General features: G+C 73.7%; 50 protein-coding genes, 1 pseudogene and 1 riboswitch (2 of these 52 cut by a window edge). Of the genes and pseudogenes, 31 read left to right on the top strand and 20 right to left on the bottom strand.

Annotated features, from left to right (window positions below):
- Positions 1-925 carry the 3' end of a DUF5682 family protein gene (locus tag ACFYWQ_RS06685; protein WP_389514362.1) on the top strand. Its footprint begins 1,655 nt before the window's first position, so only the last 925 of its 2,580 coding nucleotides appear in the window; its start codon lies off the left edge, out of view; the stop codon is at positions 923-925.
- Positions 922-2,100 carry a vWA domain-containing protein gene (locus ACFYWQ_RS06690; protein WP_389513440.1) on the top strand — a complete coding sequence of 393 codons (1,179 nt, stop codon included), beginning with the start codon at positions 922-924 and terminating at the stop codon, positions 2,098-2,100. The genes ACFYWQ_RS06685 and ACFYWQ_RS06690 overlap by 4 nt, the downstream gene beginning before the upstream one ends.
- 664 nt (positions 2,101-2,764) lie before the next feature.
- On the opposite strand, the gene ACFYWQ_RS06695 is transcribed toward ACFYWQ_RS06690, so the two are convergent.
- Positions 2,765-2,920 carry a hypothetical protein gene (locus tag ACFYWQ_RS06695; RefSeq protein WP_389513442.1) on the bottom strand — a complete coding sequence of 52 codons (156 nt, stop codon included), beginning with the start codon at positions 2,918-2,920 and terminating at the stop codon, positions 2,765-2,767.
- Between the two features lie 28 nt (positions 2,921-2,948).
- Between ACFYWQ_RS06695 and ACFYWQ_RS06700 the strand changes: the two genes are divergently transcribed.
- The 4 genes from ACFYWQ_RS06700 to sucD all read left to right on the top strand — a co-directional run bounded on the left by ACFYWQ_RS06700 (position 2,949) and on the right by sucD (position 6,435).
- A complete protein-coding gene (locus ACFYWQ_RS06700) occupies positions 2,949-3,245 on the top strand; it encodes a hypothetical protein (protein WP_389513443.1) in 297 nt (98 codons plus the stop codon).
- 158 nt (positions 3,246-3,403) lie between these two features.
- On the top strand, positions 3,404-3,778 hold the full coding sequence (locus tag ACFYWQ_RS06705; RefSeq protein WP_389513445.1) for a hypothetical protein: 375 nt from the start codon (positions 3,404-3,406) through the stop codon (positions 3,776-3,778).
- Positions 3,779-4,340: 562 nt separating this feature from the next.
- A complete protein-coding gene (gene sucC, locus ACFYWQ_RS06710; protein WP_389513447.1) occupies positions 4,341-5,522 on the top strand; it encodes an ADP-forming succinate--CoA ligase subunit beta in 1,182 nt (393 codons plus the stop codon).
- Between the two features lie 28 nt (positions 5,523-5,550).
- Positions 5,551-6,435 (top strand): succinate--CoA ligase subunit alpha, encoded by an 885-nt coding sequence (sucD, locus tag ACFYWQ_RS06715; RefSeq protein ID WP_389513449.1) that lies wholly within the window; start codon positions 5,551-5,553, stop codon positions 6,433-6,435.
- A 130-nt stretch (positions 6,436-6,565) separates the two neighbouring features.
- Here the strand turns inward: sucD and ACFYWQ_RS06720 are convergent, their stop codons facing one another.
- Complete coding sequence (locus ACFYWQ_RS06720) at positions 6,566-7,843, bottom strand: helix-turn-helix domain-containing protein (RefSeq protein ID WP_389513451.1); 1,278 nt, start codon at positions 7,841-7,843, stop codon at positions 6,566-6,568.
- Positions 7,844-7,956: 113 nt separating this feature from the next.
- On the opposite strand from ACFYWQ_RS06720, the gene ACFYWQ_RS06725 reads away from it, so the two are divergent.
- On the top strand, positions 7,957-10,026 hold the full coding sequence (locus tag ACFYWQ_RS06725; RefSeq protein ID WP_389514364.1) for a DUF6350 family protein: 2,070 nt from the start codon (positions 7,957-7,959) through the stop codon (positions 10,024-10,026).
- Positions 10,027-10,085: 59 nt separating this feature from the next.
- Here ACFYWQ_RS06725 and ACFYWQ_RS06730 read toward each other — a convergent pair whose 3' ends face one another.
- Positions 10,086-10,928 carry a hypothetical protein gene (locus tag ACFYWQ_RS06730; protein ID WP_389513452.1) on the bottom strand — a complete coding sequence of 281 codons (843 nt, stop codon included), beginning with the start codon at positions 10,926-10,928 and terminating at the stop codon, positions 10,086-10,088.
- 267 nt (positions 10,929-11,195) lie between these two features.
- On the opposite strand from ACFYWQ_RS06730, the gene purN reads away from it, so the two are divergent.
- Positions 11,196-11,834: a phosphoribosylglycinamide formyltransferase gene (gene purN / locus ACFYWQ_RS06735; RefSeq protein WP_389513453.1), complete on the top strand. Its 639-nt coding sequence runs from the start codon at positions 11,196-11,198 to the stop codon at positions 11,832-11,834.
- A complete protein-coding gene (purH, locus tag ACFYWQ_RS06740; protein WP_389513454.1) occupies positions 11,831-13,414 on the top strand; it encodes a bifunctional phosphoribosylaminoimidazolecarboxamide formyltransferase/IMP cyclohydrolase in 1,584 nt (527 codons plus the stop codon). The genes purN and purH overlap by 4 nt, the downstream gene beginning before the upstream one ends.
- 130 nt (positions 13,415-13,544) lie before the next feature.
- Here purH and ACFYWQ_RS06745 read toward each other — a convergent pair whose 3' ends face one another.
- Positions 13,545-14,195 (bottom strand): RDD family protein, encoded by a 651-nt coding sequence (locus tag ACFYWQ_RS06745; protein WP_389513456.1) that lies wholly within the window; start codon positions 14,193-14,195, stop codon positions 13,545-13,547.
- Positions 14,196-14,504: 309 nt separating this feature from the next.
- Between ACFYWQ_RS06745 and ACFYWQ_RS06750 the strand changes: the two genes are divergently transcribed.
- From ACFYWQ_RS06750 to ACFYWQ_RS06765, 4 genes are all read left to right on the top strand, one after another.
- Positions 14,505-15,359: a bifunctional methylenetetrahydrofolate dehydrogenase/methenyltetrahydrofolate cyclohydrolase gene (locus tag ACFYWQ_RS06750; RefSeq protein WP_389513457.1), complete on the top strand. Its 855-nt coding sequence runs from the start codon at positions 14,505-14,507 to the stop codon at positions 15,357-15,359.
- Positions 15,349-15,963, top strand: coding sequence for a DUF3017 domain-containing protein (locus tag ACFYWQ_RS06755; protein WP_389513459.1), 615 nt, complete (start codon positions 15,349-15,351; stop codon positions 15,961-15,963). The genes ACFYWQ_RS06750 and ACFYWQ_RS06755 overlap by 11 nt, the downstream gene beginning before the upstream one ends.
- A 352-nt stretch (positions 15,964-16,315) precedes the next feature.
- Positions 16,316-17,257, top strand: a complete 942-nt coding sequence (locus ACFYWQ_RS06760; RefSeq protein WP_389513461.1) for a helix-turn-helix domain-containing protein — start codon at positions 16,316-16,318, stop codon at positions 17,255-17,257.
- A 747-nt stretch (positions 17,258-18,004) separates the two neighbouring features.
- Positions 18,005-18,994, top strand: coding sequence for a malate dehydrogenase (locus ACFYWQ_RS06765; protein WP_389513463.1), 990 nt, complete (start codon positions 18,005-18,007; stop codon positions 18,992-18,994).
- Positions 18,995-19,157: 163 nt separating this feature from the next.
- On the opposite strand, the gene ACFYWQ_RS06770 is transcribed toward ACFYWQ_RS06765, so the two are convergent.
- The 7 genes from ACFYWQ_RS06770 to ACFYWQ_RS06800 all read right to left on the bottom strand — a co-directional run bounded on the left by ACFYWQ_RS06770 (position 19,158) and on the right by ACFYWQ_RS06800 (position 28,220).
- Positions 19,158-22,544: an SAV_2336 N-terminal domain-related protein gene (locus ACFYWQ_RS06770; protein ID WP_389513465.1), complete on the bottom strand. Its 3,387-nt coding sequence runs from the start codon at positions 22,542-22,544 to the stop codon at positions 19,158-19,160.
- 4 nt (positions 22,545-22,548) lie between these two features.
- Complete coding sequence (locus ACFYWQ_RS06775; protein ID WP_389513468.1) at positions 22,549-23,499, bottom strand: AAA family ATPase; 951 nt, start codon at positions 23,497-23,499, stop codon at positions 22,549-22,551.
- Positions 23,496-25,715: a trypsin-like peptidase domain-containing protein gene (locus tag ACFYWQ_RS06780; RefSeq protein ID WP_389513471.1), complete on the bottom strand. Its 2,220-nt coding sequence runs from the start codon at positions 25,713-25,715 to the stop codon at positions 23,496-23,498. Before ACFYWQ_RS06780 ends, ACFYWQ_RS06775 begins: the two co-directional genes overlap by 4 nt.
- A gap of 3 nt (positions 25,716-25,718) precedes the next feature.
- Positions 25,719-26,108, bottom strand: coding sequence for a CU044_2847 family protein (locus ACFYWQ_RS06785; protein WP_389513473.1), 390 nt, complete (start codon positions 26,106-26,108; stop codon positions 25,719-25,721).
- A 353-nt stretch (positions 26,109-26,461) separates the two neighbouring features.
- Positions 26,462-27,178, bottom strand: coding sequence for an isocitrate lyase/phosphoenolpyruvate mutase family protein (locus ACFYWQ_RS06790; RefSeq protein ID WP_389513475.1), 717 nt, complete (start codon positions 27,176-27,178; stop codon positions 26,462-26,464).
- Entirely contained in the window at positions 27,175-27,624 is a 450-nt protein-coding gene (locus ACFYWQ_RS06795; RefSeq protein ID WP_389514367.1) for a carboxymuconolactone decarboxylase family protein, read from the bottom strand. Before ACFYWQ_RS06795 ends, ACFYWQ_RS06790 begins: the two co-directional genes overlap by 4 nt.
- Positions 27,625-27,710: 86 nt before the next feature.
- Positions 27,711-28,220 (bottom strand): carboxymuconolactone decarboxylase family protein, encoded by a 510-nt coding sequence (locus tag ACFYWQ_RS06800; RefSeq protein WP_389513477.1) that lies wholly within the window; start codon positions 28,218-28,220, stop codon positions 27,711-27,713.
- A gap of 47 nt (positions 28,221-28,267) precedes the next feature.
- Between ACFYWQ_RS06800 and ACFYWQ_RS06805 the strand changes: the two genes are divergently transcribed.
- The 6 genes from ACFYWQ_RS06805 to ACFYWQ_RS06830 all read left to right on the top strand — a co-directional run bounded on the left by ACFYWQ_RS06805 (position 28,268) and on the right by ACFYWQ_RS06830 (position 34,999).
- Positions 28,268-29,686, top strand: a complete 1,419-nt coding sequence (locus ACFYWQ_RS06805) for a PLP-dependent aminotransferase family protein (RefSeq protein WP_389513479.1) — start codon at positions 28,268-28,270, stop codon at positions 29,684-29,686.
- A 213-nt stretch (positions 29,687-29,899) separates the two neighbouring features.
- On the top strand, positions 29,900-30,256 hold the full coding sequence (locus ACFYWQ_RS06810) for a hypothetical protein (RefSeq protein ID WP_389513481.1): 357 nt from the start codon (positions 29,900-29,902) through the stop codon (positions 30,254-30,256).
- A 31-nt stretch (positions 30,257-30,287) separates the two neighbouring features.
- Positions 30,288-31,472: a glutathionylspermidine synthase family protein gene (locus tag ACFYWQ_RS06815; RefSeq protein ID WP_389513483.1), complete on the top strand. Its 1,185-nt coding sequence runs from the start codon at positions 30,288-30,290 to the stop codon at positions 31,470-31,472.
- Between the two features lie 68 nt (positions 31,473-31,540).
- Positions 31,541-31,627, top strand: a riboswitch (ZMP/ZTP riboswitch).
- 44 nt (positions 31,628-31,671) lie between these two features.
- Entirely contained in the window at positions 31,672-33,123 is a 1,452-nt protein-coding gene (locus ACFYWQ_RS06820; protein ID WP_389514368.1) for a glycine hydroxymethyltransferase, read from the top strand.
- Between the two features lie 100 nt (positions 33,124-33,223).
- Positions 33,224-34,237, top strand: coding sequence for a tryptophan--tRNA ligase (gene trpS / locus ACFYWQ_RS06825; protein ID WP_389513484.1), 1,014 nt, complete (start codon positions 33,224-33,226; stop codon positions 34,235-34,237).
- A gap of 183 nt (positions 34,238-34,420) precedes the next feature.
- Positions 34,421-34,999 (top strand): 2'-5' RNA ligase family protein, encoded by a 579-nt coding sequence (locus tag ACFYWQ_RS06830; RefSeq protein ID WP_389513486.1) that lies wholly within the window; start codon positions 34,421-34,423, stop codon positions 34,997-34,999.
- 60 nt (positions 35,000-35,059) lie between these two features.
- Here the strand turns inward: ACFYWQ_RS06830 and ACFYWQ_RS06835 are convergent, their stop codons facing one another.
- Together ACFYWQ_RS06835 and ACFYWQ_RS06840 are read right to left on the bottom strand one after the other, a co-directional pair.
- Positions 35,060-35,815: a decaprenylphospho-beta-D-erythro-pentofuranosid-2-ulose 2-reductase gene (locus ACFYWQ_RS06835; protein ID WP_389513488.1), complete on the bottom strand. Its 756-nt coding sequence runs from the start codon at positions 35,813-35,815 to the stop codon at positions 35,060-35,062.
- A 17-nt stretch (positions 35,816-35,832) separates the two neighbouring features.
- A complete protein-coding gene (locus ACFYWQ_RS06840) occupies positions 35,833-37,215 on the bottom strand; it encodes an FAD-binding protein (RefSeq protein WP_389513490.1) in 1,383 nt (460 codons plus the stop codon).
- Between the two features lie 133 nt (positions 37,216-37,348).
- On the opposite strand from ACFYWQ_RS06840, the gene ACFYWQ_RS06845 reads away from it, so the two are divergent.
- The 4 genes and pseudogenes from ACFYWQ_RS06845 (at position 37,349) to ACFYWQ_RS06860 (ending at position 40,268) form a co-directional block, all read left to right on the top strand.
- Positions 37,349-37,891: a phosphatase PAP2 family protein gene (locus tag ACFYWQ_RS06845; RefSeq protein WP_389513491.1), complete on the top strand. Its 543-nt coding sequence runs from the start codon at positions 37,349-37,351 to the stop codon at positions 37,889-37,891.
- Positions 37,888-38,913, top strand: coding sequence for a decaprenyl-phosphate phosphoribosyltransferase (locus ACFYWQ_RS06850; RefSeq protein ID WP_389513493.1), 1,026 nt, complete (start codon positions 37,888-37,890; stop codon positions 38,911-38,913). The genes ACFYWQ_RS06845 and ACFYWQ_RS06850 overlap by 4 nt, the downstream gene beginning before the upstream one ends.
- Positions 38,874-39,366, top strand: a pseudogene (locus tag ACFYWQ_RS06855) (GtrA family protein). Before ACFYWQ_RS06850 ends, ACFYWQ_RS06855 begins: the two are co-directional and overlap by 40 nt.
- Entirely contained in the window at positions 39,354-40,268 is a 915-nt protein-coding gene (locus tag ACFYWQ_RS06860; protein ID WP_389513495.1) for a YihY/virulence factor BrkB family protein, read from the top strand. Before ACFYWQ_RS06855 ends, ACFYWQ_RS06860 begins: the two are co-directional and overlap by 13 nt.
- Here the strand turns inward: ACFYWQ_RS06860 and ACFYWQ_RS06865 are convergent.
- A complete protein-coding gene (locus ACFYWQ_RS06865) occupies positions 40,222-41,511 on the bottom strand; it encodes a D-alanyl-D-alanine carboxypeptidase family protein (RefSeq protein ID WP_389513497.1) in 1,290 nt (429 codons plus the stop codon). The two genes, ACFYWQ_RS06860 and ACFYWQ_RS06865, sit on opposite strands and share 47 nt — an antisense overlap.
- Before the next feature lie 91 nt (positions 41,512-41,602).
- Here ACFYWQ_RS06865 and ACFYWQ_RS06870 point away from each other — a divergent pair, with 91 nt between their 5' ends.
- The 4 genes from ACFYWQ_RS06870 (at position 41,603) to ACFYWQ_RS06885 (ending at position 45,733) form a co-directional block, all read left to right on the top strand.
- Positions 41,603-41,842, top strand: a complete 240-nt coding sequence (locus ACFYWQ_RS06870) for an SCO4848 family membrane protein (RefSeq protein WP_385063974.1) — start codon at positions 41,603-41,605, stop codon at positions 41,840-41,842.
- Between the two features lie 93 nt (positions 41,843-41,935).
- Complete coding sequence (locus ACFYWQ_RS06875; protein ID WP_389513500.1) at positions 41,936-43,441, top strand: metallophosphoesterase; 1,506 nt, start codon at positions 41,936-41,938, stop codon at positions 43,439-43,441.
- Between the two features lie 224 nt (positions 43,442-43,665).
- Positions 43,666-45,204: an ABC transporter substrate-binding protein gene (locus ACFYWQ_RS06880; RefSeq protein ID WP_389513501.1), complete on the top strand. Its 1,539-nt coding sequence runs from the start codon at positions 43,666-43,668 to the stop codon at positions 45,202-45,204.
- A 121-nt stretch (positions 45,205-45,325) separates the two neighbouring features.
- Complete coding sequence (locus ACFYWQ_RS06885) at positions 45,326-45,733, top strand: ATP-binding protein (protein WP_389513502.1); 408 nt, start codon at positions 45,326-45,328, stop codon at positions 45,731-45,733.
- 236 nt (positions 45,734-45,969) lie between these two features.
- On the opposite strand, the gene ACFYWQ_RS06890 is transcribed toward ACFYWQ_RS06885, so the two are convergent.
- Together ACFYWQ_RS06890 and ACFYWQ_RS06895 are read right to left on the bottom strand one after the other, a co-directional pair.
- Positions 45,970-47,415 carry an ATP-binding protein gene (locus tag ACFYWQ_RS06890; RefSeq protein ID WP_389513504.1) on the bottom strand — a complete coding sequence of 482 codons (1,446 nt, stop codon included), beginning with the start codon at positions 47,413-47,415 and terminating at the stop codon, positions 45,970-45,972.
- Positions 47,412-48,137, bottom strand: coding sequence for a response regulator transcription factor (locus ACFYWQ_RS06895; RefSeq protein ID WP_389513506.1), 726 nt, complete (start codon positions 48,135-48,137; stop codon positions 47,412-47,414). The genes ACFYWQ_RS06890 and ACFYWQ_RS06895 overlap by 4 nt, the downstream gene beginning before the upstream one ends.
- Positions 48,138-48,308: 171 nt before the next feature.
- Between ACFYWQ_RS06895 and ACFYWQ_RS06900 the strand changes: the two genes are divergently transcribed.
- Positions 48,309-50,738: an MMPL family transporter gene (locus ACFYWQ_RS06900; RefSeq protein WP_389514369.1), complete on the top strand. Its 2,430-nt coding sequence runs from the start codon at positions 48,309-48,311 to the stop codon at positions 50,736-50,738.
- A gap of 1 nt (position 50,739) precedes the next feature.
- On the opposite strand, the gene ACFYWQ_RS06905 is transcribed toward ACFYWQ_RS06900, so the two are convergent.
- Positions 50,740-51,579, bottom strand: a complete 840-nt coding sequence (locus ACFYWQ_RS06905; protein WP_389513508.1) for a TetR/AcrR family transcriptional regulator — start codon at positions 51,577-51,579, stop codon at positions 50,740-50,742.
- Between the two features lie 62 nt (positions 51,580-51,641).
- Positions 51,642-52,079: a VOC family protein gene (locus ACFYWQ_RS06910; RefSeq protein WP_389513509.1), complete on the bottom strand. Its 438-nt coding sequence runs from the start codon at positions 52,077-52,079 to the stop codon at positions 51,642-51,644.
- A gap of 146 nt (positions 52,080-52,225) precedes the next feature.
- On the opposite strand from ACFYWQ_RS06910, the gene ACFYWQ_RS06915 reads away from it, so the two are divergent.
- The 3 genes from ACFYWQ_RS06915 (at position 52,226) to ACFYWQ_RS06925 (ending at position 53,611) form a co-directional block, all read left to right on the top strand.
- Positions 52,226-52,699, top strand: a complete 474-nt coding sequence (locus tag ACFYWQ_RS06915) for a TM2 domain-containing protein (protein ID WP_389513510.1) — start codon at positions 52,226-52,228, stop codon at positions 52,697-52,699.
- Positions 52,692-53,102 carry a DUF2752 domain-containing protein gene (locus ACFYWQ_RS06920; protein WP_389513511.1) on the top strand — a complete coding sequence of 137 codons (411 nt, stop codon included), beginning with the start codon at positions 52,692-52,694 and terminating at the stop codon, positions 53,100-53,102. Before ACFYWQ_RS06915 ends, ACFYWQ_RS06920 begins: the two co-directional genes overlap by 8 nt.
- Before the next feature lie 248 nt (positions 53,103-53,350).
- The gene (locus ACFYWQ_RS06925) at positions 53,351-53,611 is read left to right on the top strand and encodes a TM2 domain-containing protein (RefSeq protein ID WP_389513512.1); all 261 of its coding nucleotides are present in this window, start codon (positions 53,351-53,353) and stop codon (positions 53,609-53,611) included.
- Positions 53,612-53,689: 78 nt separating this feature from the next.
- Here ACFYWQ_RS06925 and ACFYWQ_RS06930 read toward each other — a convergent pair whose 3' ends face one another.
- Positions 53,690-54,451, bottom strand: coding sequence for a succinate dehydrogenase iron-sulfur subunit (locus ACFYWQ_RS06930; RefSeq protein WP_389513513.1), 762 nt, complete (start codon positions 54,449-54,451; stop codon positions 53,690-53,692).
- Positions 54,451-55,966, bottom strand: the 3' portion of a protein-coding gene (sdhA, locus tag ACFYWQ_RS06935) for a succinate dehydrogenase flavoprotein subunit (RefSeq protein ID WP_389513514.1). Its footprint extends 239 nt past the window's final position; 1,516 of the gene's 1,755 nt are visible here — the last part of the coding sequence; the start codon falls outside the window, past its right edge — the gene reads right to left on this strand; its stop codon occupies positions 54,451-54,453. The genes ACFYWQ_RS06930 and sdhA overlap by 1 nt, the downstream gene beginning before the upstream one ends.

Here is a 55,966-nt window from a genome sequence, read left to right on the forward strand (position 1 = left end):
CGAGCGCTGTCTCCTGGCGGGTCTGCCGGGGGCGCTGCCCACGGTGATGCGGGTCCTCGCCGACCGGGCGGCGCTCGACACCGACGTCGGCCATCTCGCCCGGGCGCTGCCCGCCCTCGTCCGCTCCCTGCGCTACGGCGATCTGCGCGGCACCGACACCGGCGCGCTCGCCGATGTCGCCGCGGGCCTCGCCGAGCGGGTCTTCGTCGGTCTGCCCCCGGCCTGCGCCGCGCTGGACGCCGAGGCGGCCGAGGAGATGCGGGGACACGTGGACGCGGTGCACGGGGCGGTGCGGCTGCTGGAGGAGGCGCTCGGCCCGGGAGGGGAGCGGCCGGCCGGCACCCCGGCGCGCCGCGGCCCCGGCCCCGGTGGCCTGCGGAGCCGTTGGCGGACCGTGCTGGGGGTGCTGTCCGGGCGGGACGCGGTGGCGGGCGTCGTCCGTGGACGGGCCGTGCGGTTGCTGCTGGACGAGGGGGAGGTGGACGCGGACGAGGCGGCGCGGCTCATGGGGCTGGCGCTGTCATCGGGGACGCCACCGGGGGAGGCGGCCGCCTGGATCGAGGGCTTCGTCGGCGGAGGCTCCGGCGGCGGGCTGCTCCTCGTGCACGACGAGCGGCTGCTGAGCCTGGTCGACGGCTGGCTGACGGGGGTGCCGGCGGAGGCGTTCACGGATGTGCTGCCGCTGCTGCGGAGGACGTTCTCGGCGTACGAGGCGGGGGTGCGCAGAACGCTCGGGGAGCTGGTGCGGCGCGGTCCCGGCCGGCGGGGGAGCGGCGTGGGCGCGGGCGACGGGAGACCCGGTTTCGCGGCCGGACTCGACGCGGGGCGCGCGGACGCCGTGCTGCCCGTGGTGCGGCTGCTGCTGGGACTGGACGCGGAGGGACGGCCGCTGGACGACAACGACGAGGTGAGGGCGGGCGGATGACGACCGAGTGGAACGATCCGCGAGAGACGGAGTCCCGGCAGGAGCGGCTGCGGCGCTGGCGGCTCGTGCTCGGCGGCGAGGAGGCGGACGGCACCGGGTGCGCACTGTCCGGGCGGGACGCCGCCATGGACGGGACGCTCGCCGCGCTCTACGGGAGACGGGACGGCGCGCCGAAGGGCCGGGACCGGTCGGCGGGGCTCGGGGCGTCGGCGCCGTCCGTGGCCCGCTGGCTCGGGGACATCCGTACGTACTTCCCCTCCTCCGTCGTCCAGGTCATGCAGCGGGACGCCATCGACCGGCTCGGGCTGGCGACGCTGCTGCTGGAGCCGGAGATGCTGGAGGCGGTCGAGGCCGACGTGCACCTCGTCGGCACGCTGCTCTCCCTGAACAAGGCGATGCCGGAGACGACGAAGGAGACGGCGCGGGCCGTCGTGCGCAAGGTCGTGGACGACCTGGAGAAGCGGCTCGCCACGCGGACCAGGGCCACGCTCACCGGCGCCCTCGACCGCAGCGCGCGCGTCACCCGCCCCCGCCACCACGACATCGACTGGAACCGCACCATCGCCGCCAACCTCAAGCACTACCTCCCCGAGCACCGGACGGTCGTGCCCGAGCGGCTCGTCGGATACGGGCGGGTCTCCCGGTCCGTGAAGAAGGAGGTGATCCTCTGCATCGACCAGTCGGGGTCGATGGCCGCTTCGGTCGTCCATGCCTCCGTGTTCGGGGCGGTGCTGGCCTCCATGCGGTCGATCAGCACCCGGCTCGTCGTCTTCGACACGGCGGTCGTCGACCTCACGGACCAGCTCGACGACCCGGTGGACGTCCTGTTCGGCACCCAGCTCGGCGGCGGCACCGACATCAACCGGGCGCTGGCGTACTGCCAGTCGCAGATCACCCGGCCCGCGGAGACGGTGGTCGTGCTGATCAGCGATCTCTACGAGGGAGGCATACGGAACGAGATGCTGAAGCGGGTCGCGGCGATGAAGGCGTCGGGCGTGCAGTTCGTCGCGCTGCTCGCGCTGTCGGACGAAGGGGCGCCCGCCTACGACCGGGAGCACGCGGCCGCGCTCGCGGCGCTCGGCACACCGGCGTTCGCCTGCACGCCCGACCTCTTCCCGGAGGTGATGGCCGCGGCGATCGAGAAACGTCCGCTGCCCGTGCCGGACGGGGAGTAGAGGAGCGGGAAGGAACGCGCGGGTGAGAAAAGGGACATGACAGCCCATCGGTAACGGGGGGCTTGCGTAACCTCGGCACCCCCGTGCAAGGATCGTCGCCTCCCCCATCTCGTTCGTCGCACGGGAGGATCCCTTTCTTGGCCCGGCCTGCCGCGTTCTCCGCTGCCGCTCCGCGCGTTCCGCGCACGGCGGTCGGTCGGCGTGCGCTGCGGGTCGCCCTGCGGGGCGCGCTGCTGGTGGGCGGGTTGTTCGTGCTCGGGGTCCTCTTCGGAGGGCAGGCGCAGGCGGCTGAGGGGGCGTCCGCGCCGGCGGCGTCGTCCCTGCCGACCACGGTGACTGTGTTCGGGCCCGTGTCCGGATCTGCGCATGTGTCGGTGTCGGTGACGGTGTCGGCGCCCATCACCGCATCCGCATCCGCATCCGCATCGGTATCGGTGCCTGTGACGTCTGTGGTCGGGGCGGTGACGGAGGAGTCGGCCGAGGTCCGGGTGGACGTGCCGTCCTTGTCGTCCTCGCCCCTCCTGCCGAGTCTGCCGAACCTTCCGGTCCTGCCGGCCCTTCCCGCTCTTCCGGACCTGCCGGGTCTTCCCGACCTGCCGGGTCTTCCGACGCTGCCCTCGGCGCCGTCGCTCCCCTCGCTCCCCTCACTGCCCTCCCAGCCCTCTCAGCCGTCCGAGCCCTCCCAGCCGTCGCTCCCGACCGTGCCGGACGCTCCGGCGTCGCCGGTGCTGCCGTCGACGCCGTCGGACCTGGTGGAGCAGCCGGGCGGCACGTCGGCGGCGCCCGTGGCGTCGACGCCGGACGCGGGTCCGGGCGTCACCTCGTCGCCGTACGGTCCGGCGAGCGCCGTGAGCGGGTTCGGGGCGGGTGCGGTGGCCCACGCGTGTGTGCACCGTGATGCGCACGCCGGTGAGGTGTCGGCGCGCGCCGGCCTCCTCCCCGCGCACCGGGGACCCGCCGGTCACCCCGACGGTGCGCTGGGCAGCGTGCCGGTCGTCGACAGCGGCTCGGCGCGTCACGGTGACGCGCACGCCGTGACCCCCGGTGACCGGCTGCCGCTGCGGCTGGTGCCCGGCGGCGCCGTGCGTGCCGACGCGGCCGAGACCCGGGACCGGTACCGGGACATCCCCGTCTTCCCCGGCTAGGGCGGACCTCTCCCTCCGTAGACCTGCCGCGCGGGGGCGAAGACAGGTCTGCCCGCCCGCCCGGAGCCCTTCAGCGCTTCCGCTGCCCGCTCCGGTGCCGGGATGTCCCCAGCCTTCCGAAGTCTCGGAACCCGAGGATCTAAGGATCTGACGTACGCATGAACAAGAACATTCGCCGTTCCGCCGCCGCCATGACCACCGGTAGCTCCACCAGCTCCACCAGCTCCACCAGCACCACCAGCACCGACAGCGCCGAGAGCACCGGCAGCGCGGGTGCGGCGACCCGGTCCGCCGAGGTCGCCGGCACGGCGCGGACCTCCGGCATCCGGGGAGCGCAGGCCGTCCTCGGCGCCAGGGCGGCGCGGGCCGCCCTCGCCGCGGCCAAGGCGAAGGCGTTCCGGTCCGTCGCCGCGTCCGCGGGCGACCTCACCGGGAGGGGTGGCTTCTCCCACGGATGGGCCGAGGCCGTCGTGTTCACGGCCTACCCGTGGGCGGCGGAAGCCGGCGAGCCCTCCGCCGCCCACCCCGCCTGAGCCGCGCACCCGCCTGAGTCGCCCACCGCGCCTGAGTCGCCCCGGTACCTGACCGGTCACCCCCACCCCCACCCCCACCCCGCACCCTCCCCATCCCCCACACCACTCCCCGCCTCCCCCCACCGCTCACCCCGCGCAACCAACGCATGCGCGAAATCCGCTTCCGCGGGGCACAAGGACCCGGACGGCCGAAAGCCGTCGGCCGTGTCCGGCCGTGGGCCCGGCGGACCGGGCGGATCGTCCTCATTGGGGTGAGAACGACCCGCCCCAGCCCCTACGGGGCTGCACTCAGGGCCTCACCGGGCGAACCCCAGCCCGGTGAGGCCCCTCACCTGCGGCACGGCGTGCCAGTGAACCAGGCATCATGTGACAGGTATCACCGCTCAGGTGTGACATGCGATTTAGAGGGCCCCCGGAAGCAGCGATAACCTGCGAGACGGACATGCCGCGCGCTCGGACACCGTGTGCGCTTCCCTTGTGACACATGCGGTCGTCACGTTGCCCTTCGCGGCACGCCCACGCATCCAACGAACCGCGAGATCACTGATAGGGACGGAAGCGCGTGGACCTGTTCGAGTACCAGGCGAGGGACCTCTTCGCCAAGCACGATGTACCGGTGCTGGCCGGTGAAGTCATCGACACGCCTGAGGCGGCGCGCGAGATCACCGAGCGGCTGGGCGGCAAGTCCGTCGTCAAGGCCCAGGTGAAGGTCGGTGGTCGCGGCAAGGCCGGCGGCGTCAAGCTGGCCGCCACCCCGGACGAGGCCGTCGCCCGCGCGACGGACATCCTCGGCATGGACATCAAGGGCCACACGGTCCACAAGGTGATGATCGCCGAGACCGCTCCGGAGATCGTCGAGGAGTACTACGTCTCCTTCCTCCTCGACCGTGCCAACCGCACCTTCCTCTCCATCGCCTCCGTCGAGGGCGGCATGGAGATCGAGGAGGTGGCGGCCACCCGCCCCGAGGCCGTCGCCAAGACCCCGATCGACGCCATCGACGGCGTGGACGAGGCCAAGGCCCGCGAGATCGTCGAGGCCGCCAAGTTCCCGGCCGAGGTCGCCGACAAGGTCGCGCACGTCCTCGTCAAGCTGTGGGACACCTTCATCAAGTCGGACGCCCTCCTCGTCGAGGTGAACCCGCTCGCGAAGGTCGCCTCCGGTGACGTCATCGCCCTCGACGGCAAGGTGTCGCTCGACGACAACGCCGAGTTCCGTCACCCCGAGTTCGAGGAGCTCCACGACAAGGCCGCGGCCAACCCGCTCGAGGCCGCCGCCAAGGAGAAGGGCCTCAACTACGTCAAGCTGGAGGGCGAGGTCGGCATCATCGGCAACGGCGCCGGCCTGGTCATGTCGACCCTGGACGTCGTCGCGTACGCCGGTGAGCAGCACGGCAACGTCAAGCCCGCCAACTTCCTGGACATCGGTGGCGGTGCCTCCGCCCAGGTGATGGCCAACGGCCTGGAGATCATCCTCGGCGACCCGGACGTCAAGTCCGTCTTCGTCAACGTCTTCGGTGGCATCACCGCCTGTGACGAGGTCGCCAACGGCATCGTCCAGGCCCTGAAGCTCCTGGAGGACCGCGGCGAGGAGGTCACCAAGCCGCTCGTCGTCCGCCTCGACGGCAACAACGCCGAGCTCGGCCGGCAGATCCTCACCGACGCCAACCACCCGCTGGTCCAGCGCGTCGACACCATGGACGGCGCGGCCGACAAGGCCGCCGAGCTGGCCCACGCCGCCAAGTAAGCACTCAGGACGAGGACACCAACACACCATGGCTATCTGGCTCAACAAGGACAGCAAGGTCATCGTCCAGGGCATGACCGGCGCCACCGGGCAGAAGCACACCAAGCTCATGCTCGGCGACGGCACCAACGTCGTGGGCGGCGTGAACCCGCGCAAGGCGGGTCAGTCCGTGGACTTCGACGGCACCGAGGTACCCGTCTTCGGCACCGTCAAGGAGGCCATCGAGGAGACCGGCGCCAACGTCTCCGTCATCTTCGTGCCGGAGAAGTTCACCAAGGACGCGGTCGTCGAGGCCATCGACGCCGAGATCCCGCTGGCCGTCGTGATCACCGAGGGCATCGCCGTGCACGACACGGCCGCCTTCTGGGCGTACGCCGGCAAGAAGGGCAACAAGACCCGGATCATCGGCCCGAACTGCCCCGGCATCATCACCCCGGGCGGCTCGAACGTCGGCATCATCCCCGGCGACATCACCAAGCCGGGCCGTATCGGCCTGGTGTCGAAGTCCGGCACGCTGACGTACCAGATGATGTACGAGCTCCGTGACATCGGCTTCTCGACGGCCGTCGGCATCGGTGGCGACCCGATCATCGGCACCACGCACATCGACGCGCTCGCCGCGTTCGAGGCCGACCCCGACACCGACCTGATCGTCATGATCGGCGAGATCGGTGGCGACGCCGAGGAGCGGGCCGCGGACTTCATCGCGAAGAACGTGACCAAGCCGGTCGTCGGCTACGTCGCGGGCTTCACCGCCCCCGAGGGCAAGACGATGGGCCACGCCGGCGCCATCGTGTCCGGTTCGTCCGGTACCGCCCAGGCGAAGAAGGAGGCCCTCGAGGCCGCGGGCGTCAAGGTCGGCAAGACGCCCACCGAGACGGCGAAGCTGGCCCGCGAGATCCTGGCCGGCTGAGTTTCCTGGTCGGCCGATTTCTTGGCCGGCCGATTTTTGGCCGACCGAGCTTCCTGGCTGACGCCGGTGGGCCCGTCCCTGTCCTGGGGACGGGCCCACCGGCGTTTTCTCCGCCCGCGGGGCGGGGCGCTCACCTGGTCTCGGGGACGAGCCGTTCCGGGCCGTGGGCCGACTCCGAGCGCAGCTTCGCCCGCAGGGAGAGCCGCGCGCCCGACAGGGGGCCGGGAGCCGTCTTCGGCGGGACGCCCTGGACCGTTTCGCCCGGCGGGACCGGTGGCTCGTACCGGGTGGGAGCCGTGTAGAGGGTCAGGCAGGTCGCGCCGATGAGGGCGACCGTGAAGGCGATGGCCGCGCGGGTCCACTGGCGGGCGCGGTGCTCGCTGCTCCTGCGTACGGCGGTCGGCTTGGCCGCGCGGAGGCGCTCCGCGGAGGCCGTCTCCGCCAGGCGCCGGTGCAGTGCGGTGGGGTCCGCCAGGGAGGGGAGGCGGGAGGAGATCACCGCGCGGGCGTGCAGCAGGCGGTTGGCCGCCGCGGGCGTGCTCGCCTCCGTCTCGGCGGCCGTCTCCGGCAGGTCCAGGCCGACGCCGTCGTACAGCAGCAGGGTGCGGCGGTGGGGTGGCGGGAGGGTCAGGAGCACGTCCATCAGCGCGCGGTCGGAGGCGGCGGCCGGCGGGGGCTCGGGGTGGCGGAACCTGGGGCGGAACTGGTGCCAGGGGGAGAGCGCGTACTCGTACGCCGCCGCCCGCACCCAGCTCGCCGGGTCGGGGTCGACGGCCACCTCGGGCCAGCGCTGCCAGGCGAGCTGGAAGGCCCGCTCGACCGACTCGCGCGCGAGTTCGCGGCGGCCGGTGAGCAGGTAGGTCTGGCGCACCAGGGCCGGGGCGCAGAAAGCGTAGAGGGCGTCGAACGCCTGAGCGGGCGTCAGGAGCGCGGCGGGGTGACGGCTCGCCGCTGAGCGCCCGGCTGCCGCGCCGCCCCTCGGAACCGCGAGCTCCGCGTGTCCCGCCCCGCCAGGCCCCGCACCTTCCGCCCCGCCAGGCCCCGCACTTTTCGCCGCGCCAGGCCCCGCACCTTGCGCCGCGACAGGCTCCCCCCTTCTCACGGCGGCGGGCTCCGCACCCTCCGCCGTTGCGGAAGCCGTGGCGGTGGTGATGTCCGCCGGCGTCCGCTCCTCCGGACGGGCCGTCATTTCCGCGTCGTCCGACGGGTGTACCGGCTCGGACAGCACCTGCGCGTACGCTTCCCGCGCCCGCCCCCGCGGAGTCGAGCGGCCGGCCTCCCACCTGCGCACCAGATCGCGGCTGACGCCCAGCCGTGCGGCGACCTGAGCCTGTGTCAGCGCACGCTCCTCGCGCAGGCGTCGGCGTTCCTCGGGTGGGGGGAGCGGGGTGTCGGAGTCGTGTGTCACCGGTCGCCCCTTCGTACGAAAAAGTACATAAACGTATATTGAGCGACACAGCGGAAGTTTGCCTGTTGCGACGGAAAGGCGCGTGTCGTTGGCAGCATGACGACGTGATCCAGATGACCGCTCGCCGCTCGTCCTCGCCGTCGCTCACCCGGGTGCGCGACCGCTCGCCCGGACTGGGCGCCAGCCTCCTGGGCGGGGTGCTGGCGGCCGGGCTGGGGCTCGGTTCGTCCGCCGTCCTCGTCATGGTGCTGTGGATCAGTTCGCCCTATCCCGACAGCGGTCCGGGCGGCGCGCTGCATGTCGCCGCCGCGCTCTGGCTGCTGGCCCACGGGGCGGAACTGGTGCGCGCCGACACGCTGTCCGGGGGTCCGGCGCCCGTCGGTGTCACGCCGTTGCTGCTGCTCGCCCTGCCGGTGTGGCTGGTGCACCGGGCCGCGCGCGACGCGGTGTACGGGGGCGAGGGGGAGGACGTGCCGCTGGTGGGCGTGCGGACCGCATGGCTCGGGGTCGTGGCCGGATACCTCGCGGTGGGGGCGGGCGCGGCGGTGTACGCGGCCGGGGGTGCGCTGCGGCCGGCGTGGGGGTGGACGGCGGTGTGTCCGCCGGCCGTCGTGGTGGGCGCGGCCGGGGTGGGGGTGTGGACGGCGTACGGGCGTCCGCGGGGACCGGCCGGCGGTGCGCTGCTGGTGGTGCCGCGGTGGGTGCGGCGGCTGGTGCTCGCGGTGCAGGGGCGGGAGTGGGCGGGGGTGGCGCTACGGGCGGCCGGGGCGGGGGTGGCGGTGCTCGGGGGTGGCGGCGCCTTCCTGGTGGCGGTCTCCTCGGTGTGGCACCTCGGGGCGGCGCGCGGGGCGTTCGTGCAGCTGACGGAGGGGTGGTCGGGGCGGTTCGCGGTGCTGTTGCTGTGCCTGGCGCTGGTGCCCAACGCGGCGATGTGGGGGGCGTCGTACGCGGTGGGACCCGGCTTCCTTCTCGGCACCGGGCACGTGGTGGGGCCGCTGATGTCGGATCCGGCGCCCCTGCTGCCGCCGTTCCCGCTGCTCGCGGCGGTGCCGGAGGCGGGCGCCGGAGGGCCGTGGAACTGGGCGGCAGGGGTGGTGCCGGTCCTGGCCGGCGGCACGGTGGGCGTCTTCGTGGGGCGGGCGGCCGCCGAACGGTCATGGCGGTGGACCGTACGGGTGGTCCTGGTGGCGGGGGCGGCGGCCGGGGTGACGTCGGGAGTGCTCGCGGGGATGGCGGGCGGACCGCTGGGCGTGGCGGGGCTGGCCCGGTTCGGGCCGGTGGGGTGGCAGGTGGGGGTCGCGGTGGCCGTGTGGATCGTGGCGGTCGGGCTGCCGGTGGTGCTGGTGACACGGGTCTGGCTGCGCCGGAGCCCCGGAGCGGATCAGGAGGGAGGGACGGTGCCGGTGTCCGTGACGGTCCCGGCGCCCGCGCGTGGGCCCGTGTCGGCGGGGGCCGTTCCCGTTCCCGGGGAGTGGGACGTGGCGTACGACGCCGGGCGGGAGGACGACGACTTCGGATGCGAGCCGTACGACGGGGGAAGCACCGGGGCGGGCTGGTACGGCGACGAGGCGAGGGAGTCGCGGTGGGCGGCCTTGCGGGAGGCGGGAACAGGCGAGGCGCCCCCGGTCCCGGCCTCGACCCTGGTCCCGACATCGGCCCCGGACCACTCGGCCCCGGACCACTCGGCCCCGGACCACTCGGCCCCGGACCACTCGGACACGGGCCCACGCCACCCGGCCCCGAGCCCGGACCGCTCGGCCCCGGACGTCCGGAACCCGGACTCGGCCCCGAAACCGACCTCGAAGCCGCACCGGGAGGACGACCCCCAGGACCGGACCGCCCCGACACTCGACCCCCGATCGGAGCCGGAGCCGGAGCGGGATCCGGAGCTGGAGCGGGATCCGGAGCTGGATCCGAAGTCGAAGCCGAAGCCGAGGTCGGATCCAGAGCCGCAATCGCCACCGGAAGGCCCCCCGCTCACGGAAAGCCGACCGGAGTCGGCGGACAAAGCGACGGACAAACCGACGGCCAAACCGACGGCCAAACCCACGGACAAACCGACGGCCAAACCGACGGGCAGGACGCCGGACAAGGCGCCGCCGCCGCACCCGACGCCGGCCTCGACGACGACGAACTCACCGCACAAGACGCCGGACGAAGCACCGCACAGGACGCCGGACTGAATGACGGCCCGCGCCCCCCGGCACCGCGACCGAAACCGCCCCGCCCCGCCCCCGTGGTCCTACTCGCCCACCCCCAGAACCCCCCGCAGCTCCCGCGGCAGCAGCTCACTGCACGACTGCTTCGCCTCGTGCGTCAGCGCGTCCTTCGTGCAGGTGTAGTAGTCCCGGTACACGAGCTGGGTCGTGAAGGCCGCCGCGACCAGGACCAGGGCCAGCGAGGCCGTGACCAGGCCGGTGACCGCGGCGGTGGTCTGGGGGCGGCCGGTGGGCGCGGGGGTGTGCGGGGCGGCCGGGTCGGTCGGGTCGGGGGTGCGGGGCTTGGTGCGGAGGGCGCCGATGCCCCAGTACAGTGCCAGGCCGCCGAGCAGCAGGGCCACGTAGGGCCAGCCGAAGAGGGCGAAGAAGAAGCCCCACATACCGGACAGCAGCGCGTACCGCGCGCGGCGCTGGGCGGGGTCGGTGGGGTCCCACCGCGGGGTCGGGTTCGGGCCACCGGGATCGCCCTCGGGCCCGCCGGGACGCTGGCCGAAGCCGCCGGGGGAGCGGCCGGGCTGGCGGTCGCTCCACTGGCTGCCCCAGTGTCCCCCGCCCCCGTCCCCGCCGCCGGTGTCCTGGCCGCCGCCGGCGCCGGGCGGGGGCCCCGGAGCGGGGTGGCGGGGCTGCCACGGCCGGTCCGGAGTGCCCTCCGGCGGCGGGGCGAAGGGGTTGTCGTCCTCGGACTGGGGCTGGGACTGGGGCTGGGACGGGGGCTGGGGGGCGCCGCCCTGCTCGTCGCCGTTCTCGCGGCCCGAGGGCGCGTCGGGCGGGGACGCTGGGCGCTCCCGCAGCAGCACGGCGCCGCGCTCCCCTCCCTGCGGCGACTGCGGGGGGAGCGTGAGGAGTCGCAGACTGCGGTCCGGCATCAAGTGAGCGTCTTCCCCTAGGTGATCACATCGGTGATTACGGCTGTCTGGTGCTGGCGGTCACTCCGGGAACGCTCCGCGCAACGACCGCGTTCCCGAGTCCGCTCGCCTCAGACGCTACCTTCCGGCCACGCCCCCGTCCCGTGGGGGCCGTCCGGTGTGCCGGTATCGTTGCTGACGGTCGGCCGCTTCGTAGACTTCCCCGTATCCCGGGGCGCGAAGCACTTGTACGACCGCACAAACGCACCCCCGAGAAAGGGCCCCGCCGTGGCCGCCAAGCCCGTGGCCGAGCCGGCCAAGCGCCTTGTCGTGCTCGTCTCCGGATCCGGTACGAACCTCCAGGCGCTGCTCGACGAGATCGCCGCCACCGGTGCCGAGGCGTACGGCGCCGAGATCGTCGCCGTGGGCGCCGACCGCGAGGGCATCGAGGGGCTCGCGCGGGCCGAGCGGGCCGGGATCCCGACCTTCGTGCGGAAGGTCAAGGACTACGGCACCCGCGCGGAGTGGGACGCGGCGCTCGCCGAGGCGGTCGCCGCCCACGAGCCGGACCTCGTCGTGTCCGCCGGGTTCATGAAGATCGTGGGCAAGGAGTTCCTGGCGCGGTTCGGCGGGCGGTTCGTCAACACCCACCCCGCTCTCCTCCCCAGTTTTCCCGGTGCCCACGGCGTCCGTGACGCCCTCGCGTACGGCGCCCGGGTCACCGGCTGCACCGTCCACTTCGTCGACGACGGCGTCGACACCGGCCCGATCATCGCCCAGGGCGTGGTCGAGATCCGGGACGAGGACGACGAGAGCGCGCTGCACGAGCGCATCAAGGAAGTCGAGCGAAGGCTGCTCGTCGAGGTCGTGGGGCGGCTCGCCCGCAACGGCTATCGCATTGAGGGACGAAAGGTAGTTATCCAGTGACCGCCGACAGCACTGTCACGGCCGAGAACACCCAGCGGGCCATCCGTCGCGCGCTCGTCAGCGTCTACGACAAGACCGGGCTGGAGGAGCTCGCGCGCGGACTGCACGAGGCCGGCGTCGAGCTCGTCTCCACCGGCTCCACCGCCGCCCGGATCGCCGCGGCCGGCGTCCCCGTCACCAAGGTCGAGGAGCTCACCGGCTTCCCCGAGTGCCTGGACGGCCGCGTCAAGACCCTGCACCCCAAGGTCCACGCCGGCATCCTCGCCGACCTGCGGCTCGAGGACCACCGCCGGCAGCTCGCCGAGCTGGGCGTGGAGCCGTTCGACCTCGTCGTCGTCAACCTGTACCCGTTCCGCGAGACCGTCGCCTCCGGGGCCTCGCCCGACGAGTGCGTCGAGCAGATCGACATCGGCGGGCCGTCCATGGTGCGCGCCGCCGCCAAGAACCACCCCTCCGTCGCCGTCGTGACCAGCCCCGAGCGCTACGACGACGTCCTCGCCGCGGTGAAGGCCGGCGGCTTCGACCTCACCACCCGCAAGCGGCTCGCCGCCGAGGCCTTCCAGCACACGGCCGCCTACGACGTGGCGGTCGCCTCCTGGTTCGCCTCCTCCTACGCGCCCGTCGACGAGTCCCGGTTCCCCGACTTCCTCGGCGCCACCTGGGAGCGCAAGAACACCCTCCGCTACGGCGAGAACCCGCACCAGCCCGCCGCCCTCTACGTCGACGGCACGGGCGGCGGTCTCGCCGAGGCCGAGCAGCTGCACGGCAAGGAGATGTCGTACAACAACTACACGGACACGGACGCCGCGCGCCGTGCCGCGTACGACCACGACGAGCCGGCCGTCGCGATCATCAAGCACGCCAACCCCTGCGGCATCGCGATCGGCGCGGACGTCGCCGAGGCGCACCGCAAGGCGCACGCCTGCGACCCGCTGTCCGCGTTCGGCGGCGTGATCGCCGTGAACCGGCCGGTCAGCAAGGCGATGGCCGAGCAGGTCGCGGAGATCTTCACCGAGGTCATCGTGGCGCCCGACTACGAGGACGGCGCGCTGGAGGCCCTCGCCAAGAAGAAGAACATCCGGGTGCTGAAGGCTCCGGGCGCTCCCGCGAACCCGGTCGAGGTCAAGGCCGTCGACGGCGGTGCGCTGCTCCAGGTGACGGACCGGCTCCAGGCCGACGGCGACGACCCGGCGAACTGGACCCTGGCCACGGGCGAGGCGCTCTCCGCCGAGGAGCTGCGGGAGCTGGCCTTCGCCTGGAAGGCCTGCCGGGCCGTGAAGTCCAACGCGATCCTGCTCGCCAAGGACGGCGCCTCGGTCGGCGTCGGCATGGGTCAGGTCAACCGGGTCGACTCCGCGAAGCTGGCCGTCGAGCGGGCCGGTGCCGAGCGCGCGCAGGGCTCGTACGCCGCCTCGGACGCGTTCTTCCCCTTCCCGGACGGGCTGGAGATCCTCACCGAGGCCGGCGTCAAGGCCGTGGTCCAGCCGGGCGGTTCGGTCCGCGACGAGCTGGTCGTCGAGGCCGCGCGGAAGGCGGGCGTCACGATGTACTTCACCGGGACGCGGCACTTCTTCCACTGAGCCGCGGTGAACCGTCACCGCGGGAACGGAACCGCGGTGAACCGGACCGCGGTGACCCGGACCGCGGTGGGGTGAACGGGCAACGGCCCGCCGGTCGACGACCGGCGGGCCGTTGCCCGTTCCGTACCGCTCAGTGGGAGCGGATCACGATCGAGCTGCACACCTTGTCGGCGAACGTCTGCCGCTTGGCGTCCCACGCCGGCCACAGCCAGCCCAGGTAGCAGGGCAGGCTGTCCAGGAAGTGGGCCAGCCGGCGGACGAACGCCATGCCGACGCCGAGCGGCTGTCCGTCGATCTCCCGCACCAGACGGATGCCCAGCGCCTTCTTGCCGACCGTCTGACCGGTGCGGCCCTCCTGGATCAGCTGCCAGACGGCGATGGCGATGAAGACGACGAGGCCTATCACCGCCAGCGCCGGGGTGTCCTGGCCGAAGATGATGAGGGCGTAGGGGATCGCGAAGATCAGCGCGTCGACCAGGGTGCCCAGGAAACGCTGGCCCCAGTTCGCGTACGGCGGCTGCACGCCGTAGCCGGCCTGCTGCGGGTAGCCGAGGTCCTGGGGGTATCCGGGCTGCTGCGGGTATCCCGGCTGCTGGGGATAACCGGGCTGCTGCTGCGGGTACCCGGGCTGCTGCTGGGGGTAGCCGGGCTGGGGCTGGCCGTAACCCTGCTGGGGGACGCCCTGCGGCGCCTGCTGTCCGTAGCCGGGCTGGCCGTAGCCGGGCTGCCCCTGCTTGGGGTCCTGCGGCTGGCCGTAGGGGTCGGGCGGGCCGAAGCTCATGACGGTTTTCCTCCGTTGCACGACTGGGGGACGAGGCGGGGCGCGCGGAGGAAAATCGATGAACGAGCGGTACTCCCCCCAACACTGACCGCATACTGCGGGACTCATCGTTCTAAGAGAGACGAGCTCCTGTCCAGTCGCATTGTCCAGGCTTTGTGCAAGTGCAACCTGGCAGCCCTCCATCGGAACGATCATCGGACCGGGTGTGGGGCGGCCCCCTCCGGGCCCCGCCGGACATCCTTCGGGCCCCCTTCGGGCCGGGGTGCCCCGGATTGGAACCGGGGGGCCGTCATCCGGGAGGATGGGGTCATGACCGCCCAGATTCTCGATGGCAAGGCCACCGCAGCCGAGATCAAGTCGGATCTGACCGCCCGTGTGGCGGCGCTGAGGGAGAAGGGCGTGACGCCCGGCCTCGGCACGATCCTCGTCGGGGACGACCCCGGCAGCCAGAAGTACGTCGCCGGCAAGCATCGCGACTGCGCCCAGGTGGGCATCGCCTCCATCCAGCGCGAACTGCCCGCCACGGCCACGCAGGAGGAGATCGAGGCGGTCGTACGGGAACTCAACGAGGACCCCGCCTGCACCGGTTACATCGTCCAGCTGCCGCTGCCGAAGGGCATCGACGAGAACCGCGTGCTGGAGCTGATGGACCCGGCCAAGGACGCCGACGGCCTCCACCCCATGAACCTCGGCCGGCTCGTGCTCAACGAGCCCGCACCGCTGCCCTGCACGCCCAACGGCGTGCTGACGCTGCTGCGCCGCCACGGCGTCGAGATCAAGGGCGCCGAGGTCGTCGTCGTCGGCCGTGGGGTGACCATCGGGCGTTCGATGCCGCTGCTGCTGACCCGGCGCAGCGAGAACGCCACGGTGACCCAGTGCCACACCGGCACCCGCGACCTCCCCGCCCACCTGAGGCGCGCCGACATCGTCATCGCCGCCGCCGGTTCGGCCCACCTGGTCCGGGCCGAGGACATCAAGCCGGGCGCGGCCGTCCTCGACGTCGGCGTCTCCCGCAACGCCGAGGGCAAGATCGTGGGCGACGTCCACCCGGGCGTCCGCGAGGTCGCCGGCTGGATCTCCCCGAACCCGGGCGGCGTCGGCCCGATGACCCGCGCGCAGCTGCTCGTCAACGTGGTCGAGGCGGCGGAGCGCAGTGTCGGCTGAGCCCCGGGACATCTCCGGCGCACCCGAGGACGTGCAGGACACCGGGAACGCTACCGCCACCACCCCCACCACCGACGGCGTCGACGACGACGCCCAGCGCGTCGACACCGGGCAGAGCGGCCAGGACGCGAAGGCCGTCGAGGACACCGGGAACGCCGGGGACATCGAGGTCCGCGACCCCGTCAGCGCGCCCGACGTCGACGGTGTGCCGCGCCGTGCCATGCGCCGCTCCCCGCTGTTCACCCGGGACACCGCGCGTCCCGAGGGCGGCGGCCGGGCCGCGCCGGGCGACGCCCCGGCGCCCGCCCGGCAGTGGCCGATCCTCACCGTCCTGGGCCTGGTCGCGCTCGGCCTGCTGCTGACCGCGCTCGACCTGTTCCGGATCGGCACGATCCTGATCGGCGTCGCCCTGCTCGCCGGTGCGGCGCTGCGCTGGCTGCTGCCCGGCGTCGGCATGCTCGCCGTCCGCTCCCGGTTCACCGACATAGCGACCTACGGCGTGCTGGGCGCGGCGATCGTCCTGCTGGCGATGATGGCCCAGCCGAACCCGTGGCTGCAGATCCCGTTCCTCAAGGACACCCTGCACTTCACGGTCGACAGCTGACCGCACGCCGGTAACGGCGGCCCGTCCCCTCCCCCGAGTCAGGACGGGCCGCCGTCGCGTTCCACGCTCCCGTACCGCCCACGGCCGGTTCAACGGCCGGCGGCCCGCTGTGGCACAGCGGTGACCGTTCCGCCACCGTGTCCGCGCCCCGCCACAGTTCAGGCCGCCCCGGGAACCGGCCACCCGCCCGACGTCGTCGTACGTCGTCGTCCTAGTCGTACGTCTCGTCCGGGCACGCGGAGTGTCCGGGCACGCGGAGGGTCCGGGCGGCCGGAGTGTCCGGGGCAGCCGGGGCGTCCGGCCGGGCGCTACCGTGACCGGACAGGGGACACGGCGCAGGAAGGGGGGATCGATGCCTCGCTGGAAGGACCTGCCCGACGCACTCGACCCGCAGGTCGGGGAGTTCGTCGGGCACCTGCGGCAGATCGTGGACCGTGACGGCCTGACCCTCGCGCGGATCGCCGACCGCACGCACTACGGCAGGGACTCCTGGGAGCGGTACCTCAGTGGCCGGCTGCTCGCCCCCAAGGGCGCGGTCGTCGCCCTCGCCGAGATCACCGGCACCGACCCCGCCCCGCTGGTCACCCTGTGGGAACTGGCCGAACGCGCCTGGAGCCGCGCTGAACTCCGCCAGGACCTGGGGGCACAGGCCGTACGCCTCTCCCGTGCCCGGACGGTGACGGCGCCGGCGCCCGGGGCCGTCGGACCGGCGGGGGCGGCGCGGAAACCGCTGCCGGCGCCGGAGCGCGGAGACGGGGCCTCCGCGGAGGACGCGGGTCCGCCGCCGGGCCGTCACGCGCGGCGGCCGGCGCTGTTCCTCGCCGGTGTCGCCGGGGTGGTGATCGTCGTGGTGGGCGCCTTCTTCCTCACCGACGGGGGTACTCCCCGCGAGGAGCGGACCGCCGCCGGGCCGACCGCCCCGCCCGCCCCGTCCGCGTCCCCCAGCTCCTCCCTGCCGCCCGGCGTCCTGTGCGGCGGTGCCGGCTGCACCGGCAAGGACGCGGAGTTGATGGGGTGCAGCGGCGCCCTCGCGACCACGGCGACGAGCGTGACCGTCGGCACGACCCTCGTCGAGGTCCGCTACAGCCGGACGTGCGGGTCCGCCTGGGGACGGATCGTCCGGGCCGGGCTCGGGGACCAGGTGCGGTTGACGGCCGGGTCGGTCCGGCAGACCGGCGGCATCACCACCGCCGGTGACACCATCGCGTACACGCCGATGGTGGCGGTGCCGGAGCCGGGACAGGCACGGGTCTGCGCGGTGCTGGCGTCGGGGCTGGAGGGGTGCACGGCGTAACCGGGGGCGGCGGGCGGGTGCCCGGACGACTCCCGGTCGACGGGGACGCGGGACGGCTCCCGGTCGACGGGGACGCGGGACGGCTCCCGGCCGACGGGGACGCTGGACGACTCCCGGTCGACGGGGACGCTGGACGGCTCCCGGTCGACGGGGACGCCGGGCGACGCGTCGTCCGACGGAGACGCTGGACGGCTCCCGGGCAACGGGGACGCTGGACGATTCCCGGCCGACGGGGACGCCGGGCGACGCGTCGTCCGACGGGGACGCCGGGCGACGCGTCGTCCGACGGGGACGCCGGGCGACCGTCGACCGGGCCGGTCGTTGGGCCGATCGGGTGGGGAGGGGCCGGCGGGGGAGAAAACCGGCGCTCGGAGGATTACCGGAGCCCGCCTCGGGCACGCGGAACGTACCCCCACGGGAGTCCGGCACATCCGGCACCCCCACCCGGCGGTCGCCCGTCCTCCTCTCCCGGACCGGCGGCCGCCGCTCCGCGTCCCCTGCCCGAGCCCTGCCCGCGCCCCGCTCCGTCCCCTCCGTTCCGCGCCGCCGGGCAGGCCGCGCGTGGCGTCCGGGCCGGTGGCGGGGGGTGTGCGGGAGCGGTTGTGGGACGGACCACACTCCACCCCGGACGTCCGGAATCCCGGATGCGCGATAGCCTGACCGCTGGATGGATCTCTTGACGCCAAGAGATCGATCAAACGTCCGGGGCAGGGACGCCCCACCGCCAGCTGTCATACGGAGAACGCCATGACCCGCACTCCCGTGAACGTCACCGTCACCGGCGCGGCCGGCCAGATCGGTTACGCCCTGCTCTTCCGCATCGCCTCCGGCCAGCTGCTCGGCGCGGACGTGCCGGTCAAGCTCCGCCTGCTGGAGATCACCCCGGCGCTGAAGGCCGCCGAGGGCACGGCCATGGAGCTGGACGACTGCGCGTTCCCGCTGCTCCAGGGCATCGACATCAGCGACGACCCGAACGTCGCCTTCGACGGCGCCAACGTCGCCCTCCTCGTGGGCGCCCGCCCCCGCACCAAGGGCATGGAGCGCGGTGACCTCCTGGAGGCCAACGGCGGCATCTTCAAGCCGCAGGGCAAGGCCATCAACGACCACGCCGCGGACGACATCAAGGTCCTCGTCGTCGGCAACCCGGCCAACACCAACGCCCTGATCGCCCAGGCCGCCGCGCCGGACGTACCGGCCGAGCGCTTCACCGCGATGACCCGCCTCGACCACAACCGCGCGCTGACCCAGCTCGCGAAGAAGACGGGCTCGACGGTCGCCGACATCAAGCGCCTGACCATCTGGGGCAACCACTCCGCCACCCAGTACCCCGACATCTTCCACGCCACCGTCGCCGGCAAGAACGCCGCCGAGGTCGTCAACGACGAGAAGTGGCTGGCCGAGGACTTCATCCCGACCGTCGCCAAGCGCGGTGCCGCGATCATCGAGGCCCGTGGCGCGTCCTCCGCCGCCTCGGCCGCCAACGCCGCCATCGACCACGTGCACACCTGGGTCAACGGCACCGCCGAGGGCGACTGGACCTCCATGGGCATCCCGTCCGACGGCTCCTACGGCGTCCCGGAGGGCCTGATCTCCTCCTTCCCGGTCACCACCGAGAACGGCACGTACGAGATCGTCCAGGGCCTGGACGTCAACGAGTTCTCCCGCGCCCGGATCGACGCCTCCGTGCAGGAGCTGGCGGAGGAGCGCGAGGCGGTCCGCTCGCTCGGCCTCATCTGATCCGCCCGCGCGAACCGGACCGGCTCGCGCGCACCGAACCGACCTGGTCCCCGGGTGGCATCGAGCCACCCGGGGACCGGCGCGTCCGGCCCCGGGCCGCTATGGCGTCCCGCCCGGCGCCCCCGTGCTCCGGGCCCCCGACGGCGCCCCGCCCGCCCCGGCCCTACGGCCCCTGCACCACCTTCTCCGCCAGGTCGACGAACGCCTTCACCGTCGCCCCCCGCAGCCGGCTCACGTCCTTGAAGCGCGGGGCGGTGAGCGCCTTGTCGAAGGGGACGGGGACCACCTGGTTGACGCTGACGCCGAGGTGGCCGGCGAGGGCGAGCGGGTCGCGGCGGGCCGAGGGGCCCTCGACCTCGCTGACGACGACGATCGCCTCGTCGGCGAGGCGCCAGCGCCGCTCCTCCCGCAGCCGCTGGAGCACGCGCCGGGCGGCCACGAGGAACCAGTCGGCGGTGCCGCAGCACAGGATCAGCCGGTCGGTCAGGTCCAGGACGGTGTCGGCGGACGCGTCGAGCCGCTGCGGCGCCCAGTCGGTGAGGACGAACGAGTAGTAGGGCTCGGCGCGGGCCAGTACGTGCTCGTAGGCCTGGGTGTGGACCAGGTTCGGGTTGGAGTGGCCGGGCGGGTGGGCGGCGACCTCCAGACCGGAGGGCAGACGGGTGGTGAGGGCACGGACCTCCGCGTAGGAGGGGTCGGCCGGGAGGCCGGCGAGATCACGGACGGTGGCCGGGTTGCGGCGGGTGAGGAAGCGGTTGAGGCCGCCTTCGTGGGCCGCTCCGTCGAGGGCGAGGACGGGTTCGCCGCGCAGGGAGGCGAGGAGCGTGCCGAGGACCATCGTCGTCGTGGCCCGGCCGCTGTAGTGGTAGGCGCCGACCAGGGTGACCCGCCTGCCGTGGCCGAGGGGCGCCCGCAGCCGGGCCAGGCGGGCCTCCGCCTCGCGGCGGGCGCCGCCGAACCGGGGCAGCGGCAGGACGCGGTCGTCGGGCGGCGCGGGGGACGCCGGAAGGGCGAGCGGGACGCGTTCCGCGGGGCGGGCGGTGACCGAGGACGCGGGCGGGACGGTGCGTTCGACGCGGGACTGGGCGATGTAGCGGGCCAGGACGTCGGCCACGTCGCCCGCGCCGGGACGGGCGGCCGGGTCCGGGTCGAGGCAGCGCAGGACGAGGCGCCGCAGCCGCCGCCAGGTGTCGCCCTGCCACAGGTGCATGCCCTCGGGGCGGCCCGGCAGTTCCCAGCCCGCCTTGCTGCTGACGAGCTGGAGCAGCTCGCCCAGCGCGCGCACGTTGTCCTCGGGCGTCGGCAGCGGGCCCGTCCCGGCGTACACGCCGTCCACGGCGCAGTCGGACAGGTCGCCGAGGACCACCGAGCGGCGCAGCACGAAGATGTTCTCGGCGTTGAGGTCGGCGGGCACGAGCCCGTGCAGGTGGCACAGGGCGAGGGCGCCGGCGAGGTGCCAGCCGACGACCAGCGCGGTGATCTTGTCGAAGGGGGCGGTGCCCTCCGCGTGGGCGGCGTTGAAGATCTCCGCGAGGCGGGGGGCGGCGACCTGCCGGGAGCCGTCGTCGACCGGCGCCGCCGCCAGCCACGGCGGGTCGTCCTCGATCCCGGTGGCGAGCAGGGCGGGGGCGTACTGCCCGCCCAGCCGGCGCAGCGCCTCCGCCTCGACCTCGATCATCCGGGGGTGGCCGGCGGGGAGGTCGGCGCGCGGGGTCCGCACCAGGGCGGTGGAGCCCCGGTCGTCGACGCCGTCGTACTCCGTCAGACGGCGCAGGCGCCGGCGGCGGCGCAGCCGGTAGGGGCCCAGCCGCCGGGGGTCGGTGTCGGTGAGCGGGCCCCAGCCGTCCGAGGGGGCGGGTCCGTGGCCGTGGCCGGCACCCAGGCCCTGCGTCTCCTGGTCGAAGGAGACCCCGAAGCGGGTGAGGAGCCGGCGCTCGACGCTGGTGAACGGCCGGCGCGTGCCGAACAGCTGGGCCGGGCCGTCCGGGTGGGCGAGCCAGGCCGGGAAGTCGGGCGAGTGGCCGGCGAGTTGCTCCAGGCGCCGGCCGATGCGCCGGCTGGTGCGCAGCAGTTCGGCCTGCGGGACCGCGTCGAGCAGGACCAGGCGCGACGCGTCGGAGAAGTCGAAGACCTGGTGCTTGGCGGGGAGCGGGCCGGGCACCGGCGCCGGGTGCGGGCGCATCAGGCCGCCGAGGAAGACCTCCGCGAGATGGGAGGTGCGCGCCCGCCACGGGACCGCCGTCTGCACCAGCCGCATGACCGGCACGGTGAGCGGGGACACGGCGGCCAGGTGGGCGGCGAGACGGTACGCCTCCGGGGTGGCCGCGTCCCGGAAGTGCTGGGGGTCGCCCGGGTCCCCGGCCGGGCCGCCGGGCCCGTGGCGGCCGGGCGGGGCCGCCAGGGGCAGGGAGACCGTGGCGCCGGGGGAGGCCAGGAGGTGGGCCCAGGGGCGCAGGGAGGCGGCCGTCGGTTCCAGCACCGGTACCGGTACGCCGTCGAAGGCGGCGAGGTCCGGCGGGAGGACCGGGTCGGTGATCTCCCAGGAGGTGTTGGCGCCGCCGATGCGCCGGGTCGTGACCTGCCAGTGTTCGGCGTGGATGCCGGAGCCCTCCCACAGGTCGGGCGGCAGGGTGTGCAGGACGGCGGTCGGACCGCGGGAGGCCCACTGGGACAGCAGCCGGTGCAGGGTGCCGCCGCGCCAGGCCGCTCCCATGCCGTCGCTGACGACCAGGACGAGCGTGTTCCCGGACGGGTCGCTGACCGCGCTCAGCGGTACGGGTGTGCTGTCCGGACGGAAGGGGCGGGCGTGCAGCCGCGGTTCGGGCGCGTCCCGGGTGTCCAGGCCGAGGACCCGGCTGGTCGCGAAGGCGCCCAGCCGCTCCAGCAGGGTGCGCAGTTCGGCGCCGAGGCGGTGCCACAGCAGCATCGACAGGCCGTCGTCGACGAGCAGCACCAGGTGCAGCCAGCGTTCCTGCACGGGCCGTTGCACCACGTCGGGCAGCCGGGTCTCGGCGAGTTCCGCGGCGGTGCGTTCCTCGTCGATCTCCCGGCGGTGCGGACTGGCCCGGCGGCGGCGCAGCGGCCGCAGCGCCCGGCCCACGGCGAGTTCGCCCGTGAGGGCCTTGTCCTCGGGGACCCGTACCGGCATCGCGCGGCCCGGGTCGGGGGCGTGCCGCAGCCGGATGTCGGGCATCGGGGGCGCCGGTGCCTGCCGGGCCGCCGCGTACAGGGAGCGGCCGGTGAGGTCGGGCAGGTCGGGATCGTCGGGCCGGGGCGCGGGGGGTGCCGGGCCGGTGCCGTCGGGCTCGGGCTCGGGCCGCGGCGGGGCCGGCGGGTGGTCGACGGGCCCGGTGCGGTGGAGCGGGGCGGCGGCTCCCGAGGGCAGCCGCCCGGCCAGCCACAGCACGTCGAGCACCTGGTCGGCGTCCAGGTCGTGTCCGCAGGCCCGCAGCACCCGCAGCGCCTCCGCGAGCCGCGCCCCGCCGCCCGCCGGCCGTCCGCGTGCCGGCCCCCCGTGCCCTGTCCCCCCGTGCCCCGTCCCCCCGTTCATGGCGTCACATGGCCCCGGTGAGCTGGTGCAGTACGGCGTCCAGCAGGCCCTCGGCGTCCAGGTCGACGCCGCCGGTGCGCAGGAAGACGGCGTTGAGGAGCTGGTCGGTGGCGAGTTCGCCGGGGGCGCGGCGGCGCAGGAACGCGTCGATCAGGTCGTCGGCGTCGCGCAGCGCCTCCTCGCCGAGGTGGGCGGTGACGATGGCCCGCAGCCGTGTCTCGTCCGGCACCGGCAGGTCGAGGCGGACGCAGCGCCGGAGGAAGGCGGGCGGGAAGTCGCGCTCGCCGTTGCTGGTGATGACGACGACCGGGAACTCGGCGCACTGCACGCGCCCCTGGTGCACCGTCACGGTGCCGCGGTGGTCGGCGGTCCGCACGTCGACGTCGGCCATCTCCTCGGGCAGCCGGGTCAGTTCGGGGATGTCGAAGTAGCCCTCCTCGAAGACGGTCAGCAGGTCGTTGGGCAGGTCGACGTCGCCCTTGTCCATCTCGTCGACGAGCAGGGCGCGGGGCGTGGCGGACGGCACCAGGGCGGTGCCGAGCGGGCCGAGCCGGATGAACGTGCCGATGGACGGCTCGCCCTCGCCCCGGTCGCGGCTGAGCGTCGTCTCGCGCAGCCGTCCGATCGCGTCGTACTGGTAGAGCGCCTCCTTGACCGTGGAGCGGCTGTTGATGGACCAGCGCAGCAGCGCGCCGAGGCGCAGTTCGTGGGCGACGGCGCGGGCGAGGGAGGACTTGCCGGTGCCGGCCGGACCGGTGACCAGCAGGGGGCGGCGCAGATGGAGGGCCGCGTTGACGACGTCGGCGTGCTGCGGCTCGATCAGGTAGGGCAGTTCGGGCCGGACGGCCGGGGCGGGGCTGAACCGGCGCCACGGCGGTGCCGAGGGCAGGTCGACGGCGCGCGGGACGCCGTCGCCGCGGAAGAGGCGCCAGTCGGCCTCGGGTACGGAGGTCATGCGCCCTCCTGGGGCTCGGTCAGGTGCAGCCGGGGCACCGTGCGGTCGGCGTCCGCCCAGGCGAGGACCGGGCGGCCGGGGAACTCCGGAGCGCGTGTCCCGCGGGCGTTGGCCCGGTAGACGCGGACTCCGTCGGGCAGTTCACGGGTGGCGACCTGCGCCATGTGCCGGACGACGTGCGACGACGAGGACGTCGTGGGGGAAGACGCGGGGGAGGCCGCCGAGGATGACACCGGAGACGGCGGCTTGTCGCCCCCGCGGTCCCACACCACGACCGGTATGCCCACCGCGAGGCAGATCTGAACGATGGCGTCGCGCGGGCCCGGGGGGACGTCGACGGAGACGCGGACCGTGTCCAGCCGGCCCATCAGCTCGTAGTAGACCTGGTGCGGGTCCTGGGCGGGGTCGGACACGACCAGCGTCTCGCCCGAGTCGAGCTGCCTCCACCGTTCACGCCAGTCGGGGAGGAAGCGCTCGTGCCGGTGGAGGAGCTCCGGGCAGTGCACGACCAGGGGGAACTCGACGCCGAGGACGCCGGGTACGACCTCGCCGGGCGCCTGCGCGGCCCACTCGTCGACCGGCAGGTTGAGGTCCGCCCGGTCGACCAGCACCTCCACGAGCGGCCGGCCGGCCTCCGTCGCCCCGGGCGCGAGGGTCTCCAGGACGCGCAGCAGTTCGCGCGCCGCCTGGGACGCCGAGTAGGTGGCGGAGCTGTCGGTGGAGACCTGCCGGGGCCCGGTGCCCTCGTCGCACCACACCCGCAGCCGGTGGCGGCCCCGCCCGGCGCGCGTCACCCGGGCGAGCACCCGCACCCGCCGGTCCCCGGCCCGCAGCGTCCGGGCCCACTCCTGGGCGTCGGAGCGGCGCTCGCGCAGGGCCGCCAGCGGGATGCCGAGCCGCCCGGCCACACCGTCCGACCACAGCCGCAGGTCCGCCTGCCGGGGCGCGGGGCACAGCGCGGCGACGTACTCGACGACCCGGAGCAGCACGGGCACCCGGGGACCGCCGTCGTCGGAGTGGCCGTCGCCGGGCAGGGTCTCCAGCCGGTCGAGCAGCACGTCCAGGGTCTCCCCGTCGTACGGTGCGGCGACCCGCTTGGTGGCCTCGCGGACCGCTTCCGGGACCCGGGTGAGCACCGGCCGTTCGACCCGGCGCAGCAGTTGGTGCAGCCGCCGGTGCTCGCGCGGCGACAGCAGCAGCGGGGTGGCGGACAGCCGTCCGGCGACCAGGGCGCGGTCGGCGGCCCGGGGGTCGCGGGGCCGCAGGATCTCCGCGAAGGCCGCCAGGGCGCGGGGCTGGAGGAGGAGGAAGGCGGCGAACTCCTCCACCGTCGGAGGCGTCACCGGGCTGCCCGGCGCGACGCCGCAGGCGTGGGCGAGCTGCCGGGCGGTGTCACCGAGGGTGTACGGCGACGGCAGCGCGTTGCGGATCGCCGCCACGAGCATGCCGTGGGCGGGGTCGTCGGACTCGGACTCCTCCGGCCCGGCGGCGTCGTCCGCGTCCAGCACGCCCAGCGGCCGCAGCTCGGCCTCCACCCGCTGCCAGGGGATGCCCCAGCTCCGCCGGATCAGCTGCTGCGGGCTGTGCGGGACGGGCTCCCCGCCGGGGCCGCACTCCGGCATGAAGTGCGCCGCGACCAGCCCCACGACGGCGCCCTCCTCCTCCGACCACAGCGGTCCGCCGCTGTAGCCGGGGCCGACCGCCATGCCGGTGCTCTTGCCGTCGAGGTAGCCGACCGGCCCGTCCAGCGCGGCGACCCGCAGATCGGCGAAGGTCGCGCCGCGCCCGCTGCCGTGCCAGGCGCGTACCGTCTGCCCCGCCGCCATGGCGGTACGGCGGTGCGGGGCGGGCACCCCGCCGGGCGGGGCGTCCACGCGCAGCACCGCCAGGTCGCCGAGCCACTCGTCGTCGCCGGCGCGCACCGGCCCGCCGTCCGGCGCGCGGGGCGGGATCCAGTGCACCACGCGCGCGGGGAACCGTTCGTCGCGCCACGGCCCCCGGAGGTCGACCAGCACATCGTCGAGCCGGGGCACCCGGGACTCGAACATGCCCCTGCCCAACGCCACGTTCACGACGTGCGCGCAGGTCAGCAGGGTGTCGACGGCGAGGACGACCGCCCCGCCCGCCGTCCCGCCGTCGGCGGACCGCCGTACGGACGCGACGCACGGACCCGACTCGGCGCCGTCGGCACGGCCGACGGACTTGAACCAGCCCACGGATCACTCCGCGCCGGTCGCCGGTTTCCACGTGGCGGTGACCGTGAGGTGCGCCTGCCCGTTCCCGCCGACGATGCCCAGCTTGAGGTCCTGCCCGACCTGCACCCCGAAGGTGACGCTCAGTTCGTCCGGCGGGTCCGGCACGCCCCGCACGGAGTCGTGCACCTCCTGGATCAGCGGCCCGAGCGGTCGCAGCGCCCCGCGCAGCGCCCCGGCGGCGAGGTCGGCGACGGCCGCGCCGGCCGCCCCCACGGGCACCGCCCGGCCCATCCCCGCGGGACGGTCGTCGTCGTCCCGCGCCGCGGGGACACCCGCGGGACCACCCGCGGCGGGCCCGAGGAGGAATCTGACGGGAGTGCCGTCGTCTAACGCTGTGTTGATCGAGGTGGACACGACAGCATTCTGATCGACAGAGCGGGCACGTACCAGGCCTTTGCACCAAAACGTACCGGCCGGATACCGGCCATGGAGCGGCCGGGCACCGGCGGTACGGGCCGAGTACGGGCCGCGCACCGGCCGCGCACTGGCCACGCACCGGCCGAGTACCGGCCTCGCACCGGCCACACCCCGGCCTCGCACCGGCCGAGTACCGGCCTCGCACCGGCCGAGTACCGGCCTCGCACCGGCCGAGTACCGGCCTCGCACCGGCCGAGTACCGGCCTCGCACCGGCCGAGTAGCGGCCGCCGCGGACCGGGCAGGGGGCCCGGTCCCCGGCCGCGTCCTGCACGCGGCCCGGGCGCCCCCGTTACCGCAGTCCCCCGGCGATCTCCCCGAGGGCGGCGGCGGCCCGGCGCTGCAACCCGGGGCCGAACGTGACCCGGGTGGCCCCGAGCCCGCCGAGTTCGGCCGGTGAGGGGCCCTCGCCGACCTTGGCGAACACGTTGACCGGCCCCTCGATCCCGGCCCGCAGCAGCGGCAGCACGGCGGTCGGCGCGCCGATCGGGTACACGCAGTCGGCGCCGGCGGCGACGTACAGCGCGGCCCGTTCGACGGCCCGGTCGGGATCGGTGACCCCCAGGACGAAGGTGTCGACGCGGGCGTTCACGAACAGCTGGTCGGCCGCCGCCGACCGCACCTCGGCGAGCCAGTCGGCGTGGGCCCGCGGGTCCTTGAGGACACCCTGGTGCGAGTCCTCCAGGTTGCAGCCCACGGCGCCCGCCTCCAGCAGCCGCTCGACCAGTTCCTTCGGCGGCAGGCCGTAGCCGTCCTCGACGTCCGCCGACACCGGCACGTCCACGGCCCGGGTGATCCGCGCGACCGCCGCGAACATCTCCTCCGCCGGCGTTTGACCGTCCTCGTACCCGAGGGCGGCGGCCACCCCGGCGCTCGGGCTGGCCAGCGCCGGGAAACCGGCGTCGGCGAGGACCCGGGCACTGGCGGCGTCCCACGGGCCCGGCAGGACCAGCGGGTCCTCGCGGGCGGGGCGGCGGTGCAGGGCGCGGAACGTCTCGACCTTGTTCACGGGCGGTAGCCTCCTGGCGCGATCCGGCGGGTGACCATCACCCGGTTCCAGTTGTTGATGGCGATGATCAGGGCGATGAGATGCGCCAGCTCGGCGTCCCCGAAGTGCCGGGCCGCCCTCGCGTACACCTCGTCCGGAACGAACCTGTCCGTCAGGACGGTCACCGCCTCCGTCAGCGCGAGCGCGGCCCGTTCCCGCTCGTCGTAGGCGTCCCCGGCCTCCTCCCAGGCGCTCAGCAGGTCGAGCTTCTGCGCGGGGACGCCGTGCTCCCGGGCGATGGCCAGGTGCATGTCGAGGCAGAACGCGCAGTGGTTGACCTGCGAGGCACGGATCACGACGAGCTCGGCGAGCGCCGGGTCGCCGAGCCCCCTCTTCGCGGCGGCGCTGAGCGCGGACAGGGCCTGCCCGACGGCCCGGTCCAGCGGCGCGGTACGCGCCCCCGTCACCTGTGCCGCCCCCGTCACCTGTGCCGCCCCGGTCACCCGTGCCGCCCCCGTCACCTGTGCCGCCCCCGTCACCTGTACTGCCCCGGTCACTTGTGCTGCCCCGGCTCGTAGTGGCCCGGCACCAGCCGGCAGGTCACGCCGAACCGGTTCCACGCGTTGATCACCGTGATCGCGGCGATCAGCTGCGCCAGCTCGGCGTCCTCGAAGTGCTTCGCCGCCCTCGCGTACACCTCGTCCGGCACGAAACCGTCCGTGAGGACCGTCACCGCCTCCGTCAGCGCCAGGGCGGCCAGTTCCCTCTCCGTGTAGAAGTGCTCCGACTCCTCCCACGCGCCGAGCTGGACGATCCGTTCGACGCTCTCTCCGGCCGCGAGCGCGTCCTTGCTGTGCATGTCGAGGCAGAGCGCGCAGTGGTTGAGCTGCGAGGCGCGGATCTTCACCAGTTCCAGCAGCTTCGGTTCGACGCCCTTCCGGGCGGCGGCGTCCAGCCGGATCATCGCCTTGAAGACGTCGGGGGCCAGCTCGGCCCAGGCGAGGCGGGGGGTGTGTTCGGGGGCGTACTCCACGGCCGTCGCGGTGGTGTCGTTCGTGGTCATGCCGTCGACCCTAGGAGCGAGGCAGCCCAGGGGTATGGTCCATTTCCATGGCGGAATCATGGGCCACTCTGGGCGTCGACCTGCATCTCGAACCGACCGGTCCCGGCCTGCGCCGGGGCCTGACCGACGCCCTGCGCGAGGCGGTCCGCAGCGGCCGGCTGGCCCCCGGCACCCGGCTGCCGTCCTCCCGCACGCTCGCCGCCGACCTCGGCATCGCCCGCAACACGGTCGCCGACGCCTACGCCGACCTGGTCGCCGAGGGCTGGCTCACCGCCCGGCAGGGCTCGGGCACCCGGGTCGCGGAGGGGGTCCCCGCCGTACCCACCGGGCAGCGGGGGAGGACGGCCGCGCCGTCCCCCGGCGTGGCCGCCCCGCCCCGCGAGCCCCACCGCCCGGCGTACGACCTGCGCCCCGGCACGCCCGACCTCGCCTCCTTCCCGCGCGCGGACTGGCTCAAGGCCGCCCGCCGCGCCGTCACCGCCGCGCCCCACGACGCCTTCGGCTACGGCGATCCCCGCGGCCGCGTCGAACTGCGCACCGCGCTCGCCGGCTACCTCGCCCGCGCCCGGGGCGTGCGCACCGACCCCGGACGCGTCCTCGTCGTCGGCGGGTTCGTGCACGCGCTCAAGGTGCTCGGCGCGGTCCTGCGGGCGCGCGGGGTCCGCACGGTCGCCGTCGAGTCGTACCGCCTCGACCAGCACGAGAGGCTCCTGACGGCGGCCGGCCTGCGCACCCGGCCGCTCCCCTTCGACGGTCTCGGCACCGACCCCGTGCCGCCGGCCGACGCGGGCGCCGTCCTGCTCACCCCCGCCCACCAGTTCCCGATGGGCGTGCCGCTGCACCGCGACCGGCGGGCGGCCGTCGTGGACTGGGCGCGGCGCACCGGCGGGCTGGTCCTGGAGGACGACTACGACGGCGAGTTCCGCTACGACCGCCAGCCCGTCGGCGCCCTCCAGGGCCTCGACCCCGACCACGTCGTCTACCTGGGCACCGCCAGCAAGTCCCTCGCCCCCGGTCTGCGGCTCGCCTGGGCGGTGCTGCCGCCCGGCCTCGCCGAGGAGGCCGCGGCGGCCAAGGGCCACATCGACACCTGCGGTGTCCTGGACCAGCTGACCCTCGCCGAGTTCATCGCCTCCGGTGCCTACGACCGTCAGGTGCGCTCCGTCCGTCTGCGTTACCGCCGCCGTAGGGACGCCCTGGTCACGGCGCTCGCCGCCGCCTCCCCCGGCGCCCGGGTGACCGGCATCGCGGCGGGACTGCACGCCGTGGTGAGCCTGCCGCCCGGCACCGAGCGGTCGGTGGTCCGGGCGGCCACCTGGCAGGGGCTGGCCCTGTACGGACTGTCCTGGTTCCGCCACGAGGAAGCCGTGGCGGACCCGCTGGACGCCCTGGTCGTCGGCTACGGAACACCACCGGACCACGCCTGGACGGGCGCGCTGGCCGCGCTGTGCCGGGTGCTGCCGTAGCGGGGCACGGCGGCGCACATCAAGAGCGCACACCCCCCCGCACACCGCGCGAACGGCCCGCGGGCGGGCGGCTAGGCCCGGGGCCCCTTCACGCGCCCTCCCGGCGATCTCTAGGCTGAACGGCGGAAAGAGGCCCGGAGGGATCGCCGGGCCGAAGCGACGGGGAGACGGGCCCGGAGAGATCGCCGGGCCGCTGCGACGGGGGGACAGGACATGGCGGACACACGCAGGCGGCTGCGTTCCAGCACGGTCGTGCTCGGCGGGATGGGCGTCGTCGCGGCGGCCCTCACCTCCTGCGGCTCCGACCCCGACCGCCGGTGCGTGGACCGCGACAGCTACGACTACGTCTACGGCTACAAGGTCGTCGCGGACAAGAACTGCTCGTCGTCCGCCTCCGCCTCCTCCGGCAGCGCCCGCAAGAAGACCACCACCGGCAAGCAGATGGACGCCGCCTGGTACTACGACGCCGACGTCAGCTCCGGCCACGCCGACTACGGCACCTTCAGCCGCAGCGAGGCCGTCGACCGCGGCGGCTTCGGCTGCTCGGGCTCCGGCAGCAGCGGCGGCTGAGCGGGCCCCGGAACGCACGCGCACGCACGCCATGGAACGCCGCACCATCGAACCCCGCCCCGGCTGGCAGCGGACCGTCGAGGAACAGGGCCTCGTCTACCCCCTCACCCGCCACCCCGACGGCACCCTGCGCCCCTACTGGGACGAGAGCGCCTACTACGTCCTCACCCTCGACGAGGTCGAGGCACTGGAGGAGACCGTCGAGGAACTGCACCGTATGTGCCTCGCCGCGGCCGCCCACCTGGTGGACACCGACCGGCTCGCCGACCTCGGCATCACCGACCCGCGGGTCGCCGCCATGGTCACCGAGGCCTGGCACCGCCGCGCCGAACTGCCCTCCGTGTACGGCCGCTTCGACCTCCACTACGACGGCACCGGCCCGGCCAAGCTGCTGGAGTACAACGCCGACACCCCCACCTCCCTGGTCGAGGCCGCGAGCCCCCAGTGGTTCTGGATGGAGGAACGGTTCCCGGGCGCCGACCAGTGGAACTCCCTCCACGAACGCCTCGTCGACGCCTGGCGCGAGCAGGCTCCCCTCCTCCCGCCCGGCTCCCCCCTGTACTTCGCGCACTCCGCGGCCGACGAACTCGGCGAGGACCTGATGACGGTCGCCTACCTGAAGGAGACCGCGGAACAGGCCGGCCTGGACACCGCCTGGATCCCGGTGGAGGACATCGGCTTCGACCGCCTCTCCGGCCGCTTCGTCGACCACCGGCTCCGGTTCATCCGCAGCTGTTTCAAGCTCTACCCCTGGGAGTGGCTCACCACCGACCGCTTCGCCGGCCACGTCCTCGACACCGTCGACAACGGCGGCGGCACGGGCACCACCCTGTGGATCGAGCCCGCGTGGAAGATGCTGCTCAGCAACAAGGCCCTGCTGGCGATCCTGTGGGAGCTGTACCCCGGCCACCCCAACCTGCTCCCCGCCCACCTGGACGGCCCCCGCGACCTCGCCGCCACCACCGGCTACGTCGCCAAGCCCCTGCTCGGCCGCGAGGGCGCGGGCATCACCGTCCACCCGCCCGGCGCCGACCCTGTCGTCCGCGCGGAGCCCTGCTGCTACCAGCAGCTCGCGCCGCTGCCCGCCTTCGACGGCAACCACGTCGTCCTCGGCGCCTGGGTCGTCGGGGACGAGTCCGCCGGCCTCGGCATCCGCGAGTCCTCCGGTCTGATCACGGACGAGTACGCCCGCTTCCTGCCCCACGTGATCCTTTAGACCGGGGCCCAGGAGGTCTCGTCTGGCGGACGTGGCACCGGTTCCCGGCGGCCCGCCCGGTAGGCTTTCGAGCAGGCCGTGACTGGCGCGCTGGGATGGGACGGACCATCGGGGAGCGGCCTGACGTAACAGTGCCGTGCGCCTGGGCCAGACCGAGAACCGTGACCGCTCGCACGCCACGCCACCGGAGGCCGACGACATGCCCGAGCAGCAGCCCCTCTCCACCGAGTCCACCGCCTTCCGCGCCGCCCTGGACGTGATCCGCGCGGTCGAGCCGCGGGTCGCCGACGCCATCGGCCAGGAGGTCGCCGACCAGCGCGAGATGCTCAAGCTGATCGCCTCCGAGAACTACGCCTCCCCGGCCACCCTGCTGGCGATGGGCAACTGGTTCAGCGACAAGTACGCCGAGGGCACCGTCGGCCGCCGCTTCTACGCCGGCTGCCGCAACGTCGACACCGTCGAGTCCCTCGCCGCCGAGCACGCCAAGGAGCTGTTCGGCGCCCGCCACGCCTACGTCCAGCCGCACTCCGGCATCGACGCCAACCTCGTCGCCTTCTGGGCCGTCCTCGCCGACCGCGTCGAGGCCCCCTTCCTGGAGAAGACCGGCGCCCGCCAGGTCAACGACCTCACCGAGGCCGACTGGGCCGAGCTGCGGCAGGCCTTCGGCAACCAGCGCATGCTGGGCATGTCCCTGGACGCCGGCGGCCACCTCACCCACGGCTTCCGCCCGAACATCTCCGGCAAGATGTTCGACCAGCGCTCCTACGGCACCGACCCGGCGACCGGCCTGATCGACTACGAGGCCCTGCGCGCGTCCGCCCGCGAGTTCAAGCCGCTGATCATCGTCGCCGGTTACTCCGCCTACCCCCGCCTGGTGAACTTCCGCGTCATGCGGGAGATCGCCGACGAGGTCGGCGCCACCCTCATGGTCGACATGGCCCACTTCGCGGGCCTGGTCGCGGGCAAGGTCCTCACCGGCGACTTCGACCCGGTCCCGCACGCCCAGATCGTGACGACCACCACCCACAAGTCCCTGCGCGGCCCGCGCGGCGGCATGGTCCTGTGCGACGACTCCCTCAAGGACCAGGTGGACCGCGGCTGCCCGATGGTCCTCGGCGGCCCGCTCCCGCACGTCATGGCCGCCAAGGCCGTCGCCCTGGCCGAGGCCCGGCAGCCCGCCTTCCAGGACTACGCCCAGCGCATCGTCGACAACTCCCGCGCCCTCGCGGAGGGCCTGACGCGCCGCGGCGCCACGCTGGTGACCGGCGGCACGGACAACCACCTCAACCTGATGGACGTCGCCACCTCCTACGGCCTCACCGGCCGCCAGGCCGAGGCGGCGCTGCTGGACTCCGGCATCGTCACCAACCGCAACGCCATCCCCGCCGACCCCAACGGCGCCTGGTACACCTCCGGCGTCCGCGTCGGCACCCCGGCGCTCACCACCCGTGGCCTGGGCACGGCGGAGATGGACGAGGTGGCGGGCCTGATCGACCGCGTCCTCACCACCACCGAGCCGGGCACCACCAAGTCGGGCGCCCCGAGCAAGGCCGCCCACGTGCTGGACGCGAAGGTGGCGGAGGAGATCTCCCAGCGGGCGACGGACCTGGTCGCGGGCTTCCCGCTGTACCCGGAGATCGACCTGGGCTGAAGCGCCCCGCAGGGGGCGTGGGGAACCGCGCGATCGGCTCACCGCGATCCGCGGTTCCCCCCGCACGGAAGCCCCCCGTCTCTCTGAGAGAATGGTGAGCATGGCGAATGACCGACCTCGTGTGCTCTCCGGGATCCAGCCCACCGCAGGCTCGTTCCACCTCGGCAACTACCTCGGCGCCGTCCGCCAGTGGGTGGCCCTCCAGGAGTCCCACGACGCCTTCTACATGGTCGTCGACCTGCACGCGATCACCGTCCCGCAGGACCCGAAGGAGCTGACGGCCAACACCCGGCTGGCGGCCGCCCAGCTCCTCGCGGCCGGCCTCGACCCGGAGCGCTGCACGCTCTTCGTCCAGAGCCACGTCCCCGAGCACGCGCAGCTCGCCTGGGTGATGAACTGCCTGACCGGCTTCGGCGAGGCGTCCCGCATGACCCAGTTCAAGGACAAGTCCGCCAAGCAGGGCGCCGACCGCGCGAGCGTCGGCCTGTTCACCTACCCGGTCCTCCAGGTCGCGGACATCCTGCTCTACCAGGCGAACGAGGTCCCGGTCGGCGAGGACCAGCGCCAGCACATCGAGCTGACCCGCGACCTCGCCGAGCGCTTCAACGGCCGCTTCGGCGAGACCTTCACGATCCCCAAGCCGTACATCCTCAAGGAGACGGCGAAGATCTACGACCTCCAGGAGCCGTCGGTCAAGATGAGCAAGTCGGCGTCCACGCCGAAGGGCCTCATCAACCTCCTCGACGAGCCGAAGGCCACCGCCAAGAAGGTCAGGAGCGCGGTCACGGACACCGACACGGTCGTCCGCTACGACACCGAGAACAAGCCGGGCGTGAGCAACCTGCTCACCATCTACTCCACGCTGACCGGCGTGAGCATCCCCGAGCTGGAGCAGCGGTACGAGGGCAAGCTCTACGGCGCGCTCAAGACGGACCTCGCCGACGTCGTCGTCGACTTCGTGACCCCGTTCCGGGACCGCACCCAGCAGTACCTCGACGACCCCGAGACGCTGGACTCGATCCTGGCCAAAGGGGCCGAGAAGGCGCGTGCCGTGGCCGCGGAGACCCTCTCCCAGGCGTACGCGCGGATCGGCTTCCTGCCCGCGAAGCACTGAGGGCGCACCACCGCACACAGGGCGCGCCGGGCAGAGCGCTGCACATCACTTCCGCTGCGCCTGCCCACAGCACAGCCGTGGCCGTACAGTCGATAGCCGTACGACCGGCCACGGCCGTCGACGACGGGCCATGAACCCGGCGCCACATCCGGTACCACTTCCGGCACGACGACAGGAGACGACGTGGGGACCGTAACGATCGGTGTGTCGATCGCGGTCCCGGAGCCCCACGGCCGCCTGCTCCAGGAGCGGCGCGCGGGCTTCGGCGACGCCGCGGCTCACGGCATCCCCACGCACGTCACGCTGCTGCCGCCGACGGAGGTCGAGGCCACCGCGCTGCCGGCCGTGGAGGCGCACCTCACCGCGGTCGCCGGGGCGGGCCGCCCGTTCCCGATGCGCCTGTCCGGCACGGGCACCTTCCGGCCCCTGTCGCCGGTGGTGTACGTCCGGGTCGTCGAGGGCGCCGAGGCCTGCGCCTGGCTCCAGCAGCAGGTCCGGGACCCCGCGGGGCCCGTCCCCCGCGAGCTCCAGTTCCCCTACCACCCGCACGTCACGGTGGCGCACGGCATCGACGAGGCGGCGATGGACCGCGCGTTCGAGGAGCTCGCCGCCTACGAGGCGGACTGGTCCTGCACCGGCTTCGCCCTGTACGAGCAGGGCGCCGACGGGGTGTGGCGCAAGCTGCGCGAGTACGCCTTCGGCGGGCCGCTGGTGCCCCCGCAGGCGGCCTGCGTGGACCGCGACTCCCTGCCCGCCCGGTAGACCGCCCGGTAGACCCCGGCCGGGTCCGACCGGGGTCTACCGGGCCGGGGCCGACAGGGCCTACAGGGGCAGCCGGCGGAACACCCCGCGCGGCACGTGCCGCAGCACCGACATCACCACCCGGAGCACCCCCGGCACCCACACCGTCTCCGAGCGGCGCCGCAGACCCAGTTCGACGGCCGTGGCGACGGCCTCGGGGGTGGTCGCCAGAGGGGTCTCGTCCAGCCCCGCGGTCATCCGGGACCGGACGAACCCGGGGCGGACGACCATGACGTGGACGCCCGTGCCGTGCAGCGCGTCGCCGAGGCCCTGGGCGAAGGCGTCCAGGCCGGCCTTGCTGGAGCCGTAGATGAAGTTGGTGCGGCGGGCGCGTTCGCCGGCGACGGAGGAGAGCACGACCAGGGAGCCGTGGCCCTGGGCCTGGAGGGCGCGGGCGGCGACCAGGCAGGACGAGACGGCGCCCGTGTAGTTGGTCTGTGCGACGCGTGCGGCGGCCACGGGGTCGCGCTCGTCGCGGGCCTGCTCGCCGAGGACGCCGAAGGCGAGCAGGACCATGTCGACGTCGCCCTCGGCGAAGACCTTGCCGAGCACGGTCTCGTGGGACTCGGGATCGAGCGCGTCGAAGGGGACGGTGCGCACCTCGGCGCAGAGGTCGCGCAGCTCGGCCGCCGACTGCTCCAGGGCGGTCGAGGGGCGTCCGGCCAGCCAGACCGTGGTGGTGCGGCGGGCGATCAGCCGGCGCGCGGTGGCCAGCGCGATCTCGGACGAGCCGCCGAGGACGAGGAGGGACTGGGGGAGGCCGAAGGCGTCCTTCACGACAGCTCCTGGAGGGTTCAGAGGGAGAGACGGCGGGCGAGGTCGGAGACGAACACCCCGCGCGGGTCCAGCTCCGCGCGCAGCGCGCGGAAGTCGTCCAGCCGCGGGTACATGGCGTCGAGCACGTCCGGCCGCAGCCGGGAGTCCTTGGCGAGGTAGACCCGTCCGCCGGCCGCGGCGACCTGCTCGTCCAGCTGGTCGAGGAGGGCGGCGAGGCGGGGCAGCCCGGCCGGGATGTCCAGGGCGAGGGTCCAGCCGGGCCGGGGGAAGGAGAGCCAGCCGGGGTCGGCCTCGCCGAAGCGCTTGAGGACGGCCAGGAACGACGGGCAGCCGCGGCGCGAGAGGCGGCGCACGATCTTGCGCAGGGTGTCCTCCTCGCCGTGCCCGACGACGAACTGGTACTGCACGAAGCCGCCGCGGCCGTAGACGCGGTTCCAGTGGGGGACGCCGTCGAGGGGGTGGAAGAAGGCGGAGAGCCGCTGGAGTTCGCCGGTCCGCGCGCGGGGCGCCCTGCGGTACCAGAACTCGTTGAACAGTCCCACGGTGCGGCGGGTGAGCAGCCCCTCCGGCAGCCCCTCCGGGAGGGCGGGGGCGGGCGGGAACCGGGAGGGGCGGAAGGACAGCGGGGCCCGGCGCGCGCGGGCGGGCAGCGCCGAGCGGGGGGCGTGGTCGCCGCGGGTCAGGACGGCGCGTCCGGTGGCCGCTCCGCGCGCGAGGAGGTCGATCCAGGCGACGGAGTAGCGGTAGCCGTGGTCGGTGGCCGTCAGCCGGGCCATCAGGTCGTCGAGGTCGCTCGCCCGCTCGGTGTCGACCCTCATGAACGTCGTCTCGACCGGCTGGAGGCGGAGGGTGGCCGTGAGGACGACCCCGGTCAGCCCCATGCCGCCGGCGGTCGCGTCGAACAGGGGAGTGCCGTGGCCGACCGTGCGGACCGAGCCGTCGGCGGTGAGCAGCTCCAGCGACAGGACGTGCCGGGAGAAGGAGCCGGACACATGGTGGTTCTTGCCGTGGATGTCGGCGCCGATCGCGCCGCCCACGGTCACGTAGCGGGTGCCGGGGGTCACCGGCACGAACCAGCCGAGCGGCAGCAGCGCCTCCATGAGGCGGTGCAGGGAGACGCCCGCGTCGCACCGGACGGTCCCTCCGGCGACGTCGACGGTGTGGATCCGGTCCAGGCCCGTCATGTCGAGCACGGCCCCGCCCGCGTTCTGCGCCGCGTCCCCGTACGCCCGCCCCAGGCCCCGGGGGATGCCGCCGCGTGCCCCGCAGTCCCGGACGGCGGCCACGGCCTCCTCGTACGTCCGGGGGCGGACCAGACGGGCGGCGGTGGGGGCGGTGCGGCCCCACCCCATGACGGGGACGGTCCGGGCAGGGGCGTCGGAAACGGTCTCGGCAGGCATGTCGGCGACCGTATCGCCCCTTTGTGAGCGGTTAGTTGTGAAACATTCGCTCCCTCCCCAAAATGGGTGATTAATGGTATGTCGCTCAATATTGGCGGAGTTCCGGCGGGGTCGGCGTGAACAGTGAGTCCCCATGGACCACCACACGGATGACACCCCGGAGGACTTCGACCACCGCATCCTCGCGGCGCTCCGCGCGCGTGGTGCGGATCCGCGCGTGGCGGGGGCCGCGCGCGCCCTGTCCTGGGCGGGCGAGCACGGCGCCCTGTGGCTCGCGGGGGGACTCGTGGGCGCCGCCGTGGACGGCACCCGGCGCGGCGCCTGGCTGCGCGCCACCGCGCTCACCGCGGGCGCGCACCTCGCCAGCACCGGCGTGAAGCGGATCGTCCGCCGTCCGCGCCCCGCCCACGTCGAGCCCCTGGTGCGCACCGCCGGCCGGCACTCCTTCCCCAGCTCGCACGCCACCTCGGCGGCGGCCGCCGCCGTCGCCTACGGCGCGCTCGGCGCGTACGCCGTCGCTCCGCTCGCCGCCGCGGTGTGCCTCTCCCGCCTGGTCGTCGGCGTCCACTACCCCTCCGACGTGGCGGCGGGTGCGGCCCTCGGGGCCCTCACGGCGCGCGCGGGAGCACGCTGGATGCACGCGGGCGCCCACGGTGTGCGAGGAGGCGGGGCATGACCGAGACCGCGCCCCTCACCAAGACCCCCCTCACCAAGACCCCCCGCCCCGACCCCTCCCGCGCCTTCCCCGACCCCTCCCGCCCCGACCCCTCTCGCCCCGACCCCTCCCTCTCCGCCATCCCCCTCCCCGCCCGCACCGGCTCCCTCCTCGCCGGCCTCCTGCGCACCGCCCGCCCCAAGCAGTGGGTCAAGAACACCCTCGTCGTGGCCGCCCCCGCGGCCGCCGGCCGGCTCTTCTCCTGGACCGCCCTGACCGAACTGGCACTCGTCTTCGCCCTGTTCACCGCCTGCGCCGCCGCCGTCTACCTGATCAACGACGCCCGGGACGCCGACGCCGACCGCGCCCACCCCGTCAAACGGCACCGCCCGGTCGCCGCGGGCCAGGTCCCGGTGCCCCTCGCCCACGCCGTGGGAGGCGCCCTCGCGGTCCTCGCGCCGGCCACCGCGGCCTGGCTGACCTCGCCCGCCGTCGCGGCCCTCCTGGCGGCGTACCTCGCCATGCAACTGGCGTACTGCGTCAGCCTCAAGCACGTCCTGGTCGTCGACCTCGTCGTCGTCACGACCGGGTTCCTGATGCGGGCCATGGTCGGCGGGCTCGCGCTCGGCATCCCGCTGTCGCGCTGGTTCCTGATCACCACCGGGTTCGGGGCGCTGTTCATGGTGTCGGCCAAGCGCTACTCCGAGGCCGTGCAGATGGCCGGCAAGGAGGGCGCCACCCGCGCGCTGCTCACCGAGTACACCACCGGCTACCTGCGCTTCGTCTGGCAACTGGCCGCCGGGGTCGCCGTCCTCGGCTACTGCCTGTGGGCCCTGGAGGAGGGCGGCGTCCCGTACCCGGGCGTGCTGCCCTGGCGCCAGCTGTCGGTGGTCGCCTTCATCCTCGCCGTCCTGCGCTACGCCGTCTTCGCCGACCGCGGCACCGCCGGCGAACCCGAGGAGGTCGTCCTCGGCGACCGCGCCCTCACCCTGATCGGAGCCGCCTGGGCCGCCATGTACGGGCTGGCGGTGGCCCATTGGTGAGAACGGCACCGCGGCGGGGCGAGCTGCTCGGCTTCGCCGCCGTCGGCCTCCTCGCCTACGCCGCCGACCTCGCCCTCTTCACCCACCTGCGCGGCCCGGCCGGCCTCGACCCGCTCACCGCCAAGGCCCTCTCCTTCCTGGCCGGCTGCACGGTCGCCTACGCGGGCAACGCCCTCGGCCCCTACCGGCACGCGCGCGTGACGGGCCCGCGCCCCTACGCCGTGTTCCTCGCGGTGAACCTCGCCGGCGCCCTCGTCCAGCTCCTCTGTCTCGCCGTCAGCCACTATGGTCTCGGCTTCACCTCACACCGCGCGGACACCGTCTCCGGGGCCGGCGTCGGCATGGCGCTGGCGACCGTCCTGCGGTTCTGGGGTACACGGACATGGGTGTTCGGCGCGGGCCGGAGCACGGGGCGGAACTGACGAGGGCGGGGTCGGATCATGGACTGGCTGAAAAGACTCCCCGGGATCGGCCCGTTCGTCACGCGCCTGACGGCCACGCACGCGTGGCGGTCGTTCGAGCGGCTGGACCGCGTGAAGTGGACGCGGCTGGCCGCGGCGATGACGTTCACCAGTTTCATCGCGCTCTTCCCGCTGCTCACCGTGGCCGCCGCGATCGCCGCCGCCGCGTTCGGCCGCGACCAGCAGCACACCCTGGAGGACCGGCTCGCCGAGCAGGTGCCCGGCATCTCCGACCAGCTCGACATCGACGCCCTGGTGCAGAACGCCGGCACCGTCGGTCTCATCGCCGGTGCCGCCCTGCTGTTCACCGGCGTCGGCTGGGCGGGCGCGACGCGCGAGTGCCTGCGCGCGGTGTGGGAGCTGCCCGACGACGAGGACAACCCGGTCCTGCGCAAGGCCAAGGACCTCGGCGTCCTCGTCGGCCTGGGCGGCGCCGTCCTCGTCACCCTCGCCGCCTCCACCGTCGCCTCCGCGATGGTCGGCTGGATCACCCGGCAGCTCGGCATCGACGAGGGCGGCTGGGGCGGGGTGCTGCTGCGCCTCGCCGCCTTCTCCGTCGCCGTCCTCGCCGACTTCCTGCTGCTCCTCTACGTCCTGACCCTGCTGCCCGGCGTCGAGCCCCGGCGGCGCCGCCTGGTGGTGGCGGCGCTGACCGGCGCGGTCGGCTTCGAACTGCTGAAACTGCTGCTCAGCGGCTACCTCCAGGGCGTGGCCGCGAAGAGCATGTACGGCGCGTTCGGGGTGCCCATCGCCCTGCTGCTGTGGATCAACTTCACCGCGAAGCTGGTCCTGTTCTGCGCCGCCTGGACGGCGACGGGCAGCGCGGCGGACACACCGGACACCGGCGTCAGCGGCGACGGCGCACCAGATCCGGCAGCGGCCAGCGGCGGTTGACCAGGAACGCGGCGCCCGCCAGCAGCACCAGCAGACCGCCGGTCACGGCCAGCGCGACGCCCATGCCGCCCGAGCCGCCCTCGGGCACCGCGCTCGCCACGGGCTTGCCCGACACGTTCCCGGTGCCGCCGTCCTCGCCGGAGGCGCCGTCCGAGGCGCCCGCGCTGGGCTCCGCGCCGGCCTGGGCGGCGCCCGTCGGCGCCACCAGCTCGCCCACCGGCTGCACCTTGCCGGCGGCCTGGAAGCCCCAGTCGAACAGGGCGGCGGTCTCCTTGTAGACCTCGTTGTGGTCCGTCTTCTCCGGGTTCATCACCGTGACCAGCAGCACCCGGCCGTCGCGCTCGGCGACGCCGGTGAAGGTGGCGCCCGCGTTGGTGGTGTTGCCGTTCTTGACGCCGGCGATGCCCTCGTACTGGCTTATGTCGTAGTCGCCGGACAGGAGCCGGTTGGTGTTCTGGATCTCGAAGGTCTCGCGGACCGTCTTGCCCTTCTTGTTCTTCGTCGTCGCCCCCGGGAACTTCGCCGTCACCGTCGAGCAGTACTCCCGGAAGTCCTTCTTCTGGAGCCCGGAGCGGGCGATCAGCGTCAGGTCGTACGCCGAGGAGACCTGGCCGGAGGCGTCGTAGCCGTCGGGGGAGACCGCGTGGGTGTCGAGGGCCTGGAGCTCCTCGGCGTGCGCGTTCATCTCCGCGACCGTCTTCTCGACACCGCCGTTCATCGACGACAGCACGTGCACGGCGTCGTTGCCGGAGCGCAGGAAGACACCGAGCCACAGGTCGTGCACGGTGTAGGTCTCGTTCTCCTTTATGCCGACCAGGCTGGAGCCGGAGCCGATGCCCTCCAGGTCCTTCGCCTGCACCGTGTGCTGCGTGCTGCTCGGGAAGTTCGGCAGCACGGTGTCGGCGAAGAGCATCTTCAGGGTGCTCGCCGGGGGCAGGCGCCAGTGCGCGTTGTGGGCGGCGAGCACCTCGCCGGACTCGGCGTCCGCGACGATCCACGACCGGGCCGTCAGGTCCTCGGGCAGCACCGGGGCGCCGCCCGCGAGGTCCACCTGCGTCCCGGCCCGCCCGAGGCGTTCACCGCCGACGGTGGACATGTCCGCCGGGGGAGTGGCCGAGGCGGAGGCCGACGGTGAGGGGCTCGGGGCCGCCAGGGACACGGGCGCGGTCAGCGCGAGGGACGCGAGGGTCGCGGAGGTGACCAGCAGGGAACGCCTGACGGTCTGCTTCAGAGGAGCGGGCACGACGGAGAACGTACCTGGCGGGCGACGGGAAGTCCCATCCCCCTCCCCACCCCCGGCACGGAACCGGACACCGGTTGGCGATACTGGAGGTATGAAGCTCAGCCGCCCGGTGTCCTGGTTCCTGCTCGCCTTCGGGGTGTGGAGCTGGGTCATCTGGGTCACTTTCGTCAAAAACCTGATCAAGGACAGCAGCGGGCTCGCCTTCGACGACGGCGATCCCACGGCGTACTTCTGGGTCCACCTGACACTCGCCGTCGTCTCCTTCGTACTGGGGACGGTCATCGGGGTCATCGGGTTGCGCGGACTGCGCGCCCTGCGCCGCACGCGATAACCGATCGTCCCGGCGCTCCGGCGCCCGGCGCACCGGCCGGACCGCCGGACGCCGTTCGCGGACGCCCAAGCCGACAGCGGGGATTACGACACCGTGGCCATCCTTTTCGTGCTGCTCGCCCTGGCCGTCCTGGTGACGGCCAACTGGTACCTGTGGCGCCGCCTGTTCCGCGACACCACCCGCGCCCCCGGGTGGGTGCGGCGCGGCGGCGCGGTGCTGATCGCGGGCGGGTGGGCGCTGGCCGTCGGCGCCCTGGTCGCCGAGCGCACGGGCGCTCCCTTCTGGCTCCAGCGCGTCCTGGCCTGGCCCGGCTTCCTCTGGCTGGCGCTGTCGATCTACCTGCTGCTGGCGGTGGTCGTGGGCGAGGCCGTCCGCCCGCTGCTGCGGCGGTACCTGGAGCGGCGCGGGCCCGCCACGGCGGCCGTGTCCCACCCGCGGCCGGCACCGGCGGGCGGCACGCCGCACGAGCAGCGGCCCGCACCGGCCCGGGCCGTCCCCTCGGCCGACGCCTCGGCCCGTTCCTCCGCCGATGCCCCGGCCCATGCCTCCGCCGGTGGTCCGGCCGATGCCCCGGCCCGTTCCTCCGCCGGTGGTCCGGCCGACGCCTCGGCCCGTTCCTCCGCCGGTGGTCCGGCCGACGCCCCGGCCGATTCGTCCCCCGGCGCCCCTGAAGGGTCCCTCCGCACCTCCGACGGAGCCCGCCGCACCCCCGACGGTTCCCCCACCACCCCCGACAGTCCCCCCGCCACCCCGTCCCCCCTGCTCGTCGCCGCGCCCTCCCGCCGGCTGTTCGTCTCGCGGGTGATCGGCGGCGCCGCGGCCGCGGCCGCCGTCGGGACGGTCGGGTACGGCACGTACGGCGTCCTCGACGGGCCGGCGGTCAAGCGGGTCACGGTCCCGCTGGCCAAGCTGCCGCGCGCGGCGCACGGCTACCGGATCGCCGTCGTCAGCGACATCCACCTGGGGCCGGTCCTCGGCCGGGGCTTCGCCCAGCGGGTCGTCGACACGATCAACGGCACCCAGCCCGACCTGATCGCCGTCGTGGGCGACCTGGTCGACGGCAGCGTGAAGGACCTGGGCCCGGCGGCGGCCCCGCTCGCGCGACTGAAGGCGCGCCACGGCAGCTTCTTCGTCACCGGCAACCACGAGTACTTCTCCGGCGCCGAGCAGTGGGTCGAGGAGGTGCGCCGGCTCGGTCTGCGCCCCCTGGAGAACGCCCGCACCGAACTGCCCTGGTTCGACCTGGCGGGCGTCAACGACGTCGCGGGCGAGAGCGAGGGCCAAGGGCCCGACTACGCCGCGGCGCTCGGCGACCGCGACACCACGCGCGCGTGCGTGCTCCTCGCCCACCAGCCCGTGCAGATCCACGACGCCGTCGACCACGGCGTCGACCTCCAGCTCTCCGGCCACACCCACGGCGGCCAGCTCTGGCCCGGCAACCTCCTCGCCGCGGCCGCGAACCCGACGGTGGCGGGCCTGGAGCGCTACGGCGACACCCAGCTGTACGTCTCCCGCGGCGCCGGCGCCTGGGGCCCGCCCACGCGGGTGGGCGCGCCGTCGGACATCACGGTCGTCGAACTCGCCTCGACCCGCGCCTGACGTTCCGTCACCAGGCGTCCGCCCAGGGCGAGGAGAACGTGGGGAGGCGCTGTGAAACTCGGCTGAAACAACCGGTCGGCAAGTTCTTTCCCATCTCGCCAGATTCCTCTTCCCCCGGATGAAACACGTGTGGTTAGGTGAGCCCCGCCGCCATAGGGGGGTGGCACTGGGAGGCCGGGCCTGTGGCCTGGGGAGGGCAGGGCACCACCATGCGATCGGTTCGCATGCGCATCCTCGCGACGCTGCTGGTTCTCGCGGCCGTCGGAGTGGGCGGCTGGCAACTGCTGCCGTCGCAGGGCGCCTCGGGCAAGGCCATCAAAGTCGGCACGACGGACACCGTCACCTCGCTCGACCCGGCCGGCGCCTACGACGCGGGCTCCTGGGCGCTGTTCAGCAACGTCTACCAGTCACTGCTCACCTACGAGTCCGGCGGCGCCGAGCCCGTGCCGGACGCGGCCGAGAGCTGCTCCTTCGACGGCAGCGGGCTGACCACGTACGTCTGCGAGCTGCGCGACGACCTCACGTTCCCCAGCGGCCGCACGGCGGACGCCCAGGACGTGAAGTTCTCCTTCGACCGGGTCAAGAAGATCAACGCCGATGTCGGTCCCGCGTCCCTTTTCTCCACCCTGAAGTCGGTGGAGGCCGACGGCCGCACCGTCACCTTCCACCTGACCTCGCCGGACGCCACCTTCCCGTTCAAGGTGGCGTCGGGGGCCGGCTCGATCGTGGACCGCGAGCGCTACCCCGCCGACGCCCTGCGCACCGACGACCAGGTCGACGGCACCGGACCGTACGAACTCACCCGGTACAGCAAGGGCAAGCGGGTCGACCTCGCCCCCAGCGAGCGCTACGAGGGCGCGGTGAAGACCGGCGGGTCCGTCGAACTGCGCTACTACGCCGACCCGGAGGCGCTCGACAAGGCCTGGAAGGCCGAGAAGGTCGACGTCGCCACGCGCCAGCTCCCGCCGAGCGTGCTCGCCGCGCTCGACCCCGGCGACACCGGCCAGCGGATCGTCGAGGCCGAGAGCTCCGACACCCGCAACCTGTACTTCAACACCCGCTCCGGCTCCCCGCTGCACGACGCCGACGTGCGCAAGGCGACGGCCTGGCTGATCGACCGCGAGCAACTGGCCGCCTCCGTGTACAAGGGCACGGTCGAGCCCCTGTACTCGCTCATCCCGGCCGGCATCACCGGCCACACCACGTCGTTCTTCGACGACTACCCGGACCAGAACCCCGACAAGGCGCGCCGGCTCCTGGAGAAGGCCGGCGTCGACATCCCGGTCCGCTTCACCTACGGCTACGGCCTGGGCAGCGCCGCCGCCGCCCAGGAGGCCCAGGAGCTCAAGCGGCAACTGGAGGCCAGCGGCCTGTTCGAGGTGTCGGTCAAGGGCTACGAGTGGACCGACTTCCAGAAGCGCTGGGCGTCCGGCGGGCTCGACGCGTACGCCGTCGGCTGGGTCGCCGACTACCCCGACCCGGACACCTTCGGTGCCTCGCTCGTCGGCACGGACTCCAGCATGAACACCGGCTACAGCAGCAAGGCCGTCGACGCGTACATCCGGGACAGCCAGCAGTACGCCGACCGCGGCGCCGCCGCCGCCGACTTCCGCGCACTCCAGGAGGTCATCGCCCAGGACGTGCCGGTCGTCCCGCTGTGGCAGCGCAAGGAGTACGTCCTCACCAGCGCCGACGTGGGCGGCGGCCAGTACCTGGTGGACGGCAACGGCGTGTTCCGGCTGTGGCGGCTGAACTGGATCTGAGCCGGATCCGAGCGGACCCGGGCCGGCTCCTCGGGCGGCCCGGGCATGCGCCCGTGTGACACCGGGCAGTCACCCGACGGGGCACCATGTGGTGGAGGTGTGCGCGGGGTGAGGAGCAGACGTGTCGAGACGCAACTCCTTCCGGCTGCCCCGGCATCCGGCGTCCGTGGGCCTCGCCCGGCGCCGGGTCCGTGATCACCTGGCCGACTGGGGCCACCACCCCGACGACCCGGCCCTCCAGGACGTGGTCCTGATCGTGTCCGAGCTGGCCACCAACGCCGTACGGCACGGTGCCCCGCACGAGCGCGAGGTCGAGGTGGCCGTCACCGCCCTGGCCGACGGCTCCTGCCTCGTCGAGGTCTCCGACGAGGGCCGGCTCGAACCCCGCCCGCGCGTCGTCACGGAGTGGGAGGAACAGGGCCGCGGCCTCCACCTCGTGGAGACCCTCGCCGCCACGTGGGGCGTCTGGAACCGGGGCCGGCACGGCAAGACGGTGTGGGCACTGGTCACCCCGCCCGACACCCCCTGACCACCGCACTCCGCCCACCCGCGCCCGCCCCGCCGTCCGGTCCGCCCCGCTGTCCTCCCGCGCCCGCCCCGCCGTCCGGTCCGCCCCGCTGTCCTCCCGAGCCCGTCCCGCCGTCCGGTCCGCCCCGCTGTCCTCCCGAGCCCGTCCCGCCGTCCGGTCCGCGCCGCCGTCCGCCCGAGCCCGCCCCGCCGTCCGGCCCGAGCCCGCCCCGCCGTCCGCCCGAGCCCGTCCCGCCGTCACCCGCACGCCGGCCCGCGCCCCGGCAGTTCCACGGTCACCGTCAGGCCCTCCCCCGGGGACGTCCGGACGGTCACCTCGCCGCCGTGGGCGTGGACCACGCCCTGCACGATCGCCAGGCCCAGGCCGCTGCCGGCGCCGCCGCCGGCCCGGAAGAAGCGGTCGAAGACGCGCGCCGCGTCGTCCGGGGCCAGCCCCGGTCCCTTGTCCGCCACGAGCAGCCGTACGGCGCCGTCGGCGCGCTCCACGGCGAGCCGCACCGGCACGTCGGCGGGCGTGTGCGTACGGACGTTGGCGACGAGGTTGGCGAGGACCTGCCGCAGGCCCGACTCGTCGGCCCGCACCAGGACCGCCCCCGCGGCGTCGACGGTGACGGGCCGTCCGGGCTGCTGGGCGCGCAGGTCCTCGGCCGCGTCCCGCACCAGCCGGCTCACGTCGACCTCGCGCAGCCGCAGCTCGGGCCGCTGGTCGAGACGGGCCAGCGTGAGCAGCTCGTCGACGAGCCGGCCCATGCGGTCCACCTCGCCGTTCATCCGGTCCCAGGCCCGCCGCCGCTCCGCCGGATCGCGCAGCATGCCCTGGTCGTACAGCTGGAGGTAGCCGCGGATCGCGGAGAGCGGGGTGCGCAGCTCGTGCGAGGCGTCGGCGACGAACCGGCGCAGCTGGGCCGCGCTGTGCTCGCGCGTGCGGTACGCCGTCTCCACCTGGTGCAGCATGGAGTTCAGGGCGAGCCGCAGCTGTTCGACCTCCTGGGTGGGGTGGTGGCTGGAGGGCACGCGCCGGGTGAGGTCGCCCTCCGCTATGGCCGAGGAGGTCTCCACCATGTCCTCCAGCGGCCGCATCCGCCGCCGCACGCTGAACAGGGTCAGACAGGCGAGCAGCGCCAGCAGCAGCGTGCCGACGGCCAGGTCGAGTTTGAGGGCCTTGACCAGGCCCTTGTGCAGGGCGTCGGTGGAGGTGGCCAGCAGGACGTACGTGCCGTCGGCGAGGCGGGTCGCGGTCGCCCGGTAGGGAGCGCCGTGCACGGTGACGTCGTACGGGTCCGGGGCCCGGGCGAGGGCGCCGGGGTCGTCGACGGCGTCCGCCAGTCCCCGCTGCGCCTCGGTCGGCTCGATGCCGAACACGGTCACCGCCCGGCCCCGGGCGTCCACCGCGGCGAAGACCGAGTCCGGTGTCGGCTGTTCGTCGGCGTGCTCGGGCACCAGCCGGTCCCGGACGAAGCCCAGGATCCGTACCGAGTCGATCTGCCGCAGGGTGAGCCCCGAACCGGCCAGTGAGGAACGGGTCTTGGTCAGTTCGGAGTCGACCTGGTCCAGCAGGTAGTGCCGCATGCCCACCAGGCTGACGGCGGTCGCGGCGACGATGCCGAGCGCGAGCAGCGCCACGTTCGCCGCGGTCAGCTTGGCGCGCAGGGAGTGGACGCCGTGCCGGTGCGCCCGCCTCATGCCAGCCCGTACCCCACGCCCCGCCGCGTGGTGATCAACGGCGGTCCCAGCGCGTCCAGCTTGCGCCGCAGATAGCTGATGTAGGTCTCGACGACCGTCGACTCGGGCGGGGTGTGCTCGTACTGCCAGACGTGGCGCAGCAGTTGCTCCTTGGGCACGATCCGGCCGCCGTTGCGCACCAGGAAGCGCAGCAGCGCGTACTCGGTGGGGGTGAGCTCGACCGTGCGGCCCGCCCGGTGCGCGCTGTACGTCGTCTCGTCGAGCTCCAGGTCGCCGTAGCGCAGCGGCGGTCTGCGCGGGAGGACGTCCGCCGGCCGGGTGCGGCGCAGGACCGCCGTGACGCGGGCGACGACCACGTCGATGTCGAACGGCTTGGTGATGTAGTCGTCGCCGAAGCCGAGGGCGCCGACGATCTCGGCGGGCGCGTCCCGCGCGGTCAGGAAGACCAGGGCCGTCTCCGGCCGTCGGGCGCGCAGCTCACGCCCCAGCGCCCGCCCGTCCCCGTCCGGCAGCATCACGTCCAGCAGCGCCACGTCGACGGGGGGCCGCCCGCGCGCGCCCGTCCGGGTGTGGGGCGGGGTGAGCTCGGTCAGCGCGAGGGCCTCGCGGACCGTGCCCGCGGTGAGGACCTCGAAGCGGTGGAAGCGCAGGGCGATGGCGAGGACGTCCGAGATGCTCGGCTCGTCCTCCACGACCAGCACGGTGCCGGGGGCCGTCGTCATGTCCCCAGTATCGGCGGGCCCGCCGACGGCCGGACCGGTTCCCGCTTTGGAGTTCCTTGAGAGTCACGCCCGTTCGCCGCCACGAGCGCGCGGAGCCGCCCATGCTGGCGCCCAGGACCTGGGGGACCGACCGAATCCGATCGGCGAAGAAGGAGTTCAGGCGTGGCGGCATTGGCGCGATGGTGCTATCGGCACCGGCTGGTGGTCCTGTTGCTGTGGGTGGGGGCGCTGTTCGGCCTGGGGTTCTCGGCGTCGACGGCGGGCACGGACTACGCGAACGTGTTCTCCCTCCCGGACACGGACTCCAAGAAGGCGTACGACCTGATGGAGAAGGCGTTCCCCGCGCGCGCGGGCGACACCGACACGGTCGTGTGGAAGGTCGACGAGGGCTCGGTGCGCGACGAGGACGTACGGTCCCGGATCCAGCCCGCGCTCGACGAGATAGCGGACATGGCGGGCGTCGGCGGTGTCACCGGCCCCTACGCGGGGCCCGAGGGCGCGGCGCAGGTCAGCCGTGACGGGCGGACCGCGTACGCCCAGGTCACCTTCACCGACCAGGCGAACGCCGTCCCGAAGGAACTCGTCGAGGACGTCGTCGACACCGCGCGGGACGCCGGCCGCGACGGTCTGCGGGTGGAGCTGGGCGGCCAGGCGATCCAGCGGGTGCAGGAGCCGCCGACCGGACTGGCCGAGATGGTCGGCCTCGCCGCCGCCGCGATCGTGCTGTTCCTCGCCTTCGGCTCGCTGTTCTCGATGCTGCTGCCGATCGCCGTGGCGGTCTTCGGCGTGGGCATGGGTCTGTTCGGCACCCAGCTCCTCAGCCATGTCACCGACGTCCCCGACCTGGCCCCGCTGCTCGCCTCCCTCATCGGCCTCGGCGTCGGCATCGACTACGCCCTGTTCATCGTCACCCGGCACCGCAAGGGCGTCCTGCGTGGCCTGGACCCCGAGGAGTCGGCGGTCACCGCCCTCGACACCTCGGGCCGGGCGGTGCTGTTCGCGGGCGGCACGGTGTGCATCGCGCTCGCCGGGATGCTGGTGACGAACCTGCGCTTCCTGGACGGGGTGGTGATCGGCACCTCCCTGACGGTCGTCCTGAGCGTGCTGGCGGCCACCACCCTGCTGCCCGCGCTGCTCGGCTTCCTCGGCCCGCGCGTGCTCAGCCGCCGGCAGCGGCGCAGGCTCGCCGCGCGGGGCCCCGAGGAGGAGAGGGCGAGCGGTCCGGCGGCCCGCTGGTCCGCGGGCGTGCAGCGCCGGCCCCGTACGGTCGCCGTGCTCGCCCTCGCCGTGATGGCCGTGCTGGCCCTGCCCGTGCTCTCGCTGCGCCTCGGCGCCACCGACCAGGGCAACGACGACACGACCACGACCACCCGGCAGGCCTACGACCTGCTCGCCGAGGGCTTCGGACCGGGCTTCAACGGCCCCCTCCAGGTGGTCGTGTCGGACGGCGACAGCACGGCCCTGGTCCAGGGCATCGAGGACGCGCCGGGCGTCGCCCGGGTCGCCGCGCTGCCGCCCGCCCGGGGCGTCACCGTCATCCAGGTGGTGCCGACGACCTCGCCCCAGTCCGAGGAGACCGACGCCCTCATCGACCGCCTGCGCGACGACGTGATCCCACGGGCGGGGGCCGAGGCGCACGTCGGCGGGGTCACGGCCGTCTCCAAGGACTTCGCGACCGTCACCGGCGACCGCCTGCCCCTGTTCGTCGCGACCATCATCGGCCTGGGCTTCCTGCTCCTGCTGGTCGCCTTCCGGTCCCTGGTGGTGCCGCTGACGGCTGCCGTGATGAACCTGGTCGCGGCGGCGGCCTCCTTCGGCGTCCTCGTCGCCGTCTTCCAGTGGGGCTGGGGCCTGGACCTGCTCGGCCTCGGCAAGGAGGGCCCGGTCAACGCGTTCCTGCCGGTCATCATGCTGTCCCTGCTCTTCGGGCTGTCCATGGACTACCAGGTGTTCCTGGTCAGCCGGATGCACGAGGAGTGGGTGCACACCCGGGACAACGCGCGCGCGGTGCGCGTCGGCCTCGCCGAGACCAGCCGCGTGATCAACTCGGCGGCGCTCATCATGGTCTGCGTGTTCCTCGCGTTCGTGCTGAGCGGCGACTCGGGCGCGGCGATGGCGGGCGTGGGCCTGGCGGCCGCGGTCGCCCTGGACGCCTTCATCCTGCGCACGGCCCTGGTCCCGGCCGCGATGCACCTGCTCGGCACGTCGAACTGGTGGCTGCCGGCGTGGCTGGACAAGCGGCTGCCGCACCTGGCGGTGGAGCCCGGTGAGCAGGCGCCGCGGCCCGCGCCGGCCGGCGGTCCGGCCTCGGTGGTCCACGGCTTCGTACGGGACGCGGCCGGCGAGCCGGTCGAGGGCGCGGCGGTCACCCTGATGTCCCAGGGCGGACGCCGACTGGACCGCGTCACCTCCCTCGCCGACGGCTCCTACATCCTCGCGGTCCCGGCGCCGGGGGCGTACCTGGTGGCGACGACGGCGCCCTCGTACGCCTCCCGCGCGCGGCACGTGGTGATCACCGACGAGCCGCTGGTCCACGACGTGGACCTCACGGAGCCGTCGGGCGACGAGGCGGACGAGGTGGACGCGGTGAACCAGGCCTGAACTAGGCGCGGTCCGTGCCCCCCGTGCCCTCCGTGCCCTCCGTGTCCTCCACGTCGTCCGTGTCGTCCGCCGGGCCCGGTGCGTTCTTCCGCGCCGGGTCCGGCAGGGCCTTCGTCATGCCGGGCAGGAAGTCCGTGAACAGCTCGTGCACCTCGTGGACGAGGGGCCGCAGCACCCGGAAGCGGGACAGTGCCACGCCCCGCGCGGTCAGCCGGGCGCCCCGCTCCGCGAGCCGGTAGCTGCGCTCACGGCCCTCCGTACGGTCGAAGATCCAGTACAGGACGAGCCCCATGTGGGAGAGCCACATCAGCTCGGGCAGCACCTCCCGCAGCTCCTCCGGCACCTTGGTCCGTGTCGCCCCCGCCAGCACCTCCTTGTGGACGCCGATCGCCTCCACGCGCGCGTGCTCCGACTCCGGGGAGAAGGGGCTGAGCGGGCTGTCCGGGTCGGCGGCGTTCTTGAAGAACTGCACGGCGAACTCGTGGTACGGCGTGGCCAGGTCCAGCCAGGTCCGCAGCACGCCCGCCAGCCGTGCCTCCAGTCCCGTCTCCCGGGCCAGCACCTCCCGGACCGCCTCCCGGTGCTCGGCGGCGAGCCGGTCGTAGAAGCCCTGGATCAGGTGCTCCTTGCCGGCGAAGTAGTAGTAGGCGTTCCCGACCGAGACCCCGGCCTCCTGGGCGATGGCCCGCATCGTCGTCCTGTCGTACCCGCGCTCCTGGAAGAGCCGCATCGCGGTCTCCAGGATCAGCGCCCGGGTCTGCTCGGACTTGGACCGTGCGGCGGCCCCGTGGCTCTCGGTCGGGGGAGCGGCCTCACCGGGGCCGTCGTGGTTCGCGGACACGACGAGAGCCTAACGACTCCGCCTGTCACCGCCCGCGCGGGCCGACCGGGCGGGCCCGCCGGCTACGCCCTCGCCCCGCCCGCCGCGGCCCGTCCCCGGCCCAGCTCCGGGCGCTTGGAGTAGTCGGTGAAGCCGAGGACGTTCCCCCACGGGTCGGCGACCTCGACGGTCCAGCCGGTGGCGACGGAGAACGGCTCGTCGAGCGGCGGAACGCCGGCGGACGCCAGCCGGCGGGCCGCCGCCCGCGCGTCCGGCACCTCCAGCCAGACGCGCGGCGCGGCCCACGGCGGCGGCCGGTGCGTCAGCGCCTCCTCCTCCCGCAGCAGGATCCCGGGGGTCTCGCCGCCGACGTCCAGCAGCGCGATCCCGGCCTCGTCGAACCGGAACGCGACCGCGAACCCGGCCCGTTCGTAGAACCCCACGGCCTCGCCGAGGTCCCCCACGGGCAGCAGGACGTTGTCGAAGCCGAGCAGGTCGTAGGACAACTGGTCATCTGACATACCGTCAGGGTACGTGCGCGGGTCCCCTTCCCCGCCGAGGACGTGCCCGGAGCCCCTGACTTCTCCGGGGCCCGATTCTTCGGGCAAGATGACCTGAACTCACTTGTGTGTCCCATCCGATCATCAGGTCTCGGGGAGAAGCCACCGTGTCCGAACAGCCGCAGCAGCCGCAGCAGCCGCAGCAGCCCCCGCAGCCGGGGTACGGGTATCCGAACGCCGGTCAAGGGCCGTACGCGGGCGGCCAGGCCGGCCCCTACGGCTACCCCCAGGACGCCCAGCAGCAGGGCTACCAGCAGGGTTATCAGCAGGCGGGCTACCCGCCCCCCGGTTACCAGCAGCCCGGCTACCCGCCCCCCGGCTACGGCACGGACCCCAACGCGCCCTACGGCTGCGACCCGTACGGCCGCCCGTACTCCGACAAGTCGAAGATCGTCGCGGGTATCCTCCAGCTCTTCCTCGGCTCCTTCGGCGTCGGACGGTTCTACATCGGCCACGTCGGCCTGGGCCTCGCCCAGCTGTTCACCTGCGGCGGGCTCGGGTTCTGGGCGCTCATCGACGGCATCATCCTGCTGACCAGCAACGACAAGACCGACGCCCAGGGGCGGGTCCTGCGTGGCTGACGCGGTGGGCGGGGACCGTACGTCCGTGCTGCGGCACCCGGCGGCGGCACCCCTCGCGGTGCTCGCCGCCGGCGCGGCCGGCTCCGCCCACCTCTACGTCACCGACCCCCACGAGCCCGGGCACCTGCTGCCGCAGTGCCCCTTCCGGTTCGTCACCGGCCTGCTCTGCCCCGCCTGCGGCGGCACCCGCATGGTCTACGACCTGATGCACGGTGACCTCGCCCAGGCCTGGCTCGACAACCGCGCCCTGCTGCTCGCCGCACCGTTCGCGCTCGCGCTGCTGGGGCGGTGGATGGCGGAGGGGCTGCGCGGGAGGCGCTGGCGGCCGCGACTCGGCCGGCCCGCCCAGACCGTCATCCTCGGCCTGGCCGTCCTGTGGACGGTCGCCCGCAATCTCGCCTAGATCACGGCCCTCCGGGGCATGACCCTCCGGGTCGCGGCCCTCCGGATCACGGGATTCCAGATCACGGAATTAGAACGAAAGTTCTCCCCCACTCCCCTTCGCCCCACAGCTCTCCCTAAGCTCACGGCTCACAGGGGGGACGTTCCTGCATGTCCATGAACGGCAGGGGTACGTGAGCAGTTCTCGGGCAGCATCTCGTCGCATCCCTCCTGGAGTCCCCGTTTCGCAGTCATCCAGGAGCAGTTCACATGAGCGTCACCCCTGAGGCCCCCTACGGCGTCGACCCCAAGGGCCGTCCGTACTCCGACAAGTCGAAGATCGTCGCCGGTATCCTCCAGCTGTTCCTGGGCACCCTCGGCATCGGCCGTTTCTACGTCGGCTCCGTCGGCGTGGGCGTCGCCCAGCTCCTCACCTGCGGTGGCCTCGGCTTCTGGGCGCTGATCGACGGCATCCTGTTCCTCACCAGCAACGACCGCACCGACAAGCAGGGCCGCGTCCTGCGCGGCTGAGCCGGTCCGGCGCACACACGCCGAGGGCCCCGCTCCGTGCTGGAGCGGGGCCCTCGGCGTGTCGGAGGCGTCCGGACCTCAGAAGCGGCGCGTGATCAGCGCCCGCTTCACCTCCTGGATCGCCTTCGTGACCTCGATACCGCGCGGGCAGGCGTCCGTGCAGTTGAACGTGGTGCGGCAGCGCCACACACCGTCCTTGTCGTTGAGGATCTCCAGGCGCTGCTCGCCGGCCTCGTCACGCGAGTCGAAGATGAAGCGGTGCGCGTTGACGATGGCCGCCGGGCCGAAGTACTGGCCGTCGTTCCAGAAGACCGGGCACGACGACGTGCACGCGGCGCACAGGATGCACTTCGTGGTGTCGTCGAAGCGCTCGCGGTCCTCGGCCGACTGGAGCCGCTCGCGCGTCGGCTCGTTGGTGTCCTTCGTGATCAGGAAGGGCATCACGTCCCGGTACGCCTGGAAGAACGGCTCCATGTCCACGACCAGGTCCTTCAGGACCGTGAGGCCCTTGATGGGCTCGACCGTGATCGGCTTCTCGGGGTTGATGTCCTTGATCAGCGTCTTGCACGCGAGGCGGTTCTTGCCGTTGATCCGCATCGCGTCGGAGCCGCAGATGCCGTGCGCGCAGGAGCGGCGGAAGGTCAGCGTGCCGTCGACGTCCCACTTGATCTTGTGGAGGCCGTCGAGGACGCGCTCCTTGGGGTCGATCTCCAGCTGGAAGTCTTCCCAGGTCGCCTCCGCCGAGACCTCCGGGTTGAACCGGCGGACCCGGAAGGTGACGGTGATGTAGGGAGAGGCGGCGGACTCCGCCTCGACCTTGTCCATTACGGGGGTAGCCATCAGTACTTACGCTCCATCGGCTGGTAGCGGGTCTGGACGACCGGCTTGTAGTCGAGACGGATGGACTCGCTGCCGTCGTCGCCGACCTCGCGGTACGCCATGGTGTGGCGCATGAAGTTGACGTCGTCCCGGTTGGGGTAGTCCTCGCGGTAGTGACCGCCGCGGGACTCCTTGCGGGCGAGGGCGGACACGGCCATGACCTCGGCCAGGTCGAGCAGGTTGCCCAGCTCGATGGCCTCCAGCAGGTCGGTGTTGAACCGCTTGCCCTTGTCCTGGATCGACACGTTCCGGTAGCGCTCGCGCAGCTCGGCGATCTTCTCGACGGCCGTCTTGATCGTCTGCTCGGTGCGGAACACCATGACGTTGGCGTCCATGGTCTCCTGGAGCTCGCGGCGCAGCTCCGCCACCCGCTCGTTCCCGGTCGAGCTGCGCAGCCGCTCGATCTGCTCCACCACGAGCGACTCGGGGTTCTCCGGCAGCTCGACGAAGTCGGCCTTCTGGGAGTACTCGGCGGCGGCGATGCCCGCGCGCCGGCCGAACACGTTGATGTCCAGCAGCGAGTTGGTGCCCAGGCGGTTGGCGCCGTGCACGGAGACGCAGGCGACCTCGCCGGCCGCGTACAGGCCCGGGACGACCGTGGTGTTGTCCGACAGGACCTCACCCTCGACGTTCGTCGGGATGCCGCCCATCGCGTAGTGCGCGGTGGGCTGGATCGGGATCGGGTCGGTGTACGGCTCGATGCCCAGGTAGGTGCGCGCGAACTCGGTGATGTCCGGGAGCTTGGCGTCCAGCTGCTCCGGCGGCAGGTGGGTGAGGTCCAGGTAGACGTGGTCGCCCTCGGGACCGCAGCCGCGGCCCTCGCGGATCTCCGTGTAGATGGAGCGGGAGACGACGTCGCGGGAGGCGAGGTCCTTCATGACCGGCGCGTACTTCTCCATGAAGCGCTCGCCGTCCTTGTTGCGGAGGATGCCGCCCTCACCGCGGGCGCCCTCCGTCAGCAGGATGCCCATGCGCCAGATGCCGGTCGGGTGGAACTGGAAGAACTCCATGTCCTCCAGCGGCAGCCCGCGACGGTACACGGCGGCCTGGCCGTCACCGGTCAGCGTGTGCGCGTTGGAGGTCACCTTGAAGAACTTGCCGCAGCCGCCGGAGGCGTAGATGACGGCCTTCGCCTGGAAGACGTGGATCTCGCCGGTGGCCAGCTCGTACGCCACCACACCGGCCGAGCGCTTGACGCCGTCGACCTCGGTGATCAGCTGGTCGAGGACGTAGAACTCGTTGAAGAACTCCACGCCCTCCTTGACGCAGTTCTGGTACAGCGTCTGGAGGATCATGTGGCCGGTGCGGTCGGCCGCGTAGCAGGACCGGCGGACCGGGGCCTCGCCGTGGTTGCGGCTGTGACCGCCGAAGCGGCGCTGGTCGATCGTGCCGTTCGGGGTGCGGTTGAACGGCAGGCCCATCTTCTCCAGGTCGAGGACGGAGTCGATGGCCTCCTTCGCGAGGATCTCGGCGGCG

The sequence above is a fragment of the Streptomyces sp. NPDC003247 genome, from assembly GCF_042888135.1.
Classification (GTDB): domain Bacteria; phylum Actinomycetota; class Actinomycetes; order Streptomycetales; family Streptomycetaceae; genus Streptomyces.

Bases quoted from the DNA above. Each gene is read 5' to 3' on its own strand.
- ACFYWQ_RS06800 (WP_389513477.1), bottom strand. From the start codon at position 28,220: ATGACCACGAACGACACCACCGCGACGGCCGTGGAGTACGCCCCCGAA.
- ACFYWQ_RS06810 (WP_389513481.1), top strand. From the start codon at position 29,900: ATGGCGGACACACGCAGGCGGCTGCGTTCCAGCACGGTCGTGCTCGGC.
- ACFYWQ_RS06730 (WP_389513452.1), bottom strand. From the start codon at position 10,928: ATGCCGGACCGCAGTCTGCGACTCCTCACGCTCCCCCCGCAGTCGCCG.
- trpS (WP_389513484.1), top strand. From the start codon at position 33,224: ATGGCGAATGACCGACCTCGTGTGCTCTCCGGGATCCAGCCCACCGCA.
- ACFYWQ_RS06745 (WP_389513456.1), bottom strand. From the start codon at position 14,195: ATGAGCTTCGGCCCGCCCGACCCCTACGGCCAGCCGCAGGACCCCAAG.
- ACFYWQ_RS06760 (WP_389513461.1), top strand. From the start codon at position 16,316: ATGCCTCGCTGGAAGGACCTGCCCGACGCACTCGACCCGCAGGTCGGG.
- ACFYWQ_RS06910 (WP_389513509.1), bottom strand. From the start codon at position 52,079: ATGTCAGATGACCAGTTGTCCTACGACCTGCTCGGCTTCGACAACGTC.
- ACFYWQ_RS06845 (WP_389513491.1), top strand. From the start codon at position 37,349: ATGGACCACCACACGGATGACACCCCGGAGGACTTCGACCACCGCATC.
- ACFYWQ_RS06725 (WP_389514364.1), top strand. From the start codon at position 7,957: ATGACCGCTCGCCGCTCGTCCTCGCCGTCGCTCACCCGGGTGCGCGAC.
- ACFYWQ_RS06770 (WP_389513465.1), bottom strand. From the start codon at position 22,544: ATGAACGGGGGGACGGGGCACGGGGGGACAGGGCACGGGGGGCCGGCA.
- ACFYWQ_RS06860 (WP_389513495.1), top strand. From the start codon at position 39,354: ATGGACTGGCTGAAAAGACTCCCCGGGATCGGCCCGTTCGTCACGCGC.
- ACFYWQ_RS06765 (WP_389513463.1), top strand. From the start codon at position 18,005: ATGACCCGCACTCCCGTGAACGTCACCGTCACCGGCGCGGCCGGCCAG.
- ACFYWQ_RS06850 (WP_389513493.1), top strand. From the start codon at position 37,888: ATGACCGAGACCGCGCCCCTCACCAAGACCCCCCTCACCAAGACCCCC.
- ACFYWQ_RS06840 (WP_389513490.1), bottom strand. From the start codon at position 37,215: ATGCCTGCCGAGACCGTTTCCGACGCCCCTGCCCGGACCGTCCCCGTC.
- ACFYWQ_RS06870 (WP_385063974.1), top strand. From the start codon at position 41,603: ATGAAGCTCAGCCGCCCGGTGTCCTGGTTCCTGCTCGCCTTCGGGGTG.
- ACFYWQ_RS06930 (WP_389513513.1), bottom strand. From the start codon at position 54,451: ATGGCTACCCCCGTAATGGACAAGGTCGAGGCGGAGTCCGCCGCCTCT.
- ACFYWQ_RS06895 (WP_389513506.1), bottom strand. From the start codon at position 48,137: ATGACGACGGCCCCCGGCACCGTGCTGGTCGTGGAGGACGAGCCGAGC.
- ACFYWQ_RS06815 (WP_389513483.1), top strand. From the start codon at position 30,288: ATGGAACGCCGCACCATCGAACCCCGCCCCGGCTGGCAGCGGACCGTC.
- ACFYWQ_RS06690 (WP_389513440.1), top strand. From the start codon at position 922: ATGACGACCGAGTGGAACGATCCGCGAGAGACGGAGTCCCGGCAGGAG.
- sucD (WP_389513449.1), top strand. From the start codon at position 5,551: ATGGCTATCTGGCTCAACAAGGACAGCAAGGTCATCGTCCAGGGCATG.
- ACFYWQ_RS06775 (WP_389513468.1), bottom strand. From the start codon at position 23,499: ATGACCTCCGTACCCGAGGCCGACTGGCGCCTCTTCCGCGGCGACGGC.
- ACFYWQ_RS06925 (WP_389513512.1), top strand. From the start codon at position 53,351: ATGAGCGTCACCCCTGAGGCCCCCTACGGCGTCGACCCCAAGGGCCGT.
- ACFYWQ_RS06820 (WP_389514368.1), top strand. From the start codon at position 31,672: ATGCCCGAGCAGCAGCCCCTCTCCACCGAGTCCACCGCCTTCCGCGCC.
- ACFYWQ_RS06705 (WP_389513445.1), top strand. From the start codon at position 3,404: ATGAACAAGAACATTCGCCGTTCCGCCGCCGCCATGACCACCGGTAGC.
- ACFYWQ_RS06890 (WP_389513504.1), bottom strand. From the start codon at position 47,415: ATGAGGCGGGCGCACCGGCACGGCGTCCACTCCCTGCGCGCCAAGCTG.
- ACFYWQ_RS06805 (WP_389513479.1), top strand. From the start codon at position 28,268: ATGGCGGAATCATGGGCCACTCTGGGCGTCGACCTGCATCTCGAACCG.
- ACFYWQ_RS06750 (WP_389513457.1), top strand. From the start codon at position 14,505: ATGACCGCCCAGATTCTCGATGGCAAGGCCACCGCAGCCGAGATCAAG.
- ACFYWQ_RS06880 (WP_389513501.1), top strand. From the start codon at position 43,666: ATGCGCATCCTCGCGACGCTGCTGGTTCTCGCGGCCGTCGGAGTGGGC.